The sequence below is a fragment of the Aurantimonas manganoxydans SI85-9A1 genome (genome assembly GCF_000153465.1).
Lineage (GTDB): Bacteria > Pseudomonadota > Alphaproteobacteria > Rhizobiales > Rhizobiaceae > Aurantimonas > Aurantimonas manganoxydans.
Map to the genome: position 1 here is coordinate 1,971,872 of NZ_CH672387.1, position 52,011 is coordinate 2,023,882.

50 protein-coding genes, 1 tRNA gene and 1 pseudogene (1 of these 52 running past the window's edge) are annotated in these 52,011 nt (G+C 66.3%); 23 read left to right on the plus strand and 29 right to left on the minus strand.

Features of this window, described 5'->3' with window-relative positions; translation table 11 throughout:
- Positions 1-2,302 (minus strand): annotated as a pseudogene (gene uvrA / locus SI859A1_RS09310) (excinuclease ABC subunit UvrA) (its annotated part extends 545 nt beyond the left edge of the window); the annotation flags it as partial.
- A 270-nt stretch (positions 2,303-2,572) separates the two neighbouring features.
- Between uvrA and ssb the strand changes: the two are divergent.
- Complete coding sequence (gene ssb, locus SI859A1_RS09315; RefSeq protein WP_009209537.1) at positions 2,573-3,094, plus strand: single-stranded DNA-binding protein; 522 nt, start codon at positions 2,573-2,575, stop codon at positions 3,092-3,094.
- Positions 3,095-3,250: 156 nt separating this feature from the next.
- Here the strand turns inward: ssb and SI859A1_RS09320 are convergent, their stop codons facing one another.
- Positions 3,251-3,901 (minus strand): MarC family protein, encoded by a 651-nt coding sequence (locus tag SI859A1_RS09320; protein WP_009209538.1) that lies wholly within the window; start codon positions 3,899-3,901, stop codon positions 3,251-3,253.
- A gap of 350 nt (positions 3,902-4,251) precedes the next feature.
- Here SI859A1_RS09320 and gyrA point away from each other — a divergent pair, with 350 nt between their 5' ends.
- Complete coding sequence (gene gyrA / locus SI859A1_RS09325) at positions 4,252-7,023, plus strand: DNA gyrase subunit A (protein WP_050767704.1); 2,772 nt, start codon at positions 4,252-4,254, stop codon at positions 7,021-7,023.
- A 148-nt stretch (positions 7,024-7,171) separates the two neighbouring features.
- Here gyrA and SI859A1_RS22285 read toward each other — a convergent pair whose 3' ends face one another.
- Complete coding sequence (locus tag SI859A1_RS22285) at positions 7,172-7,300, minus strand: hypothetical protein (protein WP_276324894.1); 129 nt, start codon at positions 7,298-7,300, stop codon at positions 7,172-7,174.
- 160 nt (positions 7,301-7,460) lie between these two features.
- Here SI859A1_RS22285 and coaD point away from each other — a divergent pair, with 160 nt between their 5' ends.
- The 5 genes from coaD to tgt all read left to right on the plus strand — a co-directional run bounded on the left by coaD (position 7,461) and on the right by tgt (position 11,377).
- Positions 7,461-7,943, plus strand: coding sequence for a pantetheine-phosphate adenylyltransferase (coaD, locus tag SI859A1_RS09330; RefSeq protein ID WP_009209540.1), 483 nt, complete (start codon positions 7,461-7,463; stop codon positions 7,941-7,943).
- A 37-nt stretch (positions 7,944-7,980) separates the two neighbouring features.
- Positions 7,981-8,538, plus strand: a complete 558-nt coding sequence (locus SI859A1_RS09335; protein WP_009209541.1) for a peptidylprolyl isomerase — start codon at positions 7,981-7,983, stop codon at positions 8,536-8,538.
- A 126-nt stretch (positions 8,539-8,664) separates the two neighbouring features.
- The gene (locus SI859A1_RS09340) at positions 8,665-9,135 is read left to right on the plus strand and encodes a peptidylprolyl isomerase (RefSeq protein WP_009209542.1); all 471 of its coding nucleotides are present in this window, start codon (positions 8,665-8,667) and stop codon (positions 9,133-9,135) included.
- A gap of 20 nt (positions 9,136-9,155) precedes the next feature.
- Positions 9,156-10,247 carry a tRNA preQ1(34) S-adenosylmethionine ribosyltransferase-isomerase QueA gene (queA, locus tag SI859A1_RS09345; RefSeq protein WP_009209543.1) on the plus strand — a complete coding sequence of 364 codons (1,092 nt, stop codon included), beginning with the start codon at positions 9,156-9,158 and terminating at the stop codon, positions 10,245-10,247.
- Positions 10,244-11,377, plus strand: coding sequence for a tRNA guanosine(34) transglycosylase Tgt (gene tgt / locus SI859A1_RS09350; RefSeq protein ID WP_009209544.1), 1,134 nt, complete (start codon positions 10,244-10,246; stop codon positions 11,375-11,377). The genes queA and tgt overlap by 4 nt, the downstream gene beginning before the upstream one ends.
- Before the next feature lie 36 nt (positions 11,378-11,413).
- Here tgt and SI859A1_RS09355 read toward each other — a convergent pair whose 3' ends face one another.
- The 3 genes from SI859A1_RS09355 to SI859A1_RS21435 form a co-directional block, all read right to left on the minus strand.
- A complete protein-coding gene (locus SI859A1_RS09355) occupies positions 11,414-11,836 on the minus strand; it encodes a DUF4864 domain-containing protein (RefSeq protein WP_148233789.1) in 423 nt (140 codons plus the stop codon).
- A 111-nt stretch (positions 11,837-11,947) separates the two neighbouring features.
- Entirely contained in the window at positions 11,948-12,163 is a 216-nt protein-coding gene (locus SI859A1_RS21430) for a hypothetical protein (RefSeq protein WP_148233790.1), read from the minus strand.
- Between the two features lie 121 nt (positions 12,164-12,284).
- Positions 12,285-12,467, minus strand: coding sequence for a hypothetical protein (locus SI859A1_RS21435; protein ID WP_148233791.1), 183 nt, complete (start codon positions 12,465-12,467; stop codon positions 12,285-12,287).
- 246 nt (positions 12,468-12,713) lie between these two features.
- On the opposite strand from SI859A1_RS21435, the gene SI859A1_RS09360 reads away from it, so the two are divergent.
- Entirely contained in the window at positions 12,714-14,114 is a 1,401-nt protein-coding gene (locus SI859A1_RS09360; protein WP_009209546.1) for a TrkH family potassium uptake protein, read from the plus strand.
- A gap of 36 nt (positions 14,115-14,150) precedes the next feature.
- On the opposite strand, the gene SI859A1_RS09365 is transcribed toward SI859A1_RS09360, so the two are convergent.
- The 4 genes from SI859A1_RS09365 to SI859A1_RS09375 form a co-directional block, all read right to left on the minus strand.
- A complete protein-coding gene (locus SI859A1_RS09365) occupies positions 14,151-14,333 on the minus strand; it encodes a hypothetical protein (RefSeq protein WP_148233792.1) in 183 nt (60 codons plus the stop codon).
- 203 nt (positions 14,334-14,536) lie between these two features.
- Complete coding sequence (locus SI859A1_RS09370) at positions 14,537-14,791, minus strand: hypothetical protein (protein WP_060576900.1); 255 nt, start codon at positions 14,789-14,791, stop codon at positions 14,537-14,539.
- A 218-nt stretch (positions 14,792-15,009) separates the two neighbouring features.
- Positions 15,010-15,366, minus strand: coding sequence for a hypothetical protein (locus SI859A1_RS20880; RefSeq protein ID WP_081451360.1), 357 nt, complete (start codon positions 15,364-15,366; stop codon positions 15,010-15,012).
- A 196-nt stretch (positions 15,367-15,562) separates the two neighbouring features.
- Positions 15,563-15,638: transfer RNA gene (locus tag SI859A1_RS09375), tRNA-Lys, on the minus strand.
- A gap of 254 nt (positions 15,639-15,892) precedes the next feature.
- Between SI859A1_RS09375 and SI859A1_RS09380 the strand changes: the two genes are divergently transcribed.
- The 4 genes from SI859A1_RS09380 to SI859A1_RS09395 all read left to right on the plus strand — a co-directional run bounded on the left by SI859A1_RS09380 (position 15,893) and on the right by SI859A1_RS09395 (position 20,949).
- A complete protein-coding gene (locus SI859A1_RS09380) occupies positions 15,893-16,633 on the plus strand; it encodes a cytochrome c biogenesis CcdA family protein (RefSeq protein WP_009209549.1) in 741 nt (246 codons plus the stop codon).
- 155 nt (positions 16,634-16,788) lie between these two features.
- Positions 16,789-18,153 (plus strand): bifunctional UDP-N-acetylglucosamine diphosphorylase/glucosamine-1-phosphate N-acetyltransferase GlmU, encoded by a 1,365-nt coding sequence (gene glmU, locus SI859A1_RS09385; protein WP_009209550.1) that lies wholly within the window; start codon positions 16,789-16,791, stop codon positions 18,151-18,153.
- Between the two features lie 130 nt (positions 18,154-18,283).
- A complete protein-coding gene (gene glmS / locus SI859A1_RS09390; RefSeq protein ID WP_009209551.1) occupies positions 18,284-20,110 on the plus strand; it encodes a glutamine--fructose-6-phosphate transaminase (isomerizing) in 1,827 nt (608 codons plus the stop codon).
- A gap of 128 nt (positions 20,111-20,238) precedes the next feature.
- Entirely contained in the window at positions 20,239-20,949 is a 711-nt protein-coding gene (locus SI859A1_RS09395; protein ID WP_009209552.1) for a DUF502 domain-containing protein, read from the plus strand.
- Positions 20,950-20,973: 24 nt separating this feature from the next.
- On the opposite strand, the gene recG is transcribed toward SI859A1_RS09395, so the two are convergent.
- Positions 20,974-23,076, minus strand: coding sequence for an ATP-dependent DNA helicase RecG (gene recG, locus SI859A1_RS09400; RefSeq protein ID WP_009209553.1), 2,103 nt, complete (start codon positions 23,074-23,076; stop codon positions 20,974-20,976).
- Between the two features lie 94 nt (positions 23,077-23,170).
- Between recG and SI859A1_RS09405 the strand changes: the two genes are divergently transcribed.
- From SI859A1_RS09405 to SI859A1_RS09415, 3 genes are all read left to right on the plus strand, one after another.
- Entirely contained in the window at positions 23,171-23,467 is a 297-nt protein-coding gene (locus tag SI859A1_RS09405) for an FAD assembly factor SdhE (protein ID WP_040325628.1), read from the plus strand.
- Complete coding sequence (gene mfd / locus SI859A1_RS09410; RefSeq protein ID WP_050767496.1) at positions 23,464-26,970, plus strand: transcription-repair coupling factor; 3,507 nt, start codon at positions 23,464-23,466, stop codon at positions 26,968-26,970. The genes SI859A1_RS09405 and mfd overlap by 4 nt, the downstream gene beginning before the upstream one ends.
- A gap of 160 nt (positions 26,971-27,130) precedes the next feature.
- Positions 27,131-27,823, plus strand: a complete 693-nt coding sequence (locus SI859A1_RS09415; protein ID WP_040325629.1) for a hypothetical protein — start codon at positions 27,131-27,133, stop codon at positions 27,821-27,823.
- A gap of 44 nt (positions 27,824-27,867) precedes the next feature.
- Here SI859A1_RS09415 and SI859A1_RS09420 read toward each other — a convergent pair whose 3' ends face one another.
- A complete protein-coding gene (locus SI859A1_RS09420) occupies positions 27,868-29,715 on the minus strand; it encodes an extracellular solute-binding protein (RefSeq protein ID WP_050767497.1) in 1,848 nt (615 codons plus the stop codon).
- Positions 29,716-29,902: 187 nt separating this feature from the next.
- Here SI859A1_RS09420 and SI859A1_RS09425 point away from each other — a divergent pair, with 187 nt between their 5' ends.
- Positions 29,903-30,583: an invasion associated locus B family protein gene (locus SI859A1_RS09425; protein ID WP_228240552.1), complete on the plus strand. Its 681-nt coding sequence runs from the start codon at positions 29,903-29,905 to the stop codon at positions 30,581-30,583.
- A 117-nt stretch (positions 30,584-30,700) separates the two neighbouring features.
- Here SI859A1_RS09425 and hspQ read toward each other — a convergent pair whose 3' ends face one another.
- Positions 30,701-31,024, minus strand: a complete 324-nt coding sequence (hspQ, locus tag SI859A1_RS09430) for a heat shock protein HspQ (RefSeq protein WP_009209558.1) — start codon at positions 31,022-31,024, stop codon at positions 30,701-30,703.
- 122 nt (positions 31,025-31,146) lie between these two features.
- Between hspQ and SI859A1_RS09435 the strand changes: the two genes are divergently transcribed.
- Positions 31,147-32,112, plus strand: coding sequence for an AEC family transporter (locus SI859A1_RS09435; protein ID WP_009209559.1), 966 nt, complete (start codon positions 31,147-31,149; stop codon positions 32,110-32,112).
- On the opposite strand, the gene SI859A1_RS09440 is transcribed toward SI859A1_RS09435, so the two are convergent.
- Positions 32,077-33,285, minus strand: a complete 1,209-nt coding sequence (locus tag SI859A1_RS09440; protein WP_040325630.1) for a UbiH/UbiF family hydroxylase — start codon at positions 33,283-33,285, stop codon at positions 32,077-32,079. The genes SI859A1_RS09435 and SI859A1_RS09440 overlap by 36 nt on opposite strands.
- Positions 33,286-33,444: 159 nt before the next feature.
- Here SI859A1_RS09440 and pcsA point away from each other — a divergent pair, with 159 nt between their 5' ends.
- Both pcsA and SI859A1_RS09450 read left to right on the plus strand, forming a co-directional pair.
- Positions 33,445-34,158, plus strand: a complete 714-nt coding sequence (gene pcsA / locus SI859A1_RS09445) for a phosphatidylcholine synthase (RefSeq protein WP_009209561.1) — start codon at positions 33,445-33,447, stop codon at positions 34,156-34,158.
- Between the two features lie 23 nt (positions 34,159-34,181).
- Positions 34,182-35,156 (plus strand): quinone oxidoreductase family protein, encoded by a 975-nt coding sequence (locus SI859A1_RS09450; protein WP_009209562.1) that lies wholly within the window; start codon positions 34,182-34,184, stop codon positions 35,154-35,156.
- 54 nt (positions 35,157-35,210) lie between these two features.
- Here the strand turns inward: SI859A1_RS09450 and SI859A1_RS09455 are convergent, their stop codons facing one another.
- From SI859A1_RS09455 to SI859A1_RS09480, 6 genes are all read right to left on the minus strand, one after another.
- Positions 35,211-35,639 carry an HD domain-containing protein gene (locus SI859A1_RS09455; protein WP_040325631.1) on the minus strand — a complete coding sequence of 143 codons (429 nt, stop codon included), beginning with the start codon at positions 35,637-35,639 and terminating at the stop codon, positions 35,211-35,213.
- A 223-nt stretch (positions 35,640-35,862) separates the two neighbouring features.
- Positions 35,863-36,288 carry a DUF6691 family protein gene (locus SI859A1_RS09460; RefSeq protein WP_040325632.1) on the minus strand — a complete coding sequence of 142 codons (426 nt, stop codon included), beginning with the start codon at positions 36,286-36,288 and terminating at the stop codon, positions 35,863-35,865.
- 11 nt (positions 36,289-36,299) lie between these two features.
- Positions 36,300-36,734: a YeeE/YedE family protein gene (locus SI859A1_RS09465; protein ID WP_009209564.1), complete on the minus strand. Its 435-nt coding sequence runs from the start codon at positions 36,732-36,734 to the stop codon at positions 36,300-36,302.
- A 43-nt stretch (positions 36,735-36,777) separates the two neighbouring features.
- The gene (locus tag SI859A1_RS09470) at positions 36,778-37,566 is read right to left on the minus strand and encodes a sulfite exporter TauE/SafE family protein (protein ID WP_040325633.1); all 789 of its coding nucleotides are present in this window, start codon (positions 37,564-37,566) and stop codon (positions 36,778-36,780) included.
- 103 nt (positions 37,567-37,669) lie between these two features.
- Complete coding sequence (locus SI859A1_RS09475) at positions 37,670-38,047, minus strand: rhodanese-like domain-containing protein (protein WP_040325634.1); 378 nt, start codon at positions 38,045-38,047, stop codon at positions 37,670-37,672.
- 11 nt (positions 38,048-38,058) lie between these two features.
- Positions 38,059-38,952 carry an MBL fold metallo-hydrolase gene (locus SI859A1_RS09480; RefSeq protein ID WP_009209567.1) on the minus strand — a complete coding sequence of 298 codons (894 nt, stop codon included), beginning with the start codon at positions 38,950-38,952 and terminating at the stop codon, positions 38,059-38,061.
- Positions 38,953-39,132: 180 nt separating this feature from the next.
- Here SI859A1_RS09480 and SI859A1_RS09485 point away from each other — a divergent pair, with 180 nt between their 5' ends.
- Both SI859A1_RS09485 and SI859A1_RS09490 read left to right on the plus strand, forming a co-directional pair.
- Positions 39,133-39,444, plus strand: a complete 312-nt coding sequence (locus tag SI859A1_RS09485; RefSeq protein ID WP_040325635.1) for an ArsR/SmtB family transcription factor — start codon at positions 39,133-39,135, stop codon at positions 39,442-39,444.
- 187 nt (positions 39,445-39,631) lie between these two features.
- Positions 39,632-40,855 carry a PQQ-dependent sugar dehydrogenase gene (locus SI859A1_RS09490; protein ID WP_009209569.1) on the plus strand — a complete coding sequence of 408 codons (1,224 nt, stop codon included), beginning with the start codon at positions 39,632-39,634 and terminating at the stop codon, positions 40,853-40,855.
- Between the two features lie 155 nt (positions 40,856-41,010).
- Here SI859A1_RS09490 and SI859A1_RS09495 read toward each other — a convergent pair whose 3' ends face one another.
- The 4 genes from SI859A1_RS09495 to ectA all read right to left on the minus strand — a co-directional run bounded on the left by SI859A1_RS09495 (position 41,011) and on the right by ectA (position 45,051).
- Positions 41,011-42,477: an aspartate kinase gene (locus SI859A1_RS09495; RefSeq protein WP_040325637.1), complete on the minus strand. Its 1,467-nt coding sequence runs from the start codon at positions 42,475-42,477 to the stop codon at positions 41,011-41,013.
- 152 nt (positions 42,478-42,629) lie between these two features.
- Complete coding sequence (locus tag SI859A1_RS09500) at positions 42,630-43,022, minus strand: ectoine synthase (protein WP_009209571.1); 393 nt, start codon at positions 43,020-43,022, stop codon at positions 42,630-42,632.
- A gap of 45 nt (positions 43,023-43,067) precedes the next feature.
- Positions 43,068-44,369, minus strand: a complete 1,302-nt coding sequence (ectB, locus tag SI859A1_RS09505) for a diaminobutyrate--2-oxoglutarate transaminase (protein WP_009209572.1) — start codon at positions 44,367-44,369, stop codon at positions 43,068-43,070.
- A 100-nt stretch (positions 44,370-44,469) separates the two neighbouring features.
- Entirely contained in the window at positions 44,470-45,051 is a 582-nt protein-coding gene (gene ectA / locus SI859A1_RS09510; protein WP_009209573.1) for a diaminobutyrate acetyltransferase, read from the minus strand.
- Between the two features lie 399 nt (positions 45,052-45,450).
- Between ectA and SI859A1_RS09515 the strand changes: the two genes are divergently transcribed.
- Positions 45,451-45,876, plus strand: a complete 426-nt coding sequence (locus SI859A1_RS09515) for a MarR family winged helix-turn-helix transcriptional regulator (RefSeq protein ID WP_202797863.1) — start codon at positions 45,451-45,453, stop codon at positions 45,874-45,876.
- A 128-nt stretch (positions 45,877-46,004) separates the two neighbouring features.
- Here SI859A1_RS09515 and SI859A1_RS09520 read toward each other — a convergent pair whose 3' ends face one another.
- The 5 genes from SI859A1_RS09520 to SI859A1_RS09540 all read right to left on the minus strand — a co-directional run bounded on the left by SI859A1_RS09520 (position 46,005) and on the right by SI859A1_RS09540 (position 51,313).
- Positions 46,005-47,630, minus strand: a complete 1,626-nt coding sequence (locus SI859A1_RS09520; RefSeq protein ID WP_009209575.1) for a TRAP transporter large permease — start codon at positions 47,628-47,630, stop codon at positions 46,005-46,007.
- Between the two features lie 6 nt (positions 47,631-47,636).
- Positions 47,637-48,317 carry a TRAP transporter small permease gene (locus tag SI859A1_RS09525; protein WP_009209576.1) on the minus strand — a complete coding sequence of 227 codons (681 nt, stop codon included), beginning with the start codon at positions 48,315-48,317 and terminating at the stop codon, positions 47,637-47,639.
- 196 nt (positions 48,318-48,513) lie between these two features.
- The gene (locus SI859A1_RS09530; RefSeq protein ID WP_040325638.1) at positions 48,514-49,527 is read right to left on the minus strand and encodes a DctP family TRAP transporter solute-binding subunit; all 1,014 of its coding nucleotides are present in this window, start codon (positions 49,525-49,527) and stop codon (positions 48,514-48,516) included.
- 281 nt (positions 49,528-49,808) lie between these two features.
- Positions 49,809-50,060 carry an Lrp/AsnC family transcriptional regulator gene (locus SI859A1_RS09535; RefSeq protein WP_009209578.1) on the minus strand — a complete coding sequence of 84 codons (252 nt, stop codon included), beginning with the start codon at positions 50,058-50,060 and terminating at the stop codon, positions 49,809-49,811.
- Positions 50,061-50,089: 29 nt separating this feature from the next.
- Entirely contained in the window at positions 50,090-51,313 is a 1,224-nt protein-coding gene (locus SI859A1_RS09540; protein ID WP_009209579.1) for an acyl-CoA dehydrogenase, read from the minus strand.
- 56 nt (positions 51,314-51,369) lie between these two features.
- Here SI859A1_RS09540 and SI859A1_RS09545 point away from each other — a divergent pair, with 56 nt between their 5' ends.
- Positions 51,370-51,981: an SAM-dependent methyltransferase gene (locus tag SI859A1_RS09545; protein ID WP_009209580.1), complete on the plus strand. Its 612-nt coding sequence runs from the start codon at positions 51,370-51,372 to the stop codon at positions 51,979-51,981.
- Positions 51,982-52,011 lie beyond the last annotated feature (30 nt).

Sequence of the window (52,011 nt, forward strand, 5' to 3'; positions counted from 1 at the left end):
AGACGTCGGGCAGGAAGTGCATCTCGATCTTGATGACGCCGTCGCCCTGGCACGCCTCGCAGCGGCCGCCCTTGACGTTGAAGGAGAAGCGGCCGGGCTGGTAGCCACGCGCCTTGGCCTCGGGCAGACCGGCGAACCAGTCGCGGATCGGCGTGAAGGCGCCGGTATAGGTTGCCGGGTTCGAGCGCGGCGTGCGGCCGATGGGCGACTGGTCGATGTCGATGACCTTGTCGAGATGCTCCAGTCCTTCGACCCGGTCGTGCTCGGCGGGAATGTCGCGGCCGTTGGAAATGCGCCGCGAGGCCGCCTTGTAGAGCGTCTCGATCAGGAAGGTGGACTTGCCGCCGCCCGACACGCCGGTGACGCAGGAAAACAGGCCCAGCGGGATCTCGGCCGAGACGTTCTTGAGATTGTTACCGCGGGCGCCAACGACCTTGAGCTGCTTGCCCTTCTGCGGCTTGCGGCGCTTCTCGGGCACAGGCACGCCGAGATCACCCGACAGATAGCGACCGGTCAGCGAGCGCGGATTGGCCATGACCTCGCCGGGCGTGCCGGCGGCGATGATCTCGCCGCCATGGATGCCGGCGGCCGGGCCGATATCGACCACATGGTCGGCGGTGAGGATCGCGTCCTCGTCATGCTCGACGACGATCACCGTGTTGCCGATGTCTCGCAGATGCTTCAGCGTTTCCAGCAGCCGCGCATTGTCGCGCTGGTGCAGGCCGATCGAGGGCTCGTCCAGGACATAGAGAACGCCGGTCAGTCCCGAGCCGATCTGCGAGGCCAGCCGGATGCGCTGGCTCTCGCCGCCCGACAGCGTGCCTGAGGCCCGCGACAGCGTCAGGTAGTCGAGGCCGACATCGTTGAGGAAGCGCAGCCGTTCGCGGATCTCCTTCAGGATGCGGACGGCGATCTCGTTCTGCTTGTCGGTGAGCTTCGCCGGCAGCTCCTCGAACCAGCCGGCGGCGGCGCGGATCGACTGCTCGGTGATCTCGCCGACATGACAGCCGGCGATCTTCACCGCCAGCGCCTCGGGCTTCAGCCGGTAGCCGTTGCAGGCCGGGCAGGGAGTGGCCGACATGAAGCGCTCGATCTCCTCGCGCATCCAGGCCGATTCCGTCTCCTTCCAGCGCCGCGCCAGATTGGTGACGACGCCCTCGAAGACCTTGGTGGTCTTGTAGGAGCGCAGACCGTCATTGTAGCGGAACTCGATCTTCTGCTTGCCGGTGCCGTGGAGAATGGCGTTGCGGGCCTCCTCCGACAGCTCGGTCCAGCGATCGGTCTGCTTGAAGCCGTATTGCCGGCCGAGCGCATCGAGGGTCTGGCCGTAATAGGGCGAGGAGGATTTCGCCCAGGGCGCGATGGCGCCGCCCTTCAGTGTCAGAGCGTCGTTGGGCACGACCAGCTTGGGGTCGACGGCCTGCTGCGAGCCGATGCCGTCGCAGCGCGGGCAGGCGCCGAAGGGATTGTTGAAGGAGAACAGCCGCGGCTCGATCTCGGGGATGGTGAAGCCGGAGACAGGGCAGGCGAATTTTTCCGAGAAGACGAGCTGTTTGGCATGGCCGTTCTCGTCGACACCGTCGGCGAATTCGGCGATCGCAAGACCGTCCGCAAGACCCAGCGCGGTCTCGATGGAATCGGCAAGCCGCGCCGACAGGTCGTCACGCACGACGATGCGGTCGACGACCACGTCGATGTCGTGCTTGTACTTCTTGTCCAGCGCCGGGGCGTCGGCGATGTCGTGGAACTCGCCGTCGATACGGACGCGCTGGAAGCCCTTCTTCTGCAGCTCGGCCAGTTCCTTGCGGTACTCGCCCTTGCGGCCGCGCACGATCGGCGCCAGCAGATAGAGCCGCGTGCCTTCCTCAAGGGCCATGACCCGGTCGACCATCTGGCTGACGGTCTGGCTCTCGATCGGCAGGCCGGTGGCCGGCGAATAGGGCACACCGACGCGGGCGAAGAGCAGGCGCAGGTAGTCGTAGATCTCGGTGACGGTGCCCACGGTCGAGCGCGGGTTCTTCGACGTCGTCTTCTGCTCGATGGAGATGGCCGGCGACAGACCCTCGATCTGGTCGACATCCGGCTTCTGCATCATCTCGAGGAACTGCCGCGCATAGGCGGACAGGCTCTCGACATAGCGGCGCTGGCCCTCGGCATAGATGGTGTCGAAGGCGAGCGACGATTTTCCCGAACCCGACAGGCCGGTCATCACGATCAGCTTGTCGCGCGGAATCTCCAGGTCGACATTCTTGAGATTGTGTTCGCGCGCGCCGCGAATGGAGATCGTCTTGAGTTCGGCCATGACGCGAAATGCAGTCCTTGCGGGTGGGAAACGGACCCTACTTAGGTGCCGGACCCGACTCTTCCAAGGCGGGGTCCGAACCGTTCTGCTTGACTCCGGCCAGATGATGTTCTTTTTTTGTTCCCGTCAAGGCCGAGCTGGGCATAGGCTGCGCCCCGGGATCCCGGTTCAGCGGCGGCGGACAAGCCAGTGGACGACGGGGCCGGGCTGCTTTCGTCCGGCCGCGCGGTCGGATAGGGTCGCGCCGATTTTCAGATTTGGAGTTTCGTCATGGCAGGCAGTGTCAACAAGGTCATTCTGGTGGGCAATCTCGGGGCCGACCCCGAGATCCGCCGCCTGAATTCCGGCGACGCCGTCGTCAATCTGCGGATCGCGACCTCGGAATCCTGGCGTGACCGCCAGTCGGGCGAGCGTCGCGAACGCACCGAATGGCACAACGTCGTGATCTTCAACGAGAACCTGGTGAAGGTCGCCGAGCAGTTCCTGAGGAAGGGCTCGAAGATCTATATCGAGGGCGCGCTGCAGACCCGCAGCTGGGAAGACCAGTCGGGCCAGAAGCGCTACACCACCGAGGTCGTGCTGCAGAAATTCCGCGGCGAGCTGCAGATGCTCGATGGCCGGAACGAAGGCGGCGGTGGTGGCGGTGCCGGCGGCGGTGGCGGTTATGACCGCGGCGGTGGCGGTGGCGGCCGTGTCGAACAGAGCGGCGGCGCCTCCGGCGGTGGTGACCGTGGCTATGGCGGCGGCGGTGGCGGCTCGTCCCGCGATCTCGACGACGAAATCCCGTTCTGATCGCCAAGTCGATCGCAGAATGTGGGGGCATCCGGCGAAAGCCGGGTGCCCTTTTTCGTTGTCAGGCTGGGCGGACCGGATGACGACGCTTTGCGATGCGCGTTGTGCGGCGGGATATCGCGGGGTCCATCGCGCCCTGCCGGCGGCGCGTCGCGATCAGCTCAGGGCCGTCGCGCCTTGCTGGCTGGTGCGGATGAGTTCGGCAGCGCCGTCGGCGACGAACTGAACGGCGAGGGCGGCCAGGAGCACGCCGAGCAGCCGTGAGATCACCGCGCGCCCTGTGACGCCGAGAAACCGGTCGACCCGGTGGGCGAGGGCGAGGAAGCCGAAGCTCACGGTGAGCGCCATGAAGATCACCCCGACGAGCGCAGCCTGGCCGCCGAGGCTGGGCAGCGAGCCCGACAGCAGGATCACCGCCGAGATGGCACCCGGACCGGCGATCAGCGGGATCGCCATCGGGAAGGCGGCGACATCGGCGGCCTCCGGATCATCCACGGCCTTGTTCGCGCTGCGCTGCTTGCGCTCATTGCGTTTCTCGAAGACCAGCTCGAAAGCGATCCAGAACAGGAACAGGCCGCCCGCCACCCGGAAGGCGCCGAGCGTGATGCCGAGCGTGCGCAGGATACCGAGGCCAAAGAGGGCGAAGACCGCCAGGATCGCGAAGGCGATCAGGCAGGCGCGCAGCGCAGTCCGCTGGCGCTCCTTCTCGTTCATCTCCGGCGTGAGGGCGAGGAACAGCGGCACCAGCCCGAGCGGATCGATGATGACGAAAAGGGTGACGAACCCCGACAGGAGAAGATCGAACATGGGTTCCGCGATCCCGTGAAGCCTTCGCCATCGGTAACAGCTGGCGCCAGCCGGTCAAAGGCCATCGGCCGGAAAACCGGCGAATCGGCTGATTCCTGCCGCGAAGCCGGGTTTTCGGCGGCTGCACGCCGGACGCGCTTCGCGGTTTCTTTTGGATAGCGCGTAAGCGGCTGGCAACATTGGCCTTTCGAGGCCGCGCAAATGGGCGCTGCAATTGCTCCGGCGGGCCGTTCGGGCTATAGGCAGAACACGAATTTTGAGTCAATCGGGACACAGTCTTGGCCGAAGACGACATCACGACGCCGCCGGAGCGACCCACCGGTATCGATTCCATCTCGATCATCGAGGAAATGCAGCGCAGCTATCTCGATTACGCCATGAGCGTGATCGTCAGCCGTGCGCTTCCCGATGTGCGCGACGGACTGAAGCCGGTGCATCGCCGCATTCTCTACGCGATGCACGGCATGGGCCTGACCTTCAACCGACCGTACCGCAAGTCTGCCGGTGTCGTCGGTGAGGTGATGGGTAAGTACCATCCGCACGGCGATTCCTCGATCTACGACGCCTTGGTCCGGATGGCGCAGGACTGGTCGCTGCGCGCGCCGCTCATCGAGGGGCAGGGCAATTTCGGTTCGATCGACGGCGATCCGCCGGCGGCGATGCGTTACACCGAGACGCGCCTCTACAAGGTGTCGGACGCACTGCTCGCCGACATCGACAAGGAAACCGTCAACTTCCAGGACAATTACGACGGACGCGAGCAGGAACCGGTCGTCCTGCCGGCGCGGTTCCCGAACCTCCTGGTGAACGGCTCCGGCGGCATCGCCGTCGGCATGGCGACGAACATCCCGCCGCACAATCTCGGCGAGATCGTCGATGGCTGCGTGGCGATGATCGACAATCCGGCGATCACGCTGGAAGAGCTGATGGGTTTCATTCCGGGGCCCGACTTCCCCACCGGCGCCATCGTCCTGGGCCGGGCGGGCATCCTGTCGGCCTATTCGACCGGTCGCGGCTCGATCCTGATGCGCGGCAAGGCGCATGTCGAGCCGATGCGCAACGATCGCGAGGCGATCGTGATCACCGAGGTGCCGTTCCAGGTCAACAAGTCGACGATGATCGAGAAGATGGCCGATCTGGTTCGCGACAAGCGGATCGAGGGCATCTCCGACATTCGCGACGAGAGTGATCGCGACGGCTACCGGGTTGTCGTCGAGCTGAAGCGCGATGCGTCCTCCGACGTCATCCTGAACCAGCTCTACCGCTTCACGCCGTTGCAGACGACCTTCGGCGCCAACATGGTGGCGCTGAATGGCGGCCGGCCCGAGCAGATGACGCTGCCCGACATGCTGTCGGCCTTCATCTCGTTCCGCGAGGAAGTGGTCAACCGGCGCACCAAGTATCTGCTGCGCAAGGCGCGCGAGCGCGCTCATGTCCTTGTCGGCCTGGCCATCGCCGTCGCCAATATCGACGAGGTGATCAAGCTGATCCGGGCTGCGCCCGATCCGGCGACCGCCCGCGAGCAGTTGATGACCCGCGCCTGGGAAGCCAAGGACGTGGCGCCGCTGATCCGGCTGATCGACGATCCGCGCCACCGCATTACCGAAGAGGGCACCTATCGTCTGTCCGAGGCGCAGGCCCGCGCCATTCTCGACCTGCGCCTGCAACGGCTGACCGCGCTCGGCCGCGACGAGATCGGCGACGAGCTCAACAAGATCGGCGAGGAGATCCGGGAATATCTGGAGATCCTGTCGTCGCGCGTCCGCGTTCGCGAGATCATCAAGGAAGAGCTGATCGCGGTTCGCGACGAGTTCGCGACGCCGCGCCGTACCGAGCTCTCCGAGGGCGCGGCGGACATGGACGACGAGGACCTGATCCCGCGCGAGGACATGGTCGTCACCGTCAGCCATGGCGGCTACATCAAGCGCGTGCCGCTGGCCACCTACCGCTCGCAGCGTCGCGGCGGCAAGGGCCGCGCCGGCATGTCGCTGAAGAACGACGAGGATTCGGTCACCCGGCTGTTCGTCGCCAACACCCATACGCCGGTGCTGTTCTTCTCGTCGCGCGGCATCGTCTACAAGGAGAAGGTCTGGCGCTTGCCGCTGGCCTCGCCGCAGTCGCGCGGCAAGGCGCTGATCAACATGCTGCCGCTGGAGAAGGGCGAGCGGATCACCTCGATCCTGCCGCTGCCGAGCGATCCGGATGCGGCCGCCGAGCTGAACGTCATGTTCGCCACCACCCGCGGCACGGTGCGGCGGAACAAGCTGTCCGACTTCACGCAGGTCAACCGCAACGGCAAGATCGCCATGAAGCTCGACGAGGACGGCGACGAGATTCTCGCCGTCGCGACGTGCTCGGAGGACGACGACGTCCTTCTGACGGCGGCGTCGGGCCAGTGCATCCGCTTCCAGGCGACAGACGTGCGCGTCTTTGCCGGCCGCAACTCGGTCGGCGTGCGCGGCATCTCGCTGGGTGAGGGCGACCGGGTCATCTCCATGGCGATCCTGCGCCATGTCGATGCCACCCCGGCCGAACGCTCGTCCTATCTGAAGATGCGCCGTGCCGTCGAAGGCGCGTCTGACGGCGATCTCACCGCCGAGCCGACCGTCGAGGAAGAGGGCGCCGGCGACGTCGCTATCGATCAGGAGCGCTACGCCTATCTGAGCGCCGCCGAGGAGATGATCCTCACGGTCAGCGAGTTCGGCTACGGCAAGCGGTCGTCGTCCTACGAGTTCCGGGTGATCGGACGTGGCGGCAAGGGCATCCGTGCCACCGACACCAGCCGGGCCTCCGAGATCGGCCAGCTGATGGCCGGCTTCCCGGTGGAGAGCGGCGACCAGATCCTGCTGGTCACCGATCGCGGCCAGCTCATCCGGGTGCCGGTCGAAGGCATCCGCACCGCCGGCCGCGCCACCCGCGGCGTCACCATCTTCAAGACGGCCGACGGCGAGCGCGTCGTCTCGGTCGAGCGCATTCCCGACCAGGGTGCCGACGAGGCGGGCGAAGCCGAGGCGGACACGATCGACGGGGACCTCGAAGACGGTGGCGTCGACGGTTCGACGCCGGACGAAACGGGGCCGGACGCGGCCGCTCCCGACGGTGATGTCCCGCCGCAGGAATAGAGCTGCCTTCTGGCCAACGAAAAAAGGACTGCCGCGATCTTGTCGCGGCAGTCCTTTTCGCATCGGGGGCTCGATACAGGCCGGCCCGTCCGCCGCCTATCTCGGAACCAGCGTTTCGACAGCCGGCTCCGTCGGCGACCGAACCGGCTCAGCGCATGGTGCGGGTGCGATTGGCGGTCACGCGGATGCGCTGTGCCTGGGATTCATTGTGCAGGGTGATCGCGGTCGCCGTTGCGAGGGTGACGACCATGGCGATGGACAGGGCGAAGACCAGCATCGTGTTTCTCCATTATTCGACTTGACAACGGACCGCGTTGCAATTCGTTCCAGATAACAGCGTTTCACTGAACGAGGCCGGAAGCGGTGGTTCATCATCCGTTCATCGGCGGGCGGTCCGCGGCGTCTCACGGATGCCGCATGCGAGGGGACAGGACGACATGACACGCGCCTTTTATCCCGGGTCGTTCGACCCGATGACCAACGGCCATCTCGACATTCTCCGCCAGGCGCTGGCGGTCTTCGACACGGTGGTCGTCGGCATCGGCGTGCATCCGGGCAAGACGCCGATGTTCAGTTTCGACGAGCGGGCCCGGCTGATCGCCGATTGCGTTGGCGGCACGTCGGATGCCGAGCTGCGCGTCGTGGCCTTCGACAATTTGGCCGTGGATGCGGCGGTTGAGGCCGGCGCATCGGCGATCGTGCGCGGCCTGCGCGACGGCACCGACCTGAATTACGAGATGCAGATGTCGGGCATGAACGGTGTCATGCGGCCCGAGGTGACGACGGTGTTCTTTCCCGCTTCGCCGGCGACGAGGCCCATAACCGCCACATTGGTTCGGCAGATCGCCCGCATGGGAGGGGACGTGAGTGCGTTCGTTCCTGCCAATGTCGCCGAGGCGATACGAGGAAAGACCGCCTGACGCCAAGCGCGGGCGCGAGAGCTGGAGTAAGTCCGACATGAAGATTTTCGCATCGCTGGGACTGGCCGTTTCCCTGGCCGCCACCGCCTTTGCCATGCCTGCCAGCGCCCAGTCGTCCGATCCGGACAACATGCTGGTGATCACGACCAAGAATGGCGACATCGACATCCAGCTGCGGCCCGACCTCGCCCCCAGCCATGTCGAGCGGATCAAGGAACTCGCCAAGGAAGGCTTCTATGACGGCGTCGTCTTCCACCGCGTCATCGAGGGCTTCATGGCCCAGACCGGCGATCCCACGGGCACCGGCATGGGTGGTTCCGACAAGCCGGACCTGAAGGCGGAGTTCTCGGACGAGACCTTCGACCGTGGCACCGTCGGAATGGCGCGCTCGCAGGACCCGAACTCGGCCAATTCGCAGTTCTTCATCATGCTCGCCGACGGCGACTTCCTCGACGGCCAGTACACGGTGGTCGGCGACGTCGTCTCGGGCATGGAGACTGTCGACGCCATCAAGAAGGGCGATCCGGCCCAGAACGGCTCGGTCGACGAGCCCGACGCGATGGTCAAGGTCACCGTCGGCGGCGACGCCGGCTGAGGCCGACGCTCCCGCGGTTCGCCCGAGGCTTGTGCCAACAGGCGAATCCGCCCAAGTAAGGGCATGAATGGCGGTTCCGGTGATCGGAGCCGCCTGTTTTGCATGTTTGAATCGAAGGAGAACGAGATGGCCTACGACAATCCGGACGATACGCTGGTCCTCGAGACGACCAAGGGCCAGGTGGTCATCAAGCTGCGGCCCGATCTGGCTCCGAACCATGTCGCCCGCGTCAAGGAACTGGCCCGCGAGGGCTTCTACGACGGCGTCGTCTTCCACCGCGTCATCGACGGCTTCATGGCCCAGACCGGCGATCCCACGGGCACCGGCGCCGGCGGCTCTGACAAGCCGGACCTGCGCGCCGAGTTCTCCGCCGAGCCGCACAAGCGTGGCACCGTCTCGGCCGCCCGCACCGCGAACCCGAACTCGGCCAACTCGCAGTTCTACATCTGCTTCGACCGTGCGCCGTGGCTCGACCGCCAGTACAGTGTCTGGGGCGAGGTCATCGAGGGCATGGACAACGTCGACAAGATCAAGAAGGGCGAGCCGGTCCAGGATCCCGACTCCATCACCACCATGCGCGTCGCGGCCGACCTTTAGGCCCGGCGACACGATCCGGCATGCGCGTCGACCTGTTCGATTTCGAGCTGCCGCCGGAGCGGATCGCGCTCCGGCCGGTCTCTCCGCGTGAGAGCGCGCGCCTGCTCTGCGTCGATCCGGCTCGTGGGCTGGCCGATCAGACGGTCGGCGACTTGCCGTCGCTGCTGACACCGGGCGACGTCCTGGTCTTCAACGATACGAAGGTGATCCCGGCGCAGCTCGAAGGGCTGCGCCGGCGCCCGGGCTCGGTGGACGGCGAGGGCGTCGCCCAGATCTCCGCCACCCTGCATATGCGCGAGGCGCCGGATCGTTGGCTGGCCTTCGTGCGGCCCGGCAAGCGGGTCAAGGTCGGCGACCGCATCGCCTTCGGCCATGGCGGCAATGCCTGCCTCGCCGGCACGCTGGAAGCTACGGTGGAAACCCGCGGCGAGGGCGGCGAAGCCTCGCTGCGTTTCGACCTGTCCGGCCCGGCGCTGGACGAGGCGATCGCCGCCGTGGGGCATATTCCGCTGCCGCCCTATATCGCCTCGAAGCGTCCCGACGATTCCCAGGACCGCTCCGACTACCAGACCGTCTATGCCCGCGAGGACGGCGCCGTCGCGGCGCCCACGGCGGGACTGCATTTCACCCCCGATCTGTTCGCGCGCCTAGCCGCCCGCGATATCGCCGCCGAATATCTGACGCTGCATGTGGGCGCGGGGACGTTCCTGCCGGTCAAGGCCGAGGACACCGCCGACCACCGCATGCACAGCGAGATCGGCCGCGTCACCGAAGAAAGCGCCGAGCGCCTGAACGCGGCGCGCCGCGAGGGCCGGCGCATCGTGTCCGTCGGCACGACGTCGCTGCGGCTCCTGGAGAGCGCGGCCGATGCCGATGGAACGATCCGGCCCTTTTCCGGCCCCACCGACATCTTCATCACACCGGGCTACCGCTTCCGGGCGGTCGACCGGCTGATGACCAATTTCCACCTGCCGCGCTCGACCCTGTTCATGCTGGTCAGCGCATTCAGCGGGATCGACACGATGAAATCCGCCTACGCCCATGCCATCGGGAACGAGTATCGCTTCTATTCGTATGGCGACGCTTGCCTGCTCGACCGGGCAGCGGCATGAGCGAGACCTTCCAGTTCAAGCTCATCGCCACGGACGGCAAGGCCCGGCGCGGTGTCATCACCATGCCGCGCGGCGAGGTGCGCACGCCGGCCTTCATGCCGGTCGGCACCGCCGGCACCGTCAAGGCGATGTATCTCGACCAGGTGCGGGAGCTCGGCTCCGACATCATCCTCGGCAATGTCTACCATCTGATGCTGCGGCCCGGCGCCGAGCGCGTCGCCCGGCTGGGTGGCCTGCATGACTTCGCGCTCTGGCCGCATCCGATCCTGACCGATTCGGGCGGCTTCCAGGTGATGTCGCTCGCCAGCCTCCGTGAGCTCGACGAGACGGGCGTCCGTTTCCGCTCGCATATCGACGGGTCGAAGCATGAGCTCACGCCCGAACGCTCGATCGAGATCCAGGGACTTCTGGATTCCGACATCCAGATGCAGCTCGACGAATGCATCCGCCTGCCGGCGGAGCGCGCCGAGATCGAGCGCGCCATGGAAATGTCGCTGCGCTGGGCCGAACGCTCGGCAAAAGCCTTCGGCAACCAGCCGGGCAAGGCAATGTTCGGCATCGTGCAGGGCGGTGATCTGATCGACCTGCGGGTGCGTTCGGCCGAACGGCTGGCGGCGATGGACCTGAAGGGCTACGCGGTCGGCGGACTGGCGGTCGGCGAGCCACAGGACGTGATGTTGGCGACCCTCGACGAGACGCTGCCGGTCATGCCGGTGGACAAGCCGCGCTACCTGATGGGCGTCGGCACGCCGGACGACATCCTGCAGTCGGTGGCGAGGGGCATCGACATGTTCGACTGCGTCATGCCGACCCGTGCCGGTCGCCACGGTCTCGCCTATACGCGCTTCGGCAAGGTCAATCTGAAGAACGCCCGCCATGCCGATGACCCGCGGCCGCTGGACGAAGCCTCCGGCTGCCCGGCGTCCCGCGATTATTCGCGCGCCTATCTGCACCATCTGGTGCGCTCCAACGAGGCGCTGGCCTCGATGCTGCTGACCTGGAACAACCTGGCCTACTACCAGTCGCTGATGTCCGGCATGCGCGCGGCGATCGAGGCTGGTGGCTTCGACGACTTCGCCGCCGCGACCAAGTCTGGCTGGGCGCGCGGCGACCTGCCGCCATACGGCTGAGCCGGCGCAGGCGGACGGCGGCCTGACCGCCCGATGTCAGACGGCCAGATCGTCGCCCTTGCGGATCGTGCAGCCGGTGATCTTCATCGTGCCGTCCGCCTGGCGCTCCAGCGTATAGCTCGCCACCCAGCTTCGCCCGCGCGAATCGGTGAGGTTCACCTCCTGGCGGAAGCTGGCGCCCTCCGGCTTCAACGCGCCGAAGACGGCGCTTTGCGACCGATAGACCGGGTCGTAGCCCTGCTTCACCATCGCCATGAAGGATTGCGGCGAGGGGAAGAGCGCCCGGACGTTCGGGGCTGCGTGGGAATAGGCTTCGGCGCCATCGCCGGCGCGGAAGGCATCGAGCTGGGCGCCGATCGTCGCGCGGATGTCGTCGGCATCGCTGGCCACTGCCGGCGCGGCAAGTGCTGTGGTCCAGACCAATGCCGCCGCTGCGGCAGACATCATGCGTCGTCGCATCCTGCACTCCTTTCGTTTGACCGAAAGGATCGGCGCGAACGCCGCAAGGGGGAAACGGCCGCCACGCAACTTACCGTGAGGCCGGTCGACTGCGTGGCGTCGGACGACCTCTCAGCCGTCATTGGCCGAGTTGAGGTCGCAGGGGCGGCGGCCTTCCTCATGGGTGGCCAGCGCCGCCACGACCCGGGTCGGCGCATCGATGAGGCGCAGGTCTATCCGCAATCCTGCGGCTGCGGCGTCTTCGAGGGCACGGTTCAGCGCATCCGCGCCGGTCTGGATCCGGTCGAGAATGTGCAGATGCTCTGGGCTTTGGGGTGCGAGGGTCATCTCTCGTAATTGAGCGCAGACGCGCATCAAGACAAGGAGCGCGCCCTGCAACGCAGATCCCGGAGGTCCCGCAGCGCGGCGTGGACCCGGGCCGGCGGGCGTCGGCGCCCGCCGGAAGACCTCAGCGCTGGGTCTTCAGATAATCCTTGCCCGTGCGGGTCGGGCGCCATTTGGAATCGCGGTGCTCGATGAAGCCGAGCTGCTTGAGGTCGGGAATGAGGCCCGTCGCGGGGAGATCGACCGGCTCGCGCTTGAGCTGAACGAGCAGCGCGCGGCTCTCGGGGGTCATGCGTGGCAACGCCATGGAATTCGTCCTTCTTGGGAATATGCCCGGTGTCGGCCTTTGCAGCCGCCAAAGCAAGGGGGCGCCGCCGTGAACGGGCCCAGGCCGGTGGGGGGCGGGCTAGCGGGCACAGGGCAGATTGCTCATCCACGCAGGCTTGGCTAGACAATCCTATCGCTCGGCAGCCGGATCGGATGCCACACGCTGCTTGGGGGAGCCGGCATTCTTCAGTCCATTTTCCATGTCGCGGCGATCTTCGGGCTGGCTGTGGCGGCCGCCATGCTGGTGCCGGCTCTCGTTGATCTCGGCGACGAAAACGACGACTGGCAGGTGTTCATCGGCTCGGCCTTCCTGATCGGGGCGTTCTGCACCCTCGTGGCGACGGCGACGCGGAGGAAAAGTCAGGCCCGGCTGAGCCAGCGATACGGCTTCCTGCTGGTCACGACGATTTGGGTCTTCGCGCCGACGGTCGCGTCGCTGCCGCTGTATTTCTCGTCGCTGGAGCTGTCCTATGCCGGCGCCTTCTTCGAGGCGATGTCGGGCCTCACCACCACAGGCGGCACGGCGATTTCCGGTCTCGACGTCCTGCCGCGCGGGCTGTTGATGTGGCGCTCGCTGATGCAGTGGATGGGCGGCATCGGCATCATCGGCATGGCGATCCTGATCCTGCCGTCGCTGGGCGCCGGCGGCCTGTCGCTGTTCCAGATGGAAAACTCCGACCGTTCGGACAAGGTCCTGCCGCGGGTGAACCAGCTCGCCGCCGGACTGCTCGGCGCCTATGTGGCGCTGACCATCGCCTGCATGGCGACCTATGTGATGCTCGGCATGGGCGCCTTCGACGCCATCAACCATGCCATGACGACCGTGGCGACCGGTGGCTTCTCCACCCACGACGCCTCGATGGGCTATTTCGAGAGCGACGCCATCCTGATCGCCGCGACGATCTTCATGATTCTCGGCGCGCTGCCCTTCGTCATCTATATCCGCGCCTTCCTGCCGCGCCGGTTCCAACGCTGGCGCGATCCGCAGATCCCGGTGTTCCTGGTCATCTGCGCGGTGCTCAGCCTGACGTTGGCGGCGAGCCGGCGGACGATCAACGACACGCCGTTCGGCGAGGCGCTGATCTCGTCCACCTTCAACCTGGTCTCGGTGATCACAACCACCGGCTATGCGTCGGAGGATTATACGCTCTGGTCGAACGCGGCGATCGGCATCTTCTTCACGGCGATGTTCATCGGCGGCTGCGCCGGGTCGACCTCGGGCGGCGTGAAGGCCAATCGGCTGGTGATCCTCTATCTCCTGGTGCGAGCCAGCCTGCACCGGCTGGTGCGCCCGCATGCGGTGCAGCGGCTGCGCTACGGCAATCAGGTGATCTCGACCGACGTCCTGCAGACGGTGACGATCTTCTTCTTCCTGTTTTTCGGCACGCTGCTCACCGGCACGGTGGCCCTGTCGATGTGCGGGCTGGACCTGACCACCGCCTTCACCGGGTCGCTGGCCACCGTCGCCAATGTCGGCCCGGCCTTCGGCCAGATCATCGGGCCGGCCGGCAATTTCGGCAGTCTGCCCGATCCGGCAATGTGGATTCTCTCCATCAACATGCTGCTGGGCCGGCTGGAACTGGTGACGGTGCTGATCCTGTTGTTCCCATCCGTCTGGGTGGATTGAGACGGGACGAACGTTTCGCGCGCCCGGCGGCTCTGGTCACTGTGCCGGTTCGGTCGGGGCGGGTGCCGCGGCCCCGGGCTGCAACCCATCCGACGGATCGCCGCTGCCTTCGGCCAGAACGAAGGCGCCGATCGCCGCCAAAGTGACGATCACGGCCAGCCACCCGATCGCGGCGTGGTTGCGGCTGCGCTCGCGTGGGCTCTTGTCGCGATTGTCCATGTCGGCTCCCTGTTGGCGAACGATGTCGGGCCGCGTGCTGCCGACGGCTCCGTCGAACAGGCCGCCCCGGTTCTCTTGCAGCAACGTGCGGGCCGAGGCTTCGGCTCCAATGGAAAACGTGAACGAGGCTGGCACCGAGCCGCGCGCGCAACGGAGACCCGGCCGCTGCAGCGCCCGGCGGAATATCGCGAAACCTGTCGGCGCTACTCGCCGGCGACTTCGGCCGGCACCTCGCCGTGGCGGGTCAGCACGACCGGCTCTTCCAGGACCTCGCCGGTCTCCACGTCCACGGTCTGCTCGACCGCCACGACGCCGACGACATGGCCAAGACGCGTTCCGTCGCGATCGGCCCGCTGACGGGCTTCCTCGGCGGTCTTGAACTGCATCGTCTGGCCATTGCCGAGGCGGCGGCCCTGCTTGACGAATTGCTGCACGATGAAGAGCTTGCTGGCGGACATGGTCGTTCCCTCGGTGGTGATCACCTTCGACCGTACCGATTACGCCTGTTCGCCCCGGCATGCGACCGGCACTTGGGCCGGTCGCGAAAGAACTCGGTCGATTGCCGGTTCCGAACGAGGCGAGTGACGAATTTTACTGGTAAGCGGTGCTTGCAGAAGCCCCCTACCTGTAAGGGTATGATCGGTGCCGCTTTGGGGCGGCGCCAACCTCTCTATGCCTAACTCGCCGGACCTGCGGCTGAAGCGCGACAATTCTTGGCGCGCAGATTTGCGTCGATCGCGTTGACCTTGCCCTTGCTCACAGCGACCTGACCTTCCTTGTCGCCGCCGAACGTACTCGAAACGGGAACCCCGAGCATAAACACACCAACCGCATCGCCGGTAGCGGCTTGATTCTGCTGCTGTGAGATGGTTGCGAGAGCGCTTTGCTCACGGAGATGCTCTTGCAAGAGAGCCTCGCAATTCAGGTTGCCGTATGCAGCCATCGGCACGTCGACAGGTAGAATCGCATCGGGCCGCTTTGCGCAGCCTGTGACGGCTAACCCCACGCAGACAATAGATAAAACTCGCTTCACATGTATCTCCGATTCTGAACAAGGCGACACTGTGGCGGAGCTATCCGAGAGTCAATCAGGGGTTGTCACGACAGGGAAAGCCCGCCGTACTCGTGTATCGCCGACCAGCGGAAACAAGTTTCGGCTTAGGAAAACTGATGAAACCGGCGCGCGAAATCTGCGTCCGCTGCATCAGTAATTACAGTGCGAGGAATTGTGGTGAGCGCGCAGGGACTCGAACCCTGGACCTACAGATTAAAAGTCCGTTGCTCTACCAACTGAGCTACGCGCTCCGACCCCCGGGGCGATGACGTCCCGGGAGCAGCGCGCGGACCATAGAAAGGCGCCCGGTTACGGTCAACCGTCTTTCTGACCCGCCACTGACGGTTTTGCGATTTGCCGCAGGCGGGCGGGACGCCTAGAAGGCGGCGGCGTTGTCGTCCGCCCCCAGGGACAAGGCGACGCCACACTGTTGCAGCCTTCGCGCCGAGCCTCCGGTCGCGTGGGTCGCCGTCGCCGAACGTATCCCGCAACGAAGGCAGGTCCCTTGTTCGCCGAACTTTCCTATCCGACCGCGGTCTTTGCCGGCGCGCTGTCCTTTCTGTCGCCCTGCGTCCTGCCGCTGGTGCCGCCCTATCTGTGCTACATGGCCGGCGTCTCGGCCGACGAACTGCGCGCCGGTCGGCAGATGGAAACCACCAGCTACGGCCGGCTGATCGCGACCTCGGTCACCTTCGTCCTCGGCTTCTCGACCGTCTTCATCATGCTCGGCGCCGGCGCCAGCACGATCGGCCAGCTGCTGCGGCAGAATCTCGACTGGCTCGGCATGGTCGCCGGCGTGGCGATCATCGTCATGGGCCTGAACTTCCTCGGCGTCTTCCGCCTGTCCTTCCTGTCACGCGAGGCGCGGATCAGCGCACCCGACAAGCCGCGCAGCGTTCTCGGCGCCTATCTGATGGGGCTCGCCTTCGCCTTCGGCTGGACGCCCTGCATCGGTCCGGTGCTCGGTGCGATCCTCGGACTGGCGGGCGCGAAGAGCACGGTGGGCGAGGGCGCCCTGATGCTGGGCTTCTATTCGGCCGGCCTCGGCATCCCGTTCATTCTGGCCGCCGCCTTTTCCGGTGCCTTCTTCCGCTGGATGCACGGATTCCGGGCCCATCTGGCGACCGTGGAGAAGGCGATGGGCGGCCTGCTCGTGGTCACCGGCCTCCTGTTCCTGACCGGCGGCATGCAGACCATGTCGTTCTGGCTGCTGGAAACCTTCCCGGCGCTGCAGACCATCGGCTAGCGGCCCCGCGCCGAACCGCCAACGTTGCGTGGCGATGCATCGACGGTGGGTCTGCTCGCCCGGCGCTTTACCTTGCCGCGACGTTCCCCCTGAACGCGCGCCGGTCCCCGTGCTAAGGCGTGCTGCGAGATTCACGCGAAAAACGCGAGTGCAAGATGGCGAGACGCTGCCTGTCGATCATTCTGGCCGCCGGTGAAGGCACACGGATGCGGTCGTCGAAATCCAAGGTCCTGCACAAGGTGGCGGGACTGGAGATGATCCGTCATGTGGTGCGCGCCGCCCGGGCGGCCGGTTCCGACGACGTCGCGCTGGTCGTCGGACGGGACGGGACGAGCGTCGCCGATGCTGCCCGGCGCGAGATTGCCAGTGTCGCCGCCCATGAGCAGACCGAGCGGCTGGGCACCGGCCATGCCGTGCTGGCGGCGCGCGAGGCATTGGCGCAGGGTTTCGACGACATCCTCGTCCTCTTCGGCGACACGCCGCTGATCGGCGCGGACACGCTGGCCCGGGCCCGCGAGACCCTCGCCGAAGGCGCCGATGTCTGCGTCGTCGGCTTTCGTCCTTTGGACCCCACCGGCTATGGAAGGCTGATCGAGGCGGAGGGCGAACTCGTCGCCATTCGCGAGGAAAAGGACGCCGACGCCGAGGAGCGGCGGGTCGGCTTCTGCAATGCCGGCGTCATGGCGTTTCGCGGTGACAATGCGCTGGCCATGCTCGACGCGATAGGCAACGCCAATGCCAAGGGCGAATATTACCTGACCGATCTCGTCGCGATCGCCCGCGCGGCAGGCTGCCGCGTTCGCGCCATCGAGGCCGACGCCAGTGAGGTGCTCGGCGTCAACACCCGCGAGGAGCTGGCGCAGGTCGAAGCCCTGTGGCAGGGCGCGTGGCGGCGGCAGGTGATGCTCTCCGGCGTCACCCTCCAGGATCCGGGAAGCGTCTTCTTCAGCCATGACACGGAGCTGGAACCCGACGTCTTCGTCGAGCCGCAGGTGGTCTTCGGTCCGGGTGTCCGGGTCGAGGCCGGCGCCACCATCCATGCCTTCAGCCATCTGGAGGGGTGTCACGTCGGCCCGAGCGCCTCGGTCGGGCCCTTCGCGCGGCTGCGGCCAGGTGCGGATCTGGCGCAAGGCGCCAAGGTCGGCAATTTCTGCGAGGTCAAGAATGCCGAGATCGGCGTGGGAGCCAAGGTCAACCATCTCAGCTATATCGGCGACACCAGCGTCGGCGCCGCGGCCAATATCGGCGCCGGCACCATCACCTGCAATTACGACGGCGCGCTGAAGCACCGGACCGAGATCGGGGCGGGCTCGTTCATCGGGTCGAACTCCGCGCTGGTCGCACCGGTTCGCATCGGCGAGGGCGCCTATGTGGGCACCGGCAGCGTCGTGACCGACGACGTGCCGGACGGGGCCCTGGCCATCGCCCGCGAACGTCAGGTGACCAAGCCCGGCCGCGGCCGCGAGATCGCCGAGCGCAACAGGGCGGCCAAGGCGGCAAAGGCCGCCGGCAAGGCCTGACCGCGCCGTAATCTCGCGATACCATTCGTGAATCACCGCAGCGCCGCATTTCGTCTAGGTTGCGCTGCGTCGCCCGTCCGTCCGGGCACTCATATCCACTGCCTCATCCAGCCAATCCGGGAATCAGTCCATGTGCGGAATCATCGGCATCATCAGCCGCGAACAGGTGGCCGACCGCCTCGTCGACGCGCTGAAGCGGCTCGAATATCGCGGCTATGATTCAGCCGGCGTCGCCACGCTGGAAGACGGGACGCTGACGCGCCTGCGCGCAGAGGGCAAGCTGGTCAACCTCGCCGCACGGCTCGCCGACCATCCGCTGAAGGGCACGATCGGCATCGGCCACACCCGCTGGGCGACCCATGGCGCGGCGACAGAGGCCAATGCCCATCCGCATGCGACGCCGCGGCTGGCGATCGTCCACAACGGCATCATCGAGAACTACCGCGAGCTGCGCACCGAGCTGGAAGCCGAGGGCATCGTCTTCGAAAGCCAGACCGACACGGAGACGGTGGCCCATCTGGTGACGCGCGAGCTGGAGCGCGGCCAGTCGCCCAAGGACGCCGTCCACACCGTGCTCCAGCGTCTGGAAGGCGCCTTCTCGCTGGGCTTCCTGTTCAACGGCAACGAGGACCTGCTGATCTGCGCCCGGCGCGGCAGCCCGCTGGCGATCGGCGAAGGCAAGGGCGAGATGTATCTCGGCTCCGACGCCATCGCGCTGTCGCCCTTCACCGACGATATCCGCTATCTGGAAGAGGGCGACTTCGCCGTCCTGACCCATGACAGCGTCTCGATCTTCGACGAGGACGGGCGCCCGGTGACGCGGCCGATCCGCAAGTCGGTCGGCAAGGCCTTCTATGTCGACAAGGGCAACCACCGGCACTTCATGCAGAAGGAGATCTACGAGCAGCCGGAGGTGCTGTCGCACACGCTCGGCGCCTTCGTGGACATGTCGAGCGGGCGCACACGGATCCCCGACGGCCAGGATCTCGACTTCTCGAAAATCCGCCGCATCGCGCTGTCGGCCTGTGGTACGGGCTTCTATGCGGCGCTGGTCGGGCGCTATTATTTCGAGCGCTTCGCCGGCATTCCCTGCGATCTCGATGTGGCGTCCGAGTTCCGCTACCGGGAAAGTCCGCTGGGCGATGTCGATCTGGCCCTGTTCGTCTCACAGTCCGGCGAGACCGCCGACACGCTGGCCTCGCTGCGCTACGCCAAGTCGCAGGGGCTAAAGACCGCAGCGATCGTCAACGTTCAGGAATCGACCATCGCGCGGGAGTCGGACTTCGTGCTGCCGACGCTGGCCGGGCCGGAGATCGGCGTGGCTTCGACCAAAGCCTTCACATGCCAGCTTATGGCACTGGCCGCGCTGGCCATTCGAGCCGGTGTCGATCGCGGCGTGATCACCCCGGAGCGCGAACTGGAGCTGACCCGCACGCTGACCGAGGCGCCGCGGCTCGCCAACGAGGCGATCCGTCTGGAAGAGGTGATCGAGCGGCTGGCGCGGGACATGGCGACCAAGTCGCATGCGCTGTTCCTCGGCCGCGGCTTCTCCTATCCGCTCGCGCTGGAAGGCGCGTTGAAGCTCAAGGAAATCAGCTACATCCATGCGGAAGGTTATGCGGCGGGTGAACTGAAGCACGGGCCGATCGCGCTGATCGACGAGACGATGCCCGTGGTCGTCGTGGCGCCGCACGACCGCAGCTTCGAGAAGACCATCTCGAACGTGCAGGAAGTAGCGGCCCGCGGCGGCGAGATCATCCTGATCACCGATGCCTCGGGCGCGGCGAGCGGTGCGGTGGAGGGCGCGCAGATGATCGTCCTGCCGGACATGCCGGAGATCCTGACGCCGATCGTCTACGCCATCCCGCTGCAGCTGCTCGCCTATCACACGGCGATCCAGATGGGCACGGATGTCGACCAGCCGCGCAACCTGGCGAAGTCGGTGACCGTGGAGTGACGGTTCGGCACCCTTCGCAGCTGCGAAAAGAGTTGCCTTGCATTCGCCATGGGGGCAAGTGAGTCTCGATTGAGCGAGGCGCAGGCCTTTGATGGTGCGCCGCAGCGGCGCTGGAGCAGACAACGGCCATGACGCGGCTTCGAACCTATTTCCTGACCGGCTTCATCGTCTGCGCGCCGCTTGCGATCACCGCCTGGATCACCTGGTCCTTCATGGGCTGGGTCGATGGCTGGGTGAAACCCTACATCCCGACGCAATACACGCCGGACGCCTATCTGCCTTTCGCCATTCCTGGCTTCGGGCTTCTGGTGGCGTTGTTCCTGATCACCGCGATCGGCTTCCTGACCGCCAACATCATCGGCCGGACTCTGGTGAACTGGAGCGAGCATCTGCTCGGCCGAATGCCGCTGGTGCGCACGGTCTACACCGCCCTGAAGCAGATTTTCGAGACGGTGTTGGCCGACCGGTCCTCGTCCTTCAAGACGGCCGGGCTGGTCGAATATCCGCGCAAGGGCATGTGGGCGATCGTCTTCGTGGCGACCACGGCGACCGGCGAGATCAAGACGGTCCTGTCGGACCAGGGCGAGGAGATGCTGGCGATCTTCCTGCCGCCGACACCCAATCCGACCTCGGGCTTCCTGCTCTACGTGCCGAGGGCCGACGTCCGCATTCTCAACATGAGCATCGAGGCGGCGCTGAAGCTGGTTGTGTCTGCGGGCCTCGTGTCGCCCGAAGAGGGCGGCGCGGTGCGCGGCAAGCCGATGACGGTGGCCGAGGCGTCGCGGCTGGTGCGGGCCGAGCCGGCCCCGGCCGATCGCCAAGCCGAACCGGTCGACTGACGCGGACGCGGATCGCCTCGGCCCTCAGCCGGAACGCAGCAGCCGGATCGCCTCGTCCTTGCCGAACAGATAGAGCAGCGCCCGCAGTGCCTCGCCGCGCGGCGAGGTGAGCTCCGGGTCGCGGGTGAGGATCATCCGCGCATCGTCGCGGGCAACCTCCATCAGCCGGGCATGGTGTTCCATCGAGGCGATGCGGAAATACGGCATGCCGGACTGCTGGGTGCCGAGCAGGTCGCCTTCGCCGCGCAGCTTCAGATCCTCCTCGGCGATGCGGAAGCCGTCCTCGGTCTCGCGCATGACCTTGATGCGGGCGCTGGCGGTCTCGCCGAGCGGGGCCCGGTAGAGGAGCACGCAGGACGAGGCCTTCGATCCGCGCCCGACGCGGCCGCGCAGCTGATGGAGCTGGGACAGGCCGAAACGCTCGGCATGCTCGATGACGATGATGGTGGCGTCCGGCACATCCACCCCGACCTCGATGACCGTAGTGGCGACGACGAGTTGCGTGCGCCCGGCCTTGAAGTCGGCCATGGCGGCGTCCTTCTCCTCGCCGCTCATGCGGCCATGGACGAGCCCGATCCGGTCGCCAAAATGCGCCTGCAGTTGGCGGAAGCGCTCCTCCGCCGCCATCAGGTCGCTCTTTTCCGATTCTTCCACGAGCGGACACACCCAGTAGAGCCGCTCACCGGCATCCATGGCGCTGCCGGCCCGACCGACGATGTCGGACAGGCGCTCCATCGGCACGGCGACGGTGGTGATCGGCTTGCGCCCCGCCGGCTTGCCGCTCAGCCGCGACACGTCCATGTCGCCGAAGGCGGCGAGGACGAGGGTGCGCGGGATCGGCGTCGCGGTCATCACCAGAAGGTCTGCGCCGCGTCCCTTGGCGGTGAGGCTGAGGCGCTGATGGACGCCGAAGCGGTGCTGTTCGTCGACGACCACGAGACCGAGATCGGCATAGTCGACGCCCTCCTGGAAGAGCGCGTGCGTGCCGACGACGATTTGCACCTCGCCGGCGGCGATGGCCGCAAGCTTGGCGGCACGGGCCCGGCCGGTGTCGCGGCCGGTCAGGAGCACGATCGACAGCCCGGCCGCCTCGCAGAGTTTCGACAGGCCGTCGTGATGCTGGCGGGCAAGGATCTCGGTCGGTGCGAGCAGGGCCGACTGGGCGCCGGCTTCGGCCGCCGCGGCCATCGCCATCAGCGCGACGACGGTCTTGCCGGAGCCCACGTCGCCCTGCAGGAGCCGCAGCATGCGGTCCGGCGCGGCCATGTCGGTATGGATTTCGGCGATCGCCGCTTCCTGTCCCTCCGTGAGCGTGAAGGGCAGGGCCGCGCGAAGGAGACCAGCCATCCGCCCCGTCCCGACGAGCGGCCGACCGCGGGCCTTCTTCATGCGCTGGCGCGACAAGGCGAGGGCAAGCTGGCTGGCGAGATATTCGTCATAGGCAAGGCGCGACCAGGCCGGTCCCGCGTGGGCGATGTCGGTTTCGTCCTCCGGATCGTGCAGGCGGCGGAGCGCGCTGCCGATACCCGGATAGGCCTCGCGGGCGACGACCGCCGGGTCGATCCATTCGTCGAGCGCCGGCAGTTTCTCCAACGTCTCGGCGATCGCCTTGCGCAGCAGCTTGGGCGAGAGCCCGGCGGTCATCGGATAGACCGGCTCGACCAGCGACAGGGTCTCGGCTTCCTCGAGGGTCGCGACGAAGTCGGGGTGGACCATCGACGGGCGGCCGTTGAACCACTCGACCCGGCCGGAGACGATCATCGTCTCGCCGACCGGCAGCAGCTTTTCCAGCCACGCCGACTGGCCGCGGAAATAGGTGAGGGCGATCTCGCCGGTCTCGTCCTGGGCAAAGACGCGGTAGGGCACAGATTTCTGCCCGCGGCCCGGAGCCTGGTGGCGGTCGATGCGGACCGTCAGGGTGACGATGCCGCCCTCCGGGGCGGTGGCGATCTCGGCGCGCTTGCGCCGGTCGATCAGTCCGCTCGGCAGGTGGAACAGGAGATCGCGCACCCGCACCTCGGCGCCATTGGCGACGAGCAGGGTCTGCAATTGGGCCGCGACTTTCGGTCCCACGCCCTCGAGCGTGGTGACGGCGGCGAACAGCGGATCGAGGATCGAAGGGCGCATCGGGCGGCAGGTTTAGCTGCATGGATGCCGATGGCAAGGCTGACAGGCCCGAACGCTCCCTATATAGAGGCCGAATTCAGAAAACGGGTTTGCCATGACTGGTATGCAGCGCTCCTCGAGCGATCTCGATGTCCGCCGCCGCAAGGCGTTGTTCCGCTCGTGGCATCGGGGCATCCGCGAGATGGACCTGGTGCTCGGCCGGTTCGCGGATGCCGAGATCGACAAGCTCACCGATGACGAGCTCACCGAATACGAGCAGTTGATGGAAGCGCCGGATCGCGACCTGTTCCAGTGGCTGACCGGCGAGGCGCCGACGCCGCCGAATCACGACACGCCGGTCTTCCGCCGCATCCGCGACTTCTACGGCACGGGCTGGGAGCATCAGCCATGAGCCTGCCTCCGTCGCTGAAGAAGGCGATCGAGAAGGGCGCCGGTGTCGAGATCGGCAACGTCATCGACGGCTACGAGGCGTTCCTGCTCGCCGACATCGTGCGTCTGCGCGGCGGCAAGACGCCGGTCGTCTTCGTCATGCGCGACGGCAACCGCGTCGCCGCGCTGGAAGACGCGCTGCGCTTCGTCGCGCCCGATCTGCCGGTCCTGACCCTGCCGGCCTGGGACTGCCTGCCCTATGACCGCGTCGGCCCGTCGGGCGATGCCGCGGCGCGGCGCCTGTCGGCGATGACGGCGATCAATGCGCTGCGCCTGGCGCCGCACCGGGCGTTGATCCTGACGACGGCCAACGCGCTGCTGCAGAAGATGCCGCCGGCAGACGTGCTGGCCGAGGAGATGATTGCCGCCAAGGCGGGCCATCGCATCGCCATGGAGGACATCGTCCGCGCCCTGCAACGGGGCGGCTTCGAGCGGGTGGCGACCGTGCGCGAACGCGGCGAATTTGCCGTGCGCGGCGGTATCCTCGACCTGTTCGCGCCCGGCGAGGACGAGCCGGTGCGGCTCGACTTCTTCGGCGACACGCTGGAGACGATCCGCGCCTTCGATCCGGCCAGCCAGCGCACCATCCGGCAGCTCAAGAGCTTCGAGCTGGCGCCGGTCTCCGAGGTCACGCTGCGCGAGGAGACGATCAGCCGGTTCCGCGGCAATTACGTCAAGCGCTTCGGCGCGCCGCTGCGTTCGGATGCGTTGTACTCCTCGATCAGCGAGGGCAAGCGCTTCTCCGGCATGGAGCACTGGCTGCCGCTGTTCTACGAGAAACTCGACACGCTGTTCGACTATTGCGCCGGGTTCCCGATGGTTCTCGACCATCTGACGCTGGAATCGGTGGCCGAGCGCCGCACGACGATTGAGGACCATTACGACGCCCGCAAGCGCGGTGCCGGCGAGTCGAGCGCCGAAGCCGTACCCTACAATCCGGTCGAGCCGGACGATCTCTATCTGTCGCAGGACGAACTGGCGGGCGGCATCGCCAGCACCGACCCGATCCGCCTGTCGGCCTATGCGGCGAGCGACGCGGCCAACCACGCCGTGTTCAACATCGACATCACCCGCGGCCGCAGCTTCGCGGCCGAGCGCGCCAGCGGCGACGTCAACGTCTTCCAGGCGGCGGTCGACCACATCGGACGGCTGCGCGCCGGCGGCAAGCGGGTCGTGCTCGCGGCCTGGACCGAAGGGTCGCGCGAGCGTCTGACCCAGGTCGTCGAAGAGCACGGGCTGGAGAACATCAAGGCTGCCGACAGCCTGAAGAAGGTCAACGAGGCGCCGAAGAACCTCGTCATGACGGCGGTGCTGGGCGTCGAGGCCGGCTTCGAGACGCCCGATCTCGCCATTGTCGGCGAGCAGGACATTCTCGGTGACCGCTTGGTGCGCCGTGGCCGCAAGAAGCGCGCCGCCAATTTCATCGCCGAGGCCTCGGGCCTCGACGAGGGCGACATCGTCGTCCATGTCGACCACGGCATCGGCCGCTTCGTCGGCCTGAAGACGATCGAGGCGGCCGGCGCGCCGCATGATTGCCTGGAGCTGCGCTACCAGGGCGACGACCGCCTGTTCCTGCCGGTCGAGAATATCGAGCTTCTGTCGCGCTATGGCGGCGAAGGCTCCGAGGCGATGCTGGACAAGCTGGGCGGCGGCGCCTGGCAGGCCCGCAAGGCCAAGCTGAAGAAGCAGCTTCTGGAAATGGCCGACGGCCTGATCCGCATCGCGGCAGCCCGCCAGATGCGCGGCGCGCCGCGGCTGCTGCCGCCCGAGGGCTTATGGGACGAGTTCGCCGCCCGCTTCCCCTATGAGGAGACCGAGGACCAGCTGAACGCCATCGATGCGGTGGCCGACGATCTGGCCGCCGGTCGTCCGATGGACCGGCTGATCTGCGGCGACGTCGGCTTCGGCAAGACCGAGGTGGCGCTGCGCTCGGCCTTCATCGGCGCGATGAACGGCCTGCAGGTGGCCGTGGTGGTGCCGACGACGCTGCTGGCGCGCCAGCACTACAAGACCTTCTCCGAGCGCTTCCGCGGCCTGCCGCTGAACGTGGCACAGGCTTCGCGCCTCGTTGCGTCCAAGGAGCTGACCCAGACCAAGAAGGGCATTGCGGATGGAACGGTCGACATCGTCGTCGGCACCCATGCGCTGCTCGGCAAGGCGGTGGACTTCAAGAATCTCGGCCTGCTGATCATCGACGAGGAGCAGCATTTCGGCGTCAAGCACAAGGAGCGGCTGAAGGAGCTGAAGTCGGACGTCCACGTCCTGACCCTGTCGGCGACGCCGATCCCGCGCACCCTGCAGCTGGCGCTGACCGGCGTGCGGGAATTGTCGCTGATCACCACGGCGCCGGTCGACCGGATGGCGGTGCGCACCTTCGTGTCGCCCTTCGACCCGCTGGTCGTGCGCGAGACCCTGCTGCGCGAGCGCTATCGCGGCGGCCAGAGCTTCTATGTCTGCCCGCGGGTGTCCGACCTTGCCGACGTGAAGGCTTTCCTCGACGCCGAGGTGCCGGAACTGAAGGTGGCCGTGGCGCACGGCCAGATGGCGGCGACCGAGCTCGACGACATCATGAACGCCTTCTACGAGGGCCAGTACGACGTGCTGCTGTCGACGACGATCGTCGAATCGGGCCTCGACATCCCGTCGGCCAACACGATGATCGTCCACCGCGCCGACATGTTCGGCCTGTCGCAGCTCTACCAGCTGCGCGGCCGCGTCGGCCGGTCCAAGGTCCGCGCCTATGCGCTTCTGACGATCCCGGCGAACAAGACGCCGACCAAGGGCGCCGACCGTCGCCTGAAGGTGCTGCAGTCGCTCGACACGCTCGGGGCTGGTTTCCAGCTCGCGTCCCACGATCTCGACCAGCGCGGCGCCGGCAACATTCTCGGCGACGAGCAGTCCGGCCATGTCAAGGAAGTCGGCTTCGAGCTCTACCAGCAGATGCTGGAAGAGGCGGTGGCCGAGATGAAGGGCGAGGAGAGCGCCGGTGACGGCCAGTGGTCGCCGCAGATCGCACTGGGCACGTCGGTGATGATCCCGGAGAGCTACGTCCCGGACCTGCAGCTTCGCATGACGCTGTACCGGCGCATCGCCGATCTTTCGGACGCCCGCGAGATCGACGCCTTCGGCGCCGAGATGATCGACCGCTTCGGGCCGATGCCGACCGAAGTGGAGCATCTGTTGAAGGTGGTCTTCATCAAGTCGCTGTGCCGCAAGGCGAATATCGAGAAGCTCGATTCCGGGCCGAAGGGTCTGGTGGTCACCTTCCGCGACAAGAGCTTCCCCAATCCGGGCGCGCTGGTGCGCTATATTTCGGAGCAGGGCGCCTCGGCCAAGATCCGCGCCGACCAGTCGGTGGTGCTGATCCGCGACTGGCCGACACCGGAGAAGCGGCTGAACGGGGCGGCGACCATCGCCACCCAGCTCGCGCGCTTTGCCGAAGAGGGGCAGAAGAAGGCCGCCTGAGGGCGGTCGTCATGCGGCTTTGCACAACTCCGGCGGCGCTGCAGCCGCTGGGGAGCCCACTCACAATTTTGCCGCGAGACTGTCCTTCAAGCGGGCCATGTCTCACTGTTTAGCTTCATCGCCTCGGCTGCGGCCGGTCCGCCTTCTGGCATCCGCCGTCATGGTGGCCGCCGTCTCCGGGGCCGTGCCGGTGCGGGCTCAGATGGTCGACGCCGATGCGGTGACGCTGCGGACCATCGAGGGCCGGCTCAACGAGGCCGGCATCTGTACGTCGCTGACATTCGATCTGAGGGTCGTCTCGGCGCTGGTCGGATTCCCGATTCCCAGCTTCATCCCCATCGACACCAATCTGCGCTGGAACCAGAGCCGCCACACCGTGACCCGGTTCGCCTCGACGCCGACCGAGGTGCGGCTGGATTTCGAGATGGGTTGCCAGCCGGGCAGCAACGGTGCCGTGCTGGAGTTCATCGGGCTCGAGCCGAAGGACGTGCGGCTGGCGGATGCGGTCGCCTGTGCCGGCGAACGGGCCGGCGACGGCAGCCTGGAGACACTCGTCTGCACGCCGGAGGGGCGGATCGGCCGGTTCCTGTCGAAGACGATGATGGGGCTGTCGGCCAAGGTCGGCCGGTTGCTGCCGATGAACCTCGCGGTGCCGGTCAGCCAGGTCGTGGCGCCCTTCGGTCCGACGCGACCGGCGGATGCGGCGACGACCGCTCCGGCCTCCGCGGATCCGCTGGTTGAACCGGATGCCCCGCCGGCGCTGCCGGAGGGGCCTGATCATTTGCCGGCTGCTGAGGCTGGCAACGCAGAGGCCGCGACGGACAACAAGGTGACCGAGACCGGGCCCCGCTGATCGCTTGACGCTCTGGCCGGCTGCCTCGTTGGACAGCCGGGTCGCTATTCGACGCTGGCCGGATCGCGCCAGAAGGCCGGAAGCTGATAGCCGTAGAGCGGTGTCGTCTCGGGATGCTGGATGAACTTCCAGCGCGCCAGCCATTGTTCAGGCAGATGGAAGAGCGGCAGGACGTAATAGCCGGAGATCAGCAGCCGGTCGTAGGCCCGCACCGCCGTCACGAAATCCTCGCGCGAGCGCGCCCCGACGATCTCGCCGATCATGGCGTCGAGTGCCGGATCGGCGGCGCCGGCATAGTTGAACGTGCCGGGAAGATCGCGCGACACCGAACCCCAGCGATAGACCTGCTCGGCACCGGGCGAGAGCGACGCCGAATAGGTGGCGAGGATCATGTCGTAGTCATAGGCGTTCTTGCGCGCCTGATACTGGGCGTCGTCCACCTGGCGGATGGTGGCCCGGATGCCGACCCGGTCGAGAGACCGCTTGTAGGCCAGCGCGATGCGTTCCTGTTCCGATGACTGGACGAGGATCTCGAAGGCGAGGGGCTTGCCGTCGGGGCCGATCAGCGAGCGCCCCTCGAACCGGTAGCCGGCATCGCGCAGAGCCGACACCGCCGCCTGCAGCGCCTTCCGGTCGCTGCCGCTGCCATCGGTCTGCATCGGCGCGTAGCTGCCCTCCAGGACCTCCGGATCGACCGCGTCGACATGGTCCCCGAGAAGCGTCCGCTCCTCGTCGGAGGCGGGCCTGCCGAAGCTCGACAGTTCCGAGTTCTGGAAGAAGCTGCCGGTGCGCGCATAGGCATCGTAGAAAAGGTTGTGGTTGGCCCATTCGAAATCGAACAGCATCGACAGGCCCTTGCGGACCGCGCGATCGGCAAAGACGTCGCGGCGAGTGTTGAAGACGAAGCCGAGCATGTTGGAGGGCGCGCCGGAGGTGAAGCTCTCCAGCACGACGTCGCCGCGGGTCACCGCCGGGAAGTCGTAGGCGGTGCGCCAGTGGTTCGGGTCGCCCTCGATATAGACGTGGGAAAGGCCCTTCTTGAAGGCCTCGAACTGGGCGTTGGCGTCGCGGAAATACTCGATCGCGATCGTCTCGTAATTGTCGAAGCCCTGCTTCACCGGCAGGTCCTTGCCCCAGTAGTCGGGGTTCTTGCGATAGACGATGCGCTGGCCCGGCTCGACCGTGTCGATCACGTAGGGCCCGGAGCCGATCACGGGCTCCAGCGTCGTCTGCTCGAAGGTGTCGCGGTCGAAGGCGTGTTCGGGCAGAACCGGCAGGCCCGAGATCAGCATCGGCGTTTCGCGGTCGGCCGTGTCGTCGAACGTGAAGCGGACGCCGTGCTCGCCGATCTTTTCGATCTCAACCGCCGGGCGGAGCCAGTTGGCGTACATCGGGCGGCCGTGCTCGCGCAGCATCTCGACGGTGAAGAGAACGTCTTCCGGGCGCACGGGTTTGCCGTCCGAGAAGGTCGCTTCCGGATTGAGCTGGAACTCGACGAAGCTGCGCGCGTCGTCGGTTTCCACGGTCTCGGCCAGGAGGCCGTACATGGTGAAGGGCTCGTCCATCGAGCGCTGCATCAAGGGTTCGAAGACGAGATTGCCGAACTGCTTGTCGAACCAGAGCCCGCGGGCCGTGGTCAGCGCGCCGCGCACGATGACGGGGTTCAGATTGTCGAAGGTGCCGAAGACGCCGTAGCGCATGGTCCCGCCCTGCGGCGCGTCCGGATTAGCGTAGGGCAGATGCTCGAAATCCGCCGGCAAGGCCGGATCACCCTGCATGGCGATGGCATAGGCCGGTTCGGCAACGGCCGGTGACGCGGCGCCGAGCGCGACCGCGATGCAGAACGGGGCGAGAAGCGCGCTGAGGCCTGTGGCGGCAGAAATGATCCGCATACGGTTCGATCGACTCCTGGAGTTCTGTAGGGCCGCGATTCTAGCGGGAAAGCATCAGCTTGCCTACCGGCGGGACGCGCCGCTCATTCGGCCGGGAGTCTTCAAACTGCCGTATTTGCGAAAGAGGTCGGGCCTCGTTAAGGAACGCTTGTTTCCGCACCATTCATGCCGAAAGGAATTGAGGCCTGTGACGCACCGTCTGATGAACGCCACCACCGGGATGCTCGCCGCCGGGCTGCTCGGATTTGCGACGCTCGGCGCCGGCGTATCCGGCGCGATCGCCCAAACCGCCGCTCCTTCGGGGGCCGCCCCCGCTGCCGGGCAGCGTCCGCAAGCCGTGCCCGCCGAATGGTTCAAGGTCTGCTCGACCCAGGGCGAGAACGAGATCTGCAACACGCAGTACACGCTGATCGCCGACACCCGGCAGCTGATCACCGCCGTCAACCTGATCAACGTCAAGGGCAAGGTGAACCAGAAGGTTCTCCAGGCCGTGGTGCCGACCGGCCGGGTGATCCCCGCCGGTGTGCAGGTGAAGGTCGACGACAAGGCACCGCAGACGCTGAACTATTCGGTCTGCTTTCAGGACCGCTGCATCGCCGAGGCCGAGCTGACCGATGCGATGGTCGCCTCGATGAAGGCCGGCAAGCAGATGAACGTCACCTCGATCAACTTCCAGCGTCAGGCCAATCCGGTTCCGATCACGCTGTCGGGCTTCACGGATGCCTATGATGGCGCGCCGAAGGCCCAGCCGGAACTGGCCCAGCGCCAGCAGGAGCTCAACGAGGCCCTGCAGAAGCAGGCCGAGGAGCGCCGCAAGAAGTTCGAGGAAGCGCAGAACGCGGCCAAGAGCGGCGCCGCCGCCCAGTAAGGCTCTCGCGAGTTTCGCCAGACATGCAGACGGCGGCCCCAGGGCCGCCGTCTTGCGTTTGGCGTCAGTATCGGCACTGCTGCTGGCGGATGGTCCGCACAGACGGCCCGGCGGGCGTCAGTTCCGGTGGGCGCCCTTGAGCTGATAGGCGCCGTCGACAGGGCCATCGAACAATTCGCTGATCTGCGGATGCCGCACCGGGGTGCCGCTCTCGTCGGGCAGAAGGTTCTGCTCCGAGACATAGGCGATGTATTCGCTCTCGGCGTTCTCCGCGAACAGATGGTAGAAGGGCTGGTCCTTGCGCGGCCGCACGTCGGCGGGAATGGATTCGTACCACTCGTCGCTGTTGTCGAATTCCGGATCGACGTCGAAGATCACGCCGCGAAACGGAAATACGCGGTGCTTGACGACCTGTCCGATAAAGAAGCGAGCAGTTTGCATAGACGTGAAGTCTCCCTTAAGGCACGGGAAATAGCCAATCTGACCGGTGCAGCGCAAGCGCGCAGGTCCGGCCGAGACGAACGTCCCCGCATGTTTTCCAGTTTCACTGCCAGGCCGAGACCGTGATCGAAATCATCGGGCTCATCTCGCCATTCTTCGTCCTGATCGGCCTCGGCTTCGGGGCGGGACGAATCGTCGACCGGCCGCTCGAGGGCCTGGCCTGGTTGAACGTCTTCGTCATCTACATTGCGCTGCCGGCGCTGTTCTTCCAGCTTCTCGCACGCACGCCTGTCGAGAAACTGGCCAGCATTGGCTTCATCGCCGCGACGACCCTCGCGACCTTCGTCATCTTCGCCGTCGGCTTCGTCCTGGCACTGGTTCGGTCCCGCGCCGACATTCCGGTCGCTACCATCCAGGGGCTGGCGGGCGCCTATGGCAATATCGGCTATATGGGGCCGGGGATCGCGATGGCGGCCTTCGGTCCGGCCGCTGCGGTGCCGGTGGCGCTGATCTTCTGCTTCGACAACATCCTGCATTTCGTCATGGCGCCGCTGATGATGGCGGTCGGCGGTGACCGCACCCGGCCACCCGGCGTCGTGGCGCGGGAAGTGCTCCTGAAGATCTTCACGCATCCGTTCATCCTGGCGACGATCGTCGGCGTCGCGGCGGCCATCGTGCAGTTTCGCCCGCCCGAGCCGATCGAGCGGCTGCTCGAGCTTCTGGCCAATGCCGCCGCGCCCTGCGCGCTGTTCGCCATGGGCGTGACACTGGCGCTGCGTCCGCTCAAGCGCGTTCCCATGGAACTGAGCACGATCGTGCCGATGAAGCTCCTGGTGCAGCCGGTGGTCGCCTGGCTGCTCCTCGGCGTCTTCGGCGATTTCGACCCGATCTGGGTCCAGACGGCGATTCTTCTGGCGTGTCTGCCGACCGCCACCAACGTCTTCGTCATGGCGCAGCAATACGGGGTCTGGGTCGAGCGCGCCTCGGCCACGGTGCTCGTGACCACCGTCCTGTCGGTGGGGACGGTGACGCTACTGCTGTTCCTTTTGTCCTCAGGTCTCGTGCCGACCGATCCGTTCCCGCAGTGAGCGGGGAATGCCGGTCAGGCCGGCGCCGGGGCTGAGACCCTCGCGCATGGCGAACTGGCGCAGGAGCGGCAGGGCGCGCATGGCGCCGAGCCCCACCGAGCGGGCCATCTGGCTGGGCAGGAAATCGGCCAGCAGCGATCGGTTGAGAAGATCGACGCCGATGGTGCGCGAGCGCACGTCCGAGCGCCGCGAGGCGTCGTAGCGCAGAAGCGTGACCCGCGCGCCGGGATCGTCGCGGCTCTCGCAGGCGAGGCGCACGATGTCCTCGCAATCGCGCAGCCCGAGATTGAGCCCCTGCGCGCCGATCGGCGGAAAGACATGGGCGGCTTCCCCGACCAGGGCCAGCCGGTCGCCGGTGAAGCGATCCACCGAGGCGCCGGAGAGCGGAAAGCGCTGGATCGGCTCCTCCACCGTGACCGCGCCGAGGATCGACTGCATCCGGTCCTCGATCATCCGGGACAGCTTGTCGGGCGCAAGCTCCGTATAGAGCTCGGCGAGCTTCGGCTCCTCCACCCAGACGAGCGACGAATGCCGGCCCGGCAGCGGCACCTGGGTGAACGGGCCGGAGCGGGTATGGAACTCCGTCGAAATCGACCGATGCTCGATCCGATGGCCGAAATTCAGGACGATGGCGCTTTGCGGGTAGGACCATTTGCGCAGGCCGATGCCGGCGGCTTCGCGCATCGGCGAGCGTCGGCCATCGGCGGCGACGACGAGATCGACGGCCAGGCTGCCGCCGTCGGCCAGTTCGACGACGGCGCGCTCGCCCTCGATACGGTAGCTGCGCGCGGCCGTGTCGCGGCGCTCGAGTTGCGGCGCGTTCGCCGCCTGCGCCTTCAGCGCGGCCAGGAGGTCGCTGTTGAGCACGTTGTAGCCGAAGGCCGACAGACCGATCTCGCTGGCGCGGAACTCGACGGTCGGTGCGCGCAGCAGCCGGCGGGTATCGTCGATCAGCCGCATTACCGCGAGCGGCTCGGCCTTGCTGCCGAGCGCCTCGAAGATTCCGAGATCGGACAGGAAGGCGACCGAACGGCCGATCAGCGCCGTGCTGCGCCGGTCCGCCGGCGCGTCCGGCGCGACCAGCACCGTGTCGAAGCCGGCTTTTGCCAAGGCGAGGGCGGTCGCGGTGCCGGCCAGTCCGCCGCCGATGACGGCTATCTCTCTACGTTCCATGCCTGCGGTCCAGATCCGGTGCCAGATGCGGCCAAAAACCGCCGATCGAGGCCGTTGTCGTTCGTTTCGCTTGGAATTCGCACATACGCCGGTTACAGCGGATGACAATGGCCGCGTGCTGCGGCACGCCGCCATGCGACGAATCGATCCGGACATTTGATGGCAGACGCAGTCAGAAATATCGACAAGTGGCGCGCTTTCGGCGTGCATCTCCTGACCGCCAGCGGCGCCTTCCTGGCGTTCATGTCGCTGATCGCCGCCGGGGAGGGGCGCTGGGTGGCCATGTTCGGCTGGCTGGGCCTGGCGCTGTTCGTCGACGGCATCGACGGGCCGATGGCGCGCAAGATCGAGATCAAGCGGATCCTGCCGAACTGGTCCGGCGACGTGCTCGACGCGGTCATCGACTATGCGACCTTCGTGATGATCCCCGCGGTCGGGCTCTATCTGTCCGGCCTGATCGGCGAGCCGTGGTCGGGCGTCGCGGCTGCGCTGATCGTGATCTCCAGCGCGATCTACTACGCCGACACGCGCATGAAGACGAAGGCCAATTACTTCCGCGGCTTCCCCGTCGCGTGGAACATGGTGGTCTTCACCTTCTTCGCGGTGCAGCCGAGCCAGGCGGTCGCCTTCGGCTTCGTCGTCCTGTGTACCGTAGCGACGTTCCTGCCCATCCAGTTCCTGCATCCGGTGCGCGTCGTACGGCTGCGCGTCGTCAATCTGTCGATCTTCGCGGTCTGGTCGGTGCTGGGTCTGGTCGCTCTTTTCAACAATTTCGACAGTCCGGACTGGGTGCGCTGGGGACTTGTGCTCAGCGGCCTCTATCTGTTCGCGATCGGCGGCGTCGTCCAGATTCAGGATCGCAGGCGCCGCTGAGCGAACGCAGCAGGGAGACAGGGATGAGCAAGGCGATCATGGTCCACGAGGTGGGCGGACCGGACGTGATGAAGTGGGAAGAGCACGATCCCGGCCAGCCGGGTGAGGGCGAGGTCCGGGTCCGGCAGACGGCCGCGGGCGTCAACTTCATCGACGTGTATTTCCGGACCGGTGTCTACAAGGCGCCGCAGATGCCCTTCGCTCTCGGCAAGGAAGGCGCCGGCGTCGTCACCGCCGTCGGGGCCGGCACGGACCGGTTCAAGGTTGGCGACCGCATCGCCTATAACGGCGTTGCCGGCAGCTATGCCGAAGAGGTGGTGGTCGCGGCGGACAAGGCCGTGAAGATTCCCGACACGATCGACGACCACACCGCCGCGGCGATCATGCTGAAGGGCATGACGGCGGAATATCTCCTGCGCCGGACGTTCAAGGTCGGACCCGACACGGTGCTGCTGTTCCATGCCGCCGCCGGCGGCGTGGGGCTGATCGCCGGCCGGTGGGCCAAGCATCTGGGCGCGACGGTGATCGGTACCGCCGGGTCGCCGGAGAAGTGCGAGCTGGCGCTGCAGAACGGCTACGATCACGTCATCAACTACCGCGACGCCGATTTCGTCGAGAAGGTCCGTGAGATTACCGACGGCCGCAAATGCGACGTGGTCTATGATTCCGTCGGCAAGGATACGTTCCCCGGCAGCCTCGACTGCCTGAAGGCGCGCGGCCTGTGGGTGAGCTTCGGCCAGTCCTCGGGCAACGTCCCGCCGTTCGACATCGGGATCCTGAACCAGAAGGGTTCGCTCTTCGCCACCCGGCCGAGCCTGTTCGGCTACAACACCAGCCGCGATGAACTCGACGCCTCGGCGAAGGCGCTGTTCGACGTAGTGGGATCGGGTGCGGTGAAGATCACCATCGGCCAGACCTACCCGGTCGCCGAGGCGGCCCAGGCGCATCGCGATCTGGAAGCGCGCAAGACCACCGGGGCGACCATCCTGACGATGTAATGGGCGCAGTGCCTTTCCGCCGATCGGTTCAGGCCGGCGGAAGCGCGCGCGGCATCAGGTCGCGTCGCCGAGGATGATGGCGCGTGCCTCGGCGTATCTCATCAGGCGGCGTTCGTCGTCTGCGGTCACCGTGCCCAGCCGGGTGCGGTCGGAGTTGTCGGCCAGATCCGCCAGCTTGACGGCGCGCGCCAGATCATTCGCCCGGGCGCGGCGGACGGCGTCGAAATAGTCCTCGCCCGCACGGTGGGTGAGTGCCTCGACGGCGTCGACGACCGTGTCCGAAAACCCTTCCTCGCGCAGCCCCTGCAGCGTCCAGTCGCTGTCCTCCACGACGTCGTGGAGCAGCGCGACGATCCTGGCCTCCTCGCCGATGATTGCGTCGCAGACCCGGAGCGGATGGGTGATGTAATCGGCGCCGGCCTTGTCGACTTGTCCGGCATGGGCGCTTCCGGCAATGGCGCGGGCCCGCTCGATCGTTGCCATGGGTACACTCTCCACGACGGCCGCAGGGATGCGGCAGGTCTCGTTGCTGCAAAAGAAAAGGCAGTTGGAAAGGGGGGAGGACCCCTTCCAACTGCCTTACTGCAATCAGCGGCGCGGGAAGATTTGGGAGGGAGAACGGGCCGCCGATATCTGACCAATGCACGCGAACCGATTCCGATCCTTCGCCGGGTCCGACTTTTTGTAGCCGGCTATAATCTCATCCTCAGTGCCGGGCATTCTGCCGGTTCGCGACGAGCGTCGCGATGACCATGCCGGCCAGCATCATCGGCAGGAAAACGAGCGTTCCCGGCGCGCCGAGGAACAAGGCGGTCCAGGCCGGACCCGGACAGAAACCGCCGATGCCCCAGCCGATGCCGAAGATCGCCGCTCCGACGACGAGATTGCGATCGATCTCGCTTCGGGTCGGAAGCTGGAATTCCGAAAGAAGATACGGGTGGCCGCGCGGCAGGACGATCCGGTAGCCGATGAAGGTCGTCAGCGCGGCGCCACCCATGACGAAGGCGAGGCTCGGATCCCAGGTGCCCGCGAGATCGAGGAAGTTCAGGACCTTGGCCGGGTCGGACATGCCTGCGACGATGAGGCCGACGCCGAAGAGCAGACCTGCGAGAAAGCCGAAGAGAGGGCGCATGATGTTCCTCTTCAAACGAGGTGACGCAGGACGAAGACCGTCCCGGCGGCGAAGGCCATGAAGGTGGCGACGGCGACCAGCGAGCGGCCCGACAGGCGGGCCAGTCCGCAGACGCCGTGGCCGCTGGTGCAGCCCGAACCGGTGACAGTGCCGTAGCCGACCAGGAGGCCGGCAATGCCCATGGCGACAAGGCTCGACGGCACGGTCTGGGCGACGGGTTCGCCGCTGACCATGAAGACGAGCAGCGGTGCGGCGACAAGGCCGAGAATGAAGGCCAGACGCCAGATCCAGTCGTCCCGCCGACCGGGAAGCGCCCCGGCGGTGATCCCGGCAATGCCGGCGATGCGCCCGAACAGGGCCATGACCATCACGGCGGACAGGCCGATCAGGACGCCGCCGGCGAGCGACGCGAAGGGCGTATAGGAGGTGATGGTCTCGAGCGGCACGGATCGGCTCCTCAGGTTGGGTGGTGTGGGGACCGGGAAGCGGTCAGCCGAGAAAGGCCAGTCCGCTCTTCACCAGCATGTAGATGGCGACCAGCATGATGAGGCCGGCGAAGGCGATATCGAGCGCCCCTTTGCGGCCGGACAGCCAGCGCGCGATGTAGGCGCCAGCAACACCGCCGGCGAGGCCGCCCGCAATGAAGACCAACGCCAGCGGCCAGTCGACATAGCCGGACAGGGCGTAGTTCAACGCCGTCGTCAGTCCGAAAGCGGTGATCGCGACAAGTGACGTGCCGATGGCGTTCAGCATCGTCATGCCCGTCGCCGCGACAAGGCTCGGTACGATCAGGAAGCCGCCGCCGATCCCGAAGAAGCCGGAAAACGCCCCCGTCCCGGCGCCGTAACCGACAACCTTGGGTGCGTTCTGCCGGTTGCACTCGATGTCGTGATCGCCGCCATGGCCGCGATGCCGGAACATCATGATGCCAACCCCGATCATCAGAAGGGCGAAGGCGAAGAGCAACTGCTCGCCATCGATCAGCTTGCCGAGGGTCGATCCGGCGAGCGCCCCGACAATGCCTGCCGCACTGTAGACGAACGCGCAGCGCCATTTCACATGGCCGAGCCGGGCATGGGTGACGAGATTGCCGGCGGCGTTGGCGGCCACGGCAAAGGCGCTGGTCCCGATCGCCATATGGGCGCCGGGCACGCCGACGAGATAAACCATCAGGGGTACGGCGAGGATCGACCCGCCACCGCCGAACAGCCCGAGCGACAGTCCGACCAGCGAGCCGGAGAAGGCGCCGAGGAGATACTGGACGAGGGTGAGGGTCATGGCGAAGGGCTCGATGGGCGCGGGGGCCGCGCGGGCGCGGGCGGGCGGTGATCGTGGGGCCCGCTGGACGCTCATCCGTCCGGCGGACCTGGCTGCCTGTGGCTCAGTCCTTGAGCGGCAGGCCGCAATCGCGCCAGGACTTCAGCCCGCCCTCGATCGGCTTGGCCTCGTAGCCCATCTCGGTCAGCGTCTTGGCGGCAAGCGCGGCGCGGGCGCCGGACGCGCAGAGCACGTAGACCGGCGTCTTGCCTCCATGGGCCCTGGTCAGCGGCCGATGGGCGCTCTGCGCCGTCGGATCGGCCTTGGCCTCCAGGAATCCTCGCGGCACATGAACGGCGCCGGCGACCTCACCGCTCTCGGCCAGTTCGTGGGCCTCGCGCACATCGAGGATCACGCCGCCCGAGGCATGGGCCTCGGTCGGCGCGATCGTTCCGGTGGCGGCCTTCGCGTCGGCGACATAGTCCTGCATGGTCTTGTGCATCACGGGGCTCCTCAGAAACGGTTGGCCGGAATCTTGAAATAATGGTTGCCGTCGCTCTCGGCCGGCGGCAGGCGCCCGCCGCGCAGATTGACCTGCAGGGCGTGCAGCATCCGGTCGGGCAGATCGAGCGTGGCATCACGTGCGTCGCGTGTCTCGACAAACTCGGCTTCACTCGTGCCGTCACTGACATGGGCGTTGTCGCGGCGGTGCTCGTCCACCGTCGCTTCCCACTGGATCTCGTCGCGGGAGTCGGTGCCATAATCGTGGCCGACGAAGAGGCGCGTGTCGCCGGGCAGCGACAGGATCTCGCGGATGCTCGCCCACAGCGTGCGGGACGAACCACCGGGGAAGTCGGCGCGGCTCGAGCCCATGTCGGGATACATCAGCGTGTCGTGGACGAAGGCCGCGTCACCGACGACATAGGTGATCGAGCCCAGCGTATGACCGGGTGACAGCATCACGCGGACGTCGATGTTGCCGATCGTGAACGTATCGCCGTCATTCCAGAGCCGATCAAAGTCGCGGGCGGGGTCGAAGGCCTCGGGCGGATTGTAGAGGCCGCGCCACAACTCGGCGATCTCGATGACCTTGCTGCCGATGGCGGTCGGCGCGCCGAGCTTTTCCTTCAAATAGGCGGAGGCCATCATGTGATCGGCGTGGGGATGGGTGTCGAGGATCCACTCGATCTCGAGGCCCTCCCGTGCGACATGGGCGAGGATCTCGTCGGCGCTCTCGGTCGACGTGCGGGCCTCGGCAGGATTGAAGTTCAGCACGACATCGACCAGCGCGGCCTTGCGCGTCGCCGGATCGGCACAGACATACTGAACGGAGCCGGTGTCTTCTTCGTAGAATCCCCAGATATCCGGGGAGCCTGCGCCGCGAGATGGGCTGTGTCGGGTCAACATGCGGACGTCTCCTCTAGCGTCTTGTGGTCAGGCGGCGACACGGGGCTTTGGCCATACGGGCCGCGCCCGACCGAATTAAAATGCGGAAAACCGCTTTGGGTTTCGCCGTTGACGGTGTATATATGTGCAATGTCTAAATTAGACAAGTCTAATATTGAGATTACAGACGGGCGCTCACCGATGGCCCTGGCGCTCGACGAGAAGGCCGCGGACGTCGCTGCCATGCTGTCGCTGATGGCGAACCCGCATCGGCTGCGCATCCTGTGCCGTTTGGCCGAGGGTGAGGCGTCGGTCGGGGCGCTTGGGCAGGAGGCGGGGCTGAGCCAGTCTGCGCTGTCGCAGCATCTGGCCCGGCTGCGCACGGGCGGGCTCGTCACCACGCGGCGGGAAGCCCAGACGATCTTCTATTCGCTGGCGAACGAAGAGACCCGCGCGATCATGGAGGCGATGTATCGCGTCTTCTGCGCACCCGAGTTCGACCAGGCGCGCTGACGGCGACGCCGACGTCACCGGCGCGCCGGATCTGATCTCATCACGTTCATATCATTCGCCGATCGCGATGGTTGCGGGCCTTGCCGAGAGGTCCAGTTCCACAGGCAACGGGCCGCGGTAGCGCGGCCTCCCGCCAGGATCGGAGGTTTTCATGCGCCATTTTGCAATCGTTCTCGCCGCCACCACCATGCTCGCCGGGGGGCAGGCGCTGGCGCAAAGCGGCGGCTCGTCCGCCAGCGGCGATGCTGCCACGCGCCCTCCGGTCGCGACCGGCGCTCCGCATGGCGCTGACCAGTCGCCCGCCTTCGAGGGGCAGACCAGGGCGCCCCAGCCAGCGACCGACGTCGCGGTGACGACGGAAACCGTCTCTGACGATCTGCCGAAGCTGTGGTCGATGGAATTCCTGGCAGATGGCCGCATGCTCGTCGCGGCCAAGGACGGTGCGATGCATATCATCGGCACGGGCGGCGCAGTCGGTGAGGCATTGGCCGGCGTGCCGGACGTCGATGCGCGCGGGCAGGGCGGTCTTCTCGATATCGCGCTGGCGCCCGACTTTGCCGACAGCCGGACGATCTTCTTCTCGTTCTCCGAACCACGCGATGGCGGGGTGAATGGCACCAGCGTGGCGGCGGCCGAACTGCGCACCGACGAAGCGGGTTCGGGCACGCTCGAGAATGTCCGCGTGATCTTCCGGCAGACGCCGGGCTATGCCGGTACCAAGCATTTCGGCTCGCGCCTCGCCTTCGCGCCGAATGGCGATCTCTTCGTCACCGTCGGCGAGCGCTCCGACACGCCGATCCGCGATCAGGCGCAGGATGTTACCTCAGGTCTCGGCAAGGTGTTCCGCATCCGTCCGGACGGCTCGCTCGCCGACGGCAGCCCGTTCGTCGATGCGGCCGACGCGCTGCCGGAAATCTGGTCCTATGGTCACCGCAATCTGCAATCGGCGGTGATCGACGATGCGGGCCAGCTCTGGACGGTGGAGCACGGTCCGAAGGGCGGCGATGAACTGAACCGGCCGGAACAGGGCGTCAATTATGGCTGGCCGGTCATCACCTACGGCATCGACTACAGCGGCGCCCCGATCGGCGAGGGCATCACCGCTCAGGATGGCATGGAGCAGCCGGTCTATTACTGGGACCCGGTGATCGGTCCATCCGGCATGGCGCAGTATCAGGGCGACGAATTCCCCGAATGGCAGGGCGCTCTCCTGATCGGCGGCCTGGTGAGCCAAGGCCTCGTCGTGCTGCAGATCGAGGATGACCAGGTCGTGACCGAGGAACGCGTTCCGCTCGACGCCCGTATCCGGGACGTGAAGGTGGGGCCGGACGGCGCCGTCTACGCGGTGACCGAGACACGCGGTGGCGGCTCCAGCTCGATCCTGCGGCTGACTGCCGGCGAGGGCGGCTGAGGCAAGCCAACTGCCACAGGGAACGGGACGCCGGCGTGCCTCGTCCCGTCCCATGCAGAACGGATCGCCATATGCAAAACGGGCCGCCTCCGAAGGGAGCGGCCCGTTTCGTGTCTGGTGATGTCATCGGCCGTGCTGTCGGCCGGACAGATCGGTCAGGCGGCGTCCCGCAGCCCGGTTTCGGAGCCGGGGGCATCCTGCCCCATCGCCTCGATGTCGCTCTCCACCAGGGCGGCATGCAGCGTGCGCAGCGTGCCGTCATAGTCCTTGTCGTCGATAACGAACTGCAGGTCGACGCGGCGCGTCAGATCCTGCATGCCGAGCGGCGCGATACCCGCCTCCGACAGGGCCTGCAGAGCGCGCAGGGTCAGACCCGGCGCGGTCAGGTTGCGGCCGATCACCGAGACGATGGCGACGCGCTCGATCTCGATCTCCGAGGCCGGGAAGCGCTCGGCCAGATCGCGCTCGACGCGCTTCAGCGACTTCATCGAACCGTCGATGAAATGGGTGATCGTGTTGGCGTTGCAGGTCTTGGTGACGATCCGCATCTTGTGGCGCGTCAAGACTTCCAGGATCGCCGCGTCGTAACCCTTCACGCCGACCATGTCCTGCTCGAAGAACTGCAGGGCGAAGACGCCGCGCAGGCCGGCGATCATGTCGACCCGCGGCTTTGGCGCGCCGCGCTCGTCGAGGATCAGCGTGCCGGAATCCTGCGGCCGGAAGGCATTGCGGACGCGCAGCGGGATGCCGGCCTGGCGCAGGCCCTTGGCCGCACGGGGATGGATCGCCTCCATGCCCATGTTGGAGAGTTGGTCGGCGACGTCGTAATTGGTCCGGCCGATGACGCGGACCTTGTCGAGGCCGACCGTCTTCGGATCTGCACTGCAGAGGTGGAACTCCTTGTGGATCACCGCCTCGCGCGCTTCGGTCAGCGCCGCGACGCGAGCGAAGGTCACCTCGGTGTAGCCGCGGTCATGGCTCTTCACCAGCGACTCCTTGCACTGGGCATAGCCCGGCAGGATCGGCATCTCGGTGGCGAAGTCGACGTCTTCGAGCGCGGTGCAGATGCGTTCGTCGAGCGACGGCTGGCTGTCGTCACGCCAGCCCGTCAGGTCGACGAAGCGGGCATTGACCCCGCGGTTGCGCAGGAGGAGCGCGGTGACCATTGCCGAATGGGCCTCGCCGAGCGCCGAGACCATCTCGCGGACGGTCATCAGATGCTCTTCGAGACGGAACTGGCCGAAGGAGCAGAGACGGCTCAAGTCGATCAGGCAGCTGCGGACCCCCTCGATCCGCTCACGCACGAAATCGTCCGCCGCCCGGCGGTCGCCGGTGTCGTCGAGGACCTTGGCGTTGATCGCCTGCATGTCGCGGCCGACGCCGGTGAGGGCGTCGCCCCAGGCCCATTCGGAATCGGTGCTGGCGAACAGCGCGTGCACGCCCGGCTCGCCGGTCTTCTTGTGCTCGAGCAGCTTGTCGGTGATGCCGCCATAGGCGGAGACGACGAAAATCCGGTTGTAGAGATCGTCACCCTTGCGGCTGCCGATCAGGACGTTCTCCAGCAATTCCTCATGCCGAAGCATGGATGTTCCGCCGATTTTCTCGACTGTATGGTTGGTCATGGGTCTCTCTCCGGGCAATGCCTGGGATGCGTGTGCCGGGTGGGACGGGCTTTTGGCCACATCGCGGTTCGGCTTATGGCCCCGCGCCGGCTGGCAACAGCGCGCAGGGCTCTGAACGGATCGGGCGGCGCAAGGCCGCCGGATCGCAGGTGTTAGATCGCCTCGCCTTCGAGAGCGTAGGCGCCGGTCTCGTCGTGCACTTCCTTGCCGTTCAGCGGCGGATTGAAGACGCAGGCCACCGACATCTCGGTCGTTGGCCGGACGATGTGCCGGTCGTGCTTGTCGAGGACGTACATCACGCCCGGACGCAGATCGTGGACCTCGCCGGTCGCCTTGTCCTCGATCGTGCCTTCGCCGGACACCACGTAAACCGACTCATAGTGGTTCTTGTAGTGGAAGTGGTTCTCGCCACCGGCGTAGAGCGTGGTGATGTGGAACGAGAAGCCGACATTGTCGGACTTCAGGAGAAGGCGGGTGGAATCCCAGCCTTCCGACTTGACGAGGCGTTCGGTCTTGCGGGCTTCTGCGAGATCTCTGACAATCATGTGGATACTCCAATTCGATGCAATGTGCGGGGCGGCGTCGGCAGCCTATTCGGCTGCGACACGCGCCGGCGCACGAAGAACGGTCTCGAAGGCCTCAGCGACGATATCGAGGCCACGGGCGAAGGTCTCATCGGAGATCGTCAGCGGTGCCAGCACCTTGACGATCTCGTCGGACGAACCGGCGGTCTCGATCACCAGACCGCGCTCGAAGGCGGCGGCACAGATCTCGGCGGCCTTGTCGCCGGACCCGGTGTCGATGCCGCGCATCATGCCGCGACCCTTGACCCGGAAGCCGTAGCTTTCGGCGATGGCCCCGAGGCGCTGGTTCAGATAGTCGGCCTTGCGGCGGATATCCTTGGCGAAGGCATCGTCGGCCCAGAACTTTTCCAGGGCGGCGCGGGCGGTCACGAAGGCATGGTTGTTGCCGCGGAACGTGCCGTTGTGCTCGGCCGGGGTGAAGACGTCGTATTCCGGCTTCACCAGAACCATCGACATCGGCAGGCCGAAGCCCGACAGCGATTTCGCCATGGTGATGATGTCCGGCTCGATGCCGGCAAACTCGAAGGCGAAGAAGTCGCCACTGCGGCCGCAACCGGCCTGGATGTCGTCGATGATCAGCAGCGCGCCATGCTTCTTGGCGATCGCGCTGAGGCGCTGCAGAAACTCCTTCGACGCAACGTTCAGGCCGCCTTCGCCCTGAATGCACTCCAGGAGGATCGCGGCGGGTGCGTCGATACCGCTCGACGTATCGCCAAGCATGTCGTCGAGCATCTGGGCGCTGTCGACGCCTTCGCCGTGGAAGCCGTCATAGGCCATGCGGGTGACGCCGGTGAGCTGGCTGCGCGAGCCGGCCCGCTGCGAGCCGTTGCCCGTGGCGGCGAGGGCACCCGTGGTGACGCCGTGATAGCCGTTGGTGAAGGCAATGACGTTCTCGCGGCCGGTGGCCTTGCGGGCGAGCTTCAGGGCCGCCTCGACGGCGTTGGCGCCGGTCGGGCCCTGGAACATCATGCGATGGTCCATGCCGCGCGGCTTCAGGATGCGCTCGCTGAACGAGATCAGGAAGGCTTCCTTGGCTTCGGTGAACATGTCCAGGCCGTGGGTCACGCCGTCCGACATGATGTAGTCGACCAGCGCCGACTTCATATCCGGGTCGTTGTGGCCGTAGTTCAGCGACGCGCAGCCGGCGAGGAAGTCGATATATTCGCGGCCCTCGATGTCGGTCAGCGTGGCGTTCTGCGCCTTCTTGAAGACCGTCGGGAAGCTGCGGCAATAGCTGCGAACCTCGGATTCGAGGCGTGCAAAGGTGGCGGCGCCCGTCGTGGCGGGCGTTTCGGTGTGGTTCAGCATGTGTCAATCCGTGTTGTTACGAACGGAGCCCGCGGCACGGCGGGCATCAACGTTCTATCCAGGTTCCGGTCGCGCCCGCAGTCTGCTGCGGGGCTGGCTGTCAGGCAGCCTGTGCCGTCTGTTCCGGCATGTCGTCGGTCTCGGTGGCGCTCGCATCGATCGGCGCGATGGTCAGCATGTGCTCGCTGTCGTGATCGCCCGCGAAGTGCTCGTCGCCGCACAGCCAGACCTTGTCGGTGATCTTGGCGTCGAACTCGTCGGCCACGCCCTCGAACATGCGCCAGGACGAAGTGTTGTCCGGCGTGATCGTCGTCTTCAGGCGCTCGACACCCTCGCAGGATTCGCTGGTGAGCAGGTTCGCGATCAGGCGGCGCGCCAGACGGCGACCACGGGCTGCTTCAGCCACGGCAACCTGCCAGACGAACAGGGCTTCCGGCTCTTCCGGCGGACGGTAGGCGGACACCCAGCCGACGATCTCGCCGTCCAGCTCCGCCAGCATGCAGGTGCTGGCGAAATGGGTGCACTGCAGGAAGTTGCAGTACAGCGAATTGTCGTCCAGCGCCTCGCAGGAGTCGATCAGGTCGTGCACCGCCTGTCCATCCTCACGGACGGGATGGCGGAACGTCAAAGGGCTAGAAACGCTGGCCAATTGGGGACGGTGACCTTTATCGGACTTCTGCATGGACGCGCCTCGTGCGTTATTTCGTTGAGGCGGAATATTTATACGGTCGAAGCGATAGTCAACCGCCGCGGTGCGCTCGCGGGCGAGATGCGCGGGGATTCGGCACCCGCCACATCGAGGGTTCATCGCGGTATATCAGTGGTTTGAGCATCTTCCGACAGGGCTCGGAAAAAATATTGATGACGGAATGGGCGGTCGGAGGTCATTTGCTGGTCAAATGATTTCTGCCCCGACCCCAAAGAATCGGTTTGATCGTCGAAGGATCCCTCGCTTATATGGCCCCGCCGTCAGGATGCGGCAGAGGCAAAGGGCCTCGCGGACGATCTCATCGGGGTAAAGCGGAACATGGAGGATCGGGGACGGCAGGCATTGATCGCCCTCAGGCGGATCATTCGCGCCATGGAATTCAGTGCGCGGCGGCTGGCCAAGGAAACCGGCCTGACCAGTTCGCAACTGACGGTGCTGCGGATCCTTAGCCAGGGCGAGATGACGCCCAGCGCCATCGCGGCGCAGATCGGCCTGACACAGGCCACGGTGACCACGCTGATTGACCGGCTGGTCGAGCGCAAGCTGGTACAGCGCCGCCGCGGCGAAAGCGACCGGCGGCATATCTGGATCGACCTGACGGAAGAAGGCCACGCCATGCTGGCCAGCATGCCGCCCGATCTCCAGGTCAGCTTCCAGAGCGAGTTCGACCGCATGAAGGACTGGGAGCAGGCGATGGTGGTCGCCAGCCTCGAGCGGATCGCGGGGCTCCTGAACGCCGAGCGCATCGACGCCGGTCCGGTGCTCGAATTCGGCGAGATCGCGACGCCTCGGCCGTAGCCGCGCGGTAGCCGACTGCCATCTGATTTGCGGCTGTGACGACGTTCAATCAAAAGGGCGACCACTGGGGTCGCCCTTTTTCGTTCCGGTCGTCGCCGAGCCGACGTGTCGGCTCGGCTGTTCCGTCGTCAGCGCGTGACGATTTCCGGGCCCATCAGGCTGTAGGGCAGGAAGGTCGAGAGCGCCGGCACGTAGGTCACCAGGATCAGGAACAGGAACAACACGCCCACGAAGGGCAGTGCGGCCTTCACCACCTGGACGAGGCTCATGCCGGTGATGCCGGACGTCACGAACAGGTTGAGCCCGATCGGCGGCGTGATCATGCCGATCTCCATATTCACCACCATGATGATGCCGAGATGCACCGGGTCGACGCCGAGCTCCATGGCGATCGGGAACACGACCGGCGCGACGATCAGCAGGAGGCCCGACGGCTCCATGAACTGTCCGCCGATCAGCAGCAGGATGTTCACGGCGATCAGGAAGGTGAACCAGTCGAAGCCGGCACCCAGCATCAGGTCGGTGATCGCCTGCGGAATGCGCTCGGCGGTCAGGACATGGGCGAAGAGCAGCGCGTTGACGATGATGAACATCAGCATCACCGTGGTGCGCGACGCCTCCACCATGACCTTGCGCGTGTCCTCGTTGAAGAAGGCACGGCCGACATTGCGGAACGAGAGCGCGAGATTGCGGCCCCAGACCGGCAGGCCGGCGCCCAGATGGCCGATGACGCCCATCACGCCGGTCCGCTCGCCCCGCCACAGCGTGTAGGCGATAACGAGGATCAGCGAGATGATGCCGCCGACCGTGGCACGCTCGGCGAAGCTCATCGAGGCCCCGCCAGGCGCGTCGGTGGCGAAGAACGACAGAATCATCCAGACGAAGAAGAAGGCGACGCCGTAGACCAGTCCCGAGAAGCCGACGCGGGCCTTGCGGCTGTCGGTCGGCAGCACCCAGGGAATGCCCTTCATCGGGCCCATGTCGCGATAGACGAAGATCGCGACGAAAAAGGCGTAGACGGCGGCGACGGCGGCCGCCTCGGTCGGCGTGAAGACACCGCCATAGATGCCGCCCAGGATGATGACGATCAGGAACAGGCCCCAGCCGGCATCCTTGCCGTGATGGATGATGTTGCCGAAGCCGTGCCAGGGCTCGGCCGGCAGGTTCTTGATCCGCGCCATGACGTAGATGGCGATCATCAGCATCAGCCCGGCGACGGCGCCGGGAATGACACCGGCCAGGAACATGCGGCCGACCGAGACGTCGGTGGCGGCCGAATAGACCACCATGACGATCGAGGGCGGGATCAGGATGCCGAGCGTACCGGCATTGGCGATGATGCCGGCGGCGAAGTCCTTGCTGTAGCCGACCTTCTGCATGCCGGCGATGGCGATGGTGCCGATCGCCACCACGGTCGCCGGGGACGAGCCCGACAGTGCCGCGAACAGCATGCAGGCCAGCACCGAGGCCATGGCGAGGCCGCCGCGAAAATGACCCACCGTGGCGATGGCGAAGTTGATCAGGCGCCGCGCGACGCCGCCGGTCGACATGAAGGCCGAGGCCAGGATGAAGAACGGGATCGCCAGCAAGGTGTAGTTCTGGGACGCGGTGAAGAGCTGCAACGCGACGGAGGACATGGAGTCCGTCGAGAAGAAGGCGATCAGGATCACCGACGACAGGCCGAGCGAGATTGCGACCGGCACGCCGAGGAACAGCAGGCTCAGGACGAGGATGAAGAGAAGGGTGGTTTCCATCCGTCGTCAGTCCTTCAGGAGGTCTTTGTTTTCCGCCACGAGGTCTTCCGCCTCGTGCCCGGCGATGATCAGTTCACGCTCACCGTTCCAGATCATCACCAGCCCTTGCAGGGCGCGGAAGGCCAGAAGGGCGAGGCCGATCGGCAGGATCAGATAGGCGATCCAGCGCTGCACCCGCTCCTGCATGCCGAAGGCTTCCTGGATGAAGACCGGATAGCGAAGATCGTCGAGGCCGAGACCGATGTCGAAGAAGCGCTTCCAGTAGAAGATCGCTCCGCCGGACGAATTGGCGCCGAAGACCGACAGCCAGTCGGCCGACAGCAGCATGATCGCGTAGAGCGCGGTGCAGAAGGCGCCGAACAGTGCCACGGCGCGGAACAGCGGCTTGGGGAAGGTGCGGATCAGTGCGTCGACGCCGAGATGGATGCCCTGCTTCAGGCCGTAGCTCATGCCGAACAGGATCATCCAGGCAAACAGGATGCGGGTCAGCTCCAGCGCGCCGGTCCAGCCGCTGTTGAAGCCGTAGCGGGCGACGACCTGCGAGAAGGAGACGAGGGTGATCGCCGCGAGGATGGTGGCGAGAATGTTTTCCTCGATGCGGGTGACCCGGTCGGGCCAGCGCCGTTCGACGAAGAACAGGAGGACGATGAGCGCCAGAATGGCGAGAAACGGCCAGTACGCGCTCATGGATCTCCTCCCGAAACGGCCGATCTCGGCCATGCTGTCCAGTCGACGGTGGCGGCTACTATATCGGACCGCAAAGGGGAAGAGAGCCGCCGTCGATACCCTGCATTATTGCGTGGGCGCCTGGATATCCCGGGCGTCAGCCGGGCCTGCAGGTGGCGACCGGACGCCGACGGGCGCCCGGTCGTTCGTTAGGCGATCAGTTGGCCGGGTTGGACGCCTGCGCGGCGTCGATCACGTCCTGGCCGACGTCGTCGCGGAAGCGATCCCAGACCGGCTTCATGGTCGAGACCCACTGCTCGCGCTGCTCGTCCGAGAGCTCGCGGATGGTGGAGCCGCTGTCGAGGATGTTCTGACGGTTCTTCGCCTCGGTGTCGGCGACGGCGTCGTTGGCGGCCTTGGTCGTCTCGTTGACGATGGTCAGGAACTGGTCGCGAACCTCCGGCTCCAGGCCGTCCAGCCATTCGGTGGAGGTGACGAGCAGATAGGCGAGGGCGGCGTGGTTGGTCTCGGTGATGCCGTCCTGCACCTCGAAGAACTTCTGGGTGTAGATGTTCGACCAGGAGTTCTCCTGACCGTCCACGACGCCGGTCTGCAGCGCCTGATAGACTTCCGAGAAGGCGAGCTTCTGGGCCGAGGCGCCCATGGCACTGATCATCGCCTCGGCGACGTCGGAGGTCTGGATGCGGAACTTCAGGCCGTTGGCGTCGCTCGGCACTTCCAGCGGCTTGTTGGCCGAGAACTGCTTCATGCCCGACAGCCAGTAGCCGAGGCCGGTATAGCCGACGTCTTCCATGACTGTCAGCAGTTCCTTGCCGGTGTCGGAGTTGTTGAAGGTCTGGACGGCCGACAGATCGGAGAACAGGAACGGCAGATCGTAGAGGCGGTACTTCTTGGTGTAGGCCTCGAATTTCGACAGCGACGGCGCGGCAAGCTGCACGTCGCCGAGCAGCAAGGCTTCCAGCACCTTGTCGTCATCGAACAGGGTGGAGTTCGGGAAGACCTCCATGCAAGCGGTGCCGTTCATCTCCTCGTTGACGCGTTTGGCCAGCAGCGTGGCGGCATCACCCTTGGGATGACCGGTCGCGGCAACGACATGCGCGAACTTGATGACCATTTCGCCATCGTCGCAGCCTGCCGACTGCGCCATGGCGGCGGAGGCCGTCAGGCCGAGAGCGAGGGAGGAGACGGCGCCCAGAAGCAGATTCTTCATCGTGGAAACTCCGGTGTGGTCCAGATCGGACCCGTGTGTAACGAGCGATGCGACCGCCAGGCGGCACGCATCCATTGTCGCAAGTCGGGTGGGAATTCGGCCGGATCGCGTAGCCCGGCCGCCGCGTCGCGACGCTGGCCGAGGCAGCGTGTGTCTCCCGGCAACGGCCTCCCACCGTTGCAATGGACAGAGGGAAGCAAATGGGACCGGGCTTGGCAAGCACGGCCATGGTAGCACCCCTGGATTGCAGGGCAGAGCTGCGCCGGCAGGCGCGAAAACGCCTAGCCGGCGGAGCCGAACGCCTTGAAGGCCACTGTGGTGAAGGTGTCGGCGACGCCGTCCAGCACCTGCAGCTTCTCCGTGACGAAATGTCCGAGATCACGCCCGTCATCGAGATAGAACTTGGCGATCAGGTCGTAATGGCCGGAGGTCGAATAGACCTCCGACATTTCCTCGACCGATTCCTGGAGATCGTTGGCGACTGTATAGGCGGCGCCCGGCCGGCACTTGAACTGGACGAAGATGGTCTGCATCGCTTGTCTCCGGCGGTTGCTGTCGCGGCTCAGAAGAAGGCCTGGAGGCCGGTCTGGGCCTTGCCGAGGATCAGCGCATGGACGTCGTGCGTGCCCTCGTAGGTGTTGACGGTCTCCAGGTTCTGGGCGTGGCGCATGACGTGGTATTCGCCCATGATGCCGTTGCCGCCATGCATGTCGCGGGCGGTGCGGGCGATGTCCAGCGCCTTGCCGCAATTGTTGCGCTTGACCAGGCTGATCATCTCGGGCGCCATGGCACCCTCGTCGAACAGGCGGCCGACCCGGAGCGAGCCCTGCAGGCCCAGCGCGATCTCGGTCTGCATGTCGGCGAGCTTCTTCTGGATGAGCTGGGTCTGGGCCAGCGGGCGGCCGAACTGGGTGCGCTCCATCGTGTAGTCGCGCGCCCGCTTCCAGCAATCCTCGGCCGCCCCCATGGCGCCCCAGGAAATGCCGTAGCGGGCCCGGTTAAGGCAGCCGAAGGGGCCGCCGAGCCCGGAGACGTTCGGCAGCAGCGCGTCTTCGCCCACCTCGACGCCGTCCATGACGATCTCGCCGGTGATCGAGGCGCGCAAGGACAGCTTGCCCTCGATCTTGGGCGCCGACAGGCCCTTCATGCCCTTGTCGAGAATGAAGCCGCGGATCTTGTTGTCGTGGGCGGCGGACTTCGCCCAGACGACGAAGACGTCGGCGATGGGCGAGTTGGAGATCCAAATCTTGGCGCCCGACAGGCGGTAGCCGCCATCGATCTTCTCGGCCCGTGTGGTCATGCCGCCGGGATCGGAGCCGGCATCGGGCTCGGTCAGGCCGAAGCAGCCGACATATTCACCGGTGGCGAGCCTGGGCAGGTACTTTCGGCGCTGGGCCTCGTCGCCATAGGCGAAGATCGGATACATCACCAAAGAGGACTGGACGCTCATCATCGAGCGATAGCCCGAATCCACCGCCTCGACGGCACGAGCAACGAGGCCGTAGGAAACATAGGAGGCGCCGGCGCAGCCATAATCCTCGGGCAGCGTCAGGCCGAGCAGGCCGAGCTCGCCCATCTCGTTGAAGATCGCCCGGTCGGTGGTCTCGTTGCGATAGGCCTCGACGATGCGCGGCCGCAGCTTCTCCTCGGCATAGGAGCGGGCGGTCTCGAAGATCAGCCGCTCGTCCTCGGAGAGCTGGTCCTCGAGCCGGAACGGATCGGCCCAGTCGAAACCGGCGGAGGGGGACGCAGACGGCGAAGGCGCGGCGGCCGAAGCGTTGGACATGGCGGGGTTCCTCTCGAACGGATGGCGGCCGGGCCGGGCATCGGACGGCCGCTGAAATGGGCGGCGCGCCGAATCTGGATCCCGGATACAGCGCGCACTCGCGATCCGTTCTATCGCCCGGCGCCACCGGCGAGCATGCATTGGGGGCCGCCATCTACGACGAGGCCGCGGCAAGGATCGGCGACCGGCTGGCCGCCGGCCAGGACGTGGCGGTATTCTGCGAGGGCGATCCGTTCTTCTACGGCTCCTTCATGTATCTCTTCGAGCGCCTGTCGGGCCGCTTTCCGGTCGAGATCGTGCCCGGCGTCTCCTCGGTGATGGCCGCCACCGCCGCCTCGCACCGCCCGCTGGCCGCCCGCAACGACATCCTGACGGTGATCCCCGGGCCCCTCGACGACGACGCCCTGCGCCAGCGGATCGAAGCATCCGACGCCTTTGCCATCATGAAGCTCGGGCGGCATTTCGGCCGCGTGAAGGCGCTGCTCGGTGCAATGAACCTGACCGACGCCTGCGCCTATTGCGAGCGCGTGACCCTGCCCGAGGAGCGCATCATGCCGCTGGCCGACGTAACCGGCGACGCCCCCTATTTTTCGATGATCCTCGGCTATCGCGGTGCCGAGCCCGGCATTCGGGACGCGGTCATCCAGCGCCGGGAGACCGCGCAATGACAAACCCGGCATCATCATCCTGTCCGATGC

What these genes read in the sequence shown, in the direction of transcription:
- ssb (WP_009209537.1), top strand. Translation starts at nt 2,573, where the DNA reads ATGGCAGGCAGTGTCAACAAGGTCATTCTGGTGGGCAATCTCGGGGCC.
- SI859A1_RS09320 (WP_009209538.1), bottom strand. Translation starts at nt 3,901, where the DNA reads ATGTTCGATCTTCTCCTGTCGGGGTTCGTCACCCTTTTCGTCATCATC.
- gyrA (WP_050767704.1), top strand. Translation starts at nt 4,252, where the DNA reads ATGCAGCGCAGCTATCTCGATTACGCCATGAGCGTGATCGTCAGCCGT.
- SI859A1_RS22285 (WP_276324894.1), bottom strand. Translation starts at nt 7,300, where the DNA reads ATGCTGGTCTTCGCCCTGTCCATCGCCATGGTCGTCACCCTCGCAACG.
- coaD (WP_009209540.1), top strand. Translation starts at nt 7,461, where the DNA reads ATGACACGCGCCTTTTATCCCGGGTCGTTCGACCCGATGACCAACGGC.
- SI859A1_RS09335 (WP_009209541.1), top strand. Translation starts at nt 7,981, where the DNA reads ATGAAGATTTTCGCATCGCTGGGACTGGCCGTTTCCCTGGCCGCCACC.
- SI859A1_RS09340 (WP_009209542.1), top strand. Translation starts at nt 8,665, where the DNA reads ATGGCCTACGACAATCCGGACGATACGCTGGTCCTCGAGACGACCAAG.
- queA (WP_009209543.1), top strand. Translation starts at nt 9,156, where the DNA reads ATGCGCGTCGACCTGTTCGATTTCGAGCTGCCGCCGGAGCGGATCGCG.
- tgt (WP_009209544.1), top strand. Translation starts at nt 10,244, where the DNA reads ATGAGCGAGACCTTCCAGTTCAAGCTCATCGCCACGGACGGCAAGGCC.
- SI859A1_RS09355 (WP_148233789.1), bottom strand. Translation starts at nt 11,836, where the DNA reads ATGCGACGACGCATGATGTCTGCCGCAGCGGCGGCATTGGTCTGGACC.
- SI859A1_RS21430 (WP_148233790.1), bottom strand. Translation starts at nt 12,163, where the DNA reads ATGACCCTCGCACCCCAAAGCCCAGAGCATCTGCACATTCTCGACCGG.
- SI859A1_RS21435 (WP_148233791.1), bottom strand. Translation starts at nt 12,467, where the DNA reads ATGGCGTTGCCACGCATGACCCCCGAGAGCCGCGCGCTGCTCGTTCAG.
- SI859A1_RS09365 (WP_148233792.1), bottom strand. Translation starts at nt 14,333, where the DNA reads ATGGACAATCGCGACAAGAGCCCACGCGAGCGCAGCCGCAACCACGCC.
- SI859A1_RS09370 (WP_060576900.1), bottom strand. Translation starts at nt 14,791, where the DNA reads ATGTCCGCCAGCAAGCTCTTCATCGTGCAGCAATTCGTCAAGCAGGGC.
- glmU (WP_009209550.1), top strand. Translation starts at nt 16,789, where the DNA reads ATGGCGAGACGCTGCCTGTCGATCATTCTGGCCGCCGGTGAAGGCACA.
- glmS (WP_009209551.1), top strand. Translation starts at nt 18,284, where the DNA reads ATGTGCGGAATCATCGGCATCATCAGCCGCGAACAGGTGGCCGACCGC.
- SI859A1_RS09395 (WP_009209552.1), top strand. Translation starts at nt 20,239, where the DNA reads ATGACGCGGCTTCGAACCTATTTCCTGACCGGCTTCATCGTCTGCGCG.
- recG (WP_009209553.1), bottom strand. Translation starts at nt 23,076, where the DNA reads ATGCGCCCTTCGATCCTCGATCCGCTGTTCGCCGCCGTCACCACGCTC.
- SI859A1_RS09405 (WP_040325628.1), top strand. Translation starts at nt 23,171, where the DNA reads ATGACTGGTATGCAGCGCTCCTCGAGCGATCTCGATGTCCGCCGCCGC.
- mfd (WP_050767496.1), top strand. Translation starts at nt 23,464, where the DNA reads ATGAGCCTGCCTCCGTCGCTGAAGAAGGCGATCGAGAAGGGCGCCGGT.
- SI859A1_RS09415 (WP_040325629.1), top strand. Translation starts at nt 27,131, where the DNA reads ATGGTGGCCGCCGTCTCCGGGGCCGTGCCGGTGCGGGCTCAGATGGTC.
- SI859A1_RS09420 (WP_050767497.1), bottom strand. Translation starts at nt 29,715, where the DNA reads ATGCGGATCATTTCTGCCGCCACAGGCCTCAGCGCGCTTCTCGCCCCG.
- hspQ (WP_009209558.1), bottom strand. Translation starts at nt 31,024, where the DNA reads ATGCAAACTGCTCGCTTCTTTATCGGACAGGTCGTCAAGCACCGCGTA.
- SI859A1_RS09440 (WP_040325630.1), bottom strand. Translation starts at nt 33,285, where the DNA reads ATGGAACGTAGAGAGATAGCCGTCATCGGCGGCGGACTGGCCGGCACC.
- pcsA (WP_009209561.1), top strand. Translation starts at nt 33,445, where the DNA reads ATGGCAGACGCAGTCAGAAATATCGACAAGTGGCGCGCTTTCGGCGTG.
- SI859A1_RS09450 (WP_009209562.1), top strand. Translation starts at nt 34,182, where the DNA reads ATGAGCAAGGCGATCATGGTCCACGAGGTGGGCGGACCGGACGTGATG.
- SI859A1_RS09455 (WP_040325631.1), bottom strand. Translation starts at nt 35,639, where the DNA reads ATGGCAACGATCGAGCGGGCCCGCGCCATTGCCGGAAGCGCCCATGCC.
- SI859A1_RS09460 (WP_040325632.1), bottom strand. Translation starts at nt 36,288, where the DNA reads ATGCGCCCTCTCTTCGGCTTTCTCGCAGGTCTGCTCTTCGGCGTCGGC.
- SI859A1_RS09470 (WP_040325633.1), bottom strand. Translation starts at nt 37,566, where the DNA reads ATGACCCTCACCCTCGTCCAGTATCTCCTCGGCGCCTTCTCCGGCTCG.
- SI859A1_RS09475 (WP_040325634.1), bottom strand. Translation starts at nt 38,047, where the DNA reads ATGCACAAGACCATGCAGGACTATGTCGCCGACGCGAAGGCCGCCACC.
- SI859A1_RS09480 (WP_009209567.1), bottom strand. Translation starts at nt 38,952, where the DNA reads ATGTTGACCCGACACAGCCCATCTCGCGGCGCAGGCTCCCCGGATATC.
- SI859A1_RS09485 (WP_040325635.1), top strand. Translation starts at nt 39,133, where the DNA reads ATGGCCCTGGCGCTCGACGAGAAGGCCGCGGACGTCGCTGCCATGCTG.
- SI859A1_RS09490 (WP_009209569.1), top strand. Translation starts at nt 39,632, where the DNA reads ATGCTCGCCGGGGGGCAGGCGCTGGCGCAAAGCGGCGGCTCGTCCGCC.
- SI859A1_RS09495 (WP_040325637.1), bottom strand. Translation starts at nt 42,477, where the DNA reads ATGACCAACCATACAGTCGAGAAAATCGGCGGAACATCCATGCTTCGG.
- SI859A1_RS09500 (WP_009209571.1), bottom strand. Translation starts at nt 43,022, where the DNA reads ATGATTGTCAGAGATCTCGCAGAAGCCCGCAAGACCGAACGCCTCGTC.
- ectB (WP_009209572.1), bottom strand. Translation starts at nt 44,369, where the DNA reads ATGCTGAACCACACCGAAACGCCCGCCACGACGGGCGCCGCCACCTTT.
- ectA (WP_009209573.1), bottom strand. Translation starts at nt 45,051, where the DNA reads ATGCAGAAGTCCGATAAAGGTCACCGTCCCCAATTGGCCAGCGTTTCT.
- SI859A1_RS09515 (WP_202797863.1), top strand. Translation starts at nt 45,451, where the DNA reads ATGGAATTCAGTGCGCGGCGGCTGGCCAAGGAAACCGGCCTGACCAGT.
- SI859A1_RS09520 (WP_009209575.1), bottom strand. Translation starts at nt 47,630, where the DNA reads ATGGAAACCACCCTTCTCTTCATCCTCGTCCTGAGCCTGCTGTTCCTC.
- SI859A1_RS09525 (WP_009209576.1), bottom strand. Translation starts at nt 48,317, where the DNA reads ATGAGCGCGTACTGGCCGTTTCTCGCCATTCTGGCGCTCATCGTCCTC.
- SI859A1_RS09530 (WP_040325638.1), bottom strand. Translation starts at nt 49,527, where the DNA reads ATGAAGAATCTGCTTCTGGGCGCCGTCTCCTCCCTCGCTCTCGGCCTG.
- SI859A1_RS09535 (WP_009209578.1), bottom strand. Translation starts at nt 50,060, where the DNA reads ATGCAGACCATCTTCGTCCAGTTCAAGTGCCGGCCGGGCGCCGCCTAT.
- SI859A1_RS09540 (WP_009209579.1), bottom strand. Translation starts at nt 51,313, where the DNA reads ATGTCCAACGCTTCGGCCGCCGCGCCTTCGCCGTCTGCGTCCCCCTCC.
- SI859A1_RS09545 (WP_009209580.1), top strand. Translation starts at nt 51,370, where the DNA reads ATGGGCGGCGCGCCGAATCTGGATCCCGGATACAGCGCGCACTCGCGA.